The organism is Sphingomonas sp. Leaf257, assembly GCF_001422185.1.
GTDB classification, from domain to species: Bacteria; Pseudomonadota; Alphaproteobacteria; order Sphingomonadales; family Sphingomonadaceae; genus Sphingomonas; species Sphingomonas yabuuchiae.
Map to the genome: position 1 here is coordinate 1 of NZ_LMMH01000034.1, position 56,461 is coordinate 56,461.

Here is a 56,461-nt window from a genome sequence, read left to right on the forward strand (position 1 = left end):
CGACGGCCTGACGCCCGCCACTGCATGGCGAACGCTTGCCAAGGCGACGGACGTAACGCTGTTCTGGCCGGGCACGCATTTCTTTCTGGAACGTGGCGCCGCGTGGTCCGAGACGCTGCTGCCCAGCACTCGCTGTACCTATCGGCCCTATGGCTCGGGCGCAGCGCCGCAAGTCGGGATCGGGCAGACCTATGGTGTCGACGAAAACGCGGCAAACGATTTTCGCATTCAGGGCCTGCATATCACCCGCGCCAAATCGCGGGGCGTAAACTGCTATGGCGCGTCGGGCGTCATGCTGGTGGGCAACGAGATATCACGCAACGGTTCGACCACGGATGACAATGCGATCGGCGTCGCGATCCGGGGCAATACGCGCAAGGCGGAAGCGGAGTTGGTCGCGGTCCCGAACGGTGTTCAGGTGCAGGCCTACGCCACGACGGAGGCCGCCCTTACGGGCATATTCCGGGTGGAGTGCACGACGGGCGGCAGCGGATCGGCGACGCGCTGGCGGGCGCGGCGGCCGGATGGGTCCTTGGTCAATGGCACCGCCAGCGGCGGGGTCGCCTTTTCGGGCGGCGGGGTGTCCTTCACGCTCTCCGGTACGGCGTCGGTGGGAGACGTTGTTCAGATACGCAGTAAGCCGTTCAACGAAATCGCCTTGCCCGCCAACGCCCTGGCGGAAGACGTGTTGGTCGAAGGCAATTATATCCATGACAATGTGGGCAAAGCGGCGGGCGATGCGGTCTATATCGAAGGTGTCGGAGGCANCCAACGCCCTGGCGGAAGACGTGTTGGTCGAAGGCAATTATATCCATGACAATGTGGGCAAAGCGGCGGGCGATGCGGTCTATATCGAAGGTGTCGGAGGCATCTGCATTGTGCAGGGCAACGACATTCCCCCGCCCGTTGGCGTTCAGGCCGACTGTATCCAGTGCGGGCGAAACAATCATCTGTATGTGCGCAATCCCGCCCACGCCATCATCCGGCAGAACCGCGTTCGTGCATTCACGGGGGGCGGCAAGGGCGCGATCGTCATCCTGTCAGAAACCTTCCTGATCGAAGGCAATCATATTCGCGGGCACAATTTCTGTGTCAGCGTCAACCCGATGGGCCGATCCGTCATCAGGGGGAATTACTGTGAGGAGGCCGACCTTTACCCCTACTCATGGGGTATCGGCATCGGCTCCGATTTCGATTCCGTGGGCCTCGAAATCTACGGCAACATCATCGTAAATTGCCGCCGAGGTGTCACCCTGTCGGGCAACGGAAACAGCACCTTCACCATGAATGGCCGCAATCCCGGCTTTCAGAACCGGGCGGCAATCGCGGTCTATGACAATGACATTCGCGATGCTGACGCGGCCGTTTTTATTGATCGCCCCACGAGTGGGCGCATCCAGTTCAACACCGCGACGAACGCGACATTGCTGGTGGAACGTCGCACCACCGCCTTGCCGCCCGGCGAGACTGATCTGCGCATCGGGTTCAACCGGCTGAACTAAAGCCGGACCTTCAGGGAGATAATGATGGATGATCTATGCTTTGCGGCCTTGGAGGCCGTGAAATGACGGCGCTCGCCCATATCGTCAGCGTCGTGGCCATCTGGACATTGATGCTGTTCGGCGTCCGGTTCGCCGTGTCGGCCGGTCATTGGCTTGTCCCGTGCGGCGTGGCGCTATGGCATCTGGCGCGGTGCCGGGGGCCGGACAAAAGCGAGTGCCGCGCCGCGTTCCGGGCCGCGATTGCGCAACTCCACGCTGATTTGGTGTCGGCTATCAAGACGCCGTGGAGCGCGACCTTGCTCTTTGGCGGGTCCGTGCTGATCGGTCTGGGCTATTTCTTCGGATCGGCGGGGGATGCGGCGCGGCTGGTATCCGCCCAGCCTGACCACTGGATCGCGTTCGATGTGGCCACGGACTGCATGGCGTCCATGTTCGCAACGACGGGCATGAGTTTCGTGCTGGCGGCCTTTTCCCGTCATCGGACCGCCAGCTTTCTGGTCAGCGGCGTCCTGATCCTGACTGGCCTGGGGATAGGAGTGGTGACGCTGTGAAGGACTGGCAGTTCTACGCACTGGCGGCCTTTGCGGTCGCGTCGGGGCAAGTTCTGAAGATCGGCCGAAAGCTGGAGGCCGGGCGCGCCGTGACGTGGCGCGATATCATGGTCCTGTGTTCGATCCTGCCCGCGTTCGGAGCGATCGGCGGGGCGATGGCCATCCATTTTCATATGCCGGTGTGGTCCGTGCTGTTCGCGGGCACCTGCGCCGGTTGGACGGGCATCGGGACCATGCGCGTGATGCTGGCGGCGCTGCCGTACATCCTGCCCGAGGGGCTGGCGAAGCTGTTCCGCCCGATGATCACGGACAAGGATCAAACCGGGGCCTGATCCCCCCCACCAACCAAGGACATGGATAGATGACAAAACCAGCGGGGCAACCGGCCGCGCGGGCTACGCTCACGCGTGCCGCAAAAGGGGGCGGCGTCGCGGCGATCGTCGCCGCAATGATCGCCGGGGTAATCACCCTTGAGGGAGGGTATGTGAACCACCCGGCCGATCCGGGCGGCGAGACGAACAAGGGCATCACCAAGCGGGTTGCGGTGGCGCATGGCTATACCGGCCCGATGCGGACGCTGCCCGACAGCGTGGCGCATAGCATATATTACGCCGATTATCTGGTGAAGCCCGGCTATGCCCCGCTGATCCCGATCGATGCGGCCGTGACAGAAGAACTGTTCGATACCACGGTCAACATGGGTGCGGATCGGCCGGGGCGCTGGTTCCAAACCGCGATCAACGCGACCTGTGGCACGCGGCTGGCGGTCGACGGCAAGGTGGGGGCCGCGACGATCGCCGCCTATCAGGCGTGCCAGACGCAATACGGCGCGGTCCGGCTGTGCGTGACGATGCTGGGCCTGCTCGATGGGCGGCAGCGGGCCGAATATGACCGCTTGGTCGCGGCCAATTCCCGGCTGAAGGTTTTCCATGTCGGCTGGATCGCCAAGCGGATCGGCAACGTCGATCGCCGCAAATGCGATGCGACGGCATGATCCGGCTTGCGGCGCTGGGGCGCTTCTGGCCGCTGATCCCCATCCTGTTGCTTGCCGTGTGGGGCTGGCGCGTTGACCAGCTGCGCGCGGTCCACCTGCTCGATTTGACCAAGGAACGCGGCGATCGGCGCGCCGAGGTCGCGGAAGCCAAGCAGGAAGCAGCATCGGCCGAGGCCGCCCATGCTGACCGGATTGCGACGGCGACCGAGCGGTACGCGGCCGCCATGGCCGATCGCCAACCCATCATCCTCCACTCGAAAGATACGGTGACACGCTATGCGCAAACTGATGCTGGCCGTTTCGTGTGTCGCGGCCCTGACCGGGTGCGCGACCTCGACGCGCTGGACGCCGCCCTATTCACGCCATCGCGATCCGCCGACAGCGGCCTTGGAACCGTGCGTTCCGACGCCGCAACATCGCCAGCCGGACGGTAGCGCCACGGCGGCCGATGATGACGCCACGATCCGGGACGGCCGGGTCGATCTGGCGGCCTGTGACGACAAGCGCCGCCTGTTGCTGGGCAGCTGGCCGCGCAACCCCACTCCACGAAAGGACTGACCTATGAGAAGCATCCTGCGCGCGGGCTTAATCGCGCTCGCCTGCCTATCGGCCGATGCCGTCGCCCAGACCACCTACCCTAGAATTATTTCTCCATCGACCATCGTACCGCCCGCTGGAGCGGCATTCACCGATTCGTCGGGCGAAACCCGGATTGCCTCCCCTACCTCGCCGCTGCCCGTTACGGCGGTCCTGCCGCAAATCACCGCGACCAGCCGGAGCGGCCTTTTCGGCACGACGGCTGCGCAGCTGATGCCCGCAAATCCTTCGCGGCGTTTCATCCAGGTGCAGGTTCAGAACAGCGCCACCTGCTACATCAGCGGCCTTTCCACCGCGACAGCCGATCAGAACAGCCTGTTGCTGCCCGGCGGGGGGCAGCTGTTCGAAAGCAGCACGCACGTCACGACCGGCGCGATTTCCATCATCTGCACGGCGGCTTCGACCCCCGTTTACGCAAGGGAGGGCTGACGCATGGGCTTTAAATTCAACGTGGGCGGTGGTGGTCCGGGCCTGTCGGCCAGCAAGTCCACCTATTATACCTCCATCGCGCAAGGGGCGCTCATTGCGTCCCTGACCGATCCCTTCGGCTCGGGTGCGACTTACACGGTTGTGGGCAACACCCCGTCTACGCTGGCGCTGGCATCGGGCGGCCGGATCGTCGCGGGGGCGGGTGCGCAGGCCGATGGGCAGGCCTCCACGATCGTCATCCGGGCGAGCAAAGGATCGCGGGCCGTTGAGGAATCCTTGACCTTTACCTCAATCCCGATCCCGCGCGCCGCCACCTATCCCAAGGCGGGTGATCTGGTCTTTGGCCTGTCGCCATACCGGACGCAGGGAAACAGCCTTACGGCGTTGGCCTATCCCCCGTCGTCAGGCGCTCTTAACGAGGTTTCGGATAACTTCATGCCCGCCCAGCCTGCCGGTTGGCGGCCGGTGTACTTCAATTTCGGCTTGAATAGCGCGGATAGTAGCGGCCCCACCGCACTGGAGACGCTGCCCGGCAACGCCAACACTATCGACGGCAGCGTGACCTTCACGGCCGCGAACGGCGGTGGCACGCGCGTTGCGGGCACCTTCAACGGGGCCGCTTCCGTGGTCATCCCGGATGGCGGCTTTGCCATTGAGGATGCGCGCCCAGCCTTTGCCGGAGGCTTCCATCGGGTCAGCCTGACCACGCCATCCGGGGGCAAGCGCCCAACGGGGTGGAATGCCGATCCGGCCTATGGGGAGTATCGTCGACGCAACGGCGCGTTTGCATCGAGCAACCTGGCTGGTGGGCAAATCACGGGCAGCGCGCCGGACAATTTGCGCGGCTATAAGCCCCATGGCGTCGTTGTCCCGTTCGACGGCCGGACGCCTTCGGTGCTGTTCATCGCCGATTCGATCGGTGCCCAGAACGACCAGCGCCCGGACGCCCGCCAGCTGGTCGGTGGGATCGTCAAGGCGCTGGGCGATCCTGCCGGCATCGGGTCGTTCGGTGTCGCCAACTTCACCCATCACGGCGCATCCATGGAAGATTTCATGGACGTGACGGCGGGCAGCAATCGGTTCAGCCAACGCTATGCCGCGCTGGCCGCCATCCGTGACATGAATGGCGGAAGGTGGCCAATTACGCATATCTGGAGCCAAGGGCTCAGGAACGATTTCAGCGCCATGGCGAGTTCGGCGACGCCGGACGACGTACTGGTCCTGATGAAGGCGCGGGCGCAAGCGTGGTGGGACTTCCTCGCCAAGACCTTCCCCGGCATCCCCATCATCCAGTCCACGGTATCATCCCGTGTCACGAACGATAGCGTAACGAATTACACGCTGCTTGAGGGTCAGCTGCCCCGCCCCGCTGCGGCGGGGATCGGTCTGGAGAATTTCAACACTTGGTTGGTGCAGACCGTGCCTGCGCCGCTCGCCATGGTCGTCGACCTTCAGGACGGTCAACGTGAATTGCGGGCAGACCCGAATTTCTCGGGGCAATCGCCAGTGTGGGGACGGCTCGCGTTCGTGAAGGCGGGAGGCGGCAAGCTGGCGACGGCGCTGGCTGCCGGTGTCGCCACGTCGACGGTGAAAATTACCGCCAGCACACCCCCGGCCGTCGGAAGCGCCGCCTATTTCGAGCCGGGCACGTCCGTTATGGAAATGAAGGGCAGCATCAACACCGTTACCGACAACGGCGACGGATCGTTCACCTTAGGCTTATCGGCCAGCATCACCCCAAGTAACGCTCACGCGGTAGGTTCGGTTTTCGCCACGTCGCCCACCACGGACGGCACCCATCCCGAAACAGTCGTACATGAAATTTGGGCATCTATGGTGCGTCCGCTGAAGCCACTAATTGCGAGCCTCTGACATTCGCTTGAACCGGGTTCGACCGGTTCAAGCGCTGCTCTTGGCGACTACCTGCTATACGGCCACCGGGTCAGCCGCGATCATGAATAGTAACACATTAGAAGGTATCGCACATTGTTCGAGCCCATATCGCTGCAACATAGGCAACGCGAAGTTCGGTATTCCGCGGAGCGATTAGCTAGCTGGCAGGTTGCACCATTTTAAGTAGCGCGGGAGGCAAGCAAAGATGCGTCCAAACACCAGGCTCAGATAGCTTTGAACTTTCACTGTCTAGCATTGCGGTAAGCTTAGAAATTGCCCTAGGTCTTGACTTAACCTTTAAACCACCATTTACCATGGTCGTGAGAATGCTACGTTGCTCCAATATTGATCGTTCCGCCAGCGAAGAACCAAACATGAGAAAATGCTGCGCAGCGTCAGCATCAATACTGGTGGACAGCACGTTCGCCACTTGGTCGGCGTCCCTCGATTGACGGAGGTATCCTAGCGTCATCCCGTATGTATCATCCTCCAATTTTATAGCTTTCGAAGCCTCATTTTGAGAAAAAGCATGCGCAAATTTAGAATCTGCGATAGCGATGTGGACAGTAGCTTCGGCAAGATCGGGATCACACGACATTCTCAGTAAGCCGGCTCTAAACGGGGGGTCGAACGAAAAACCATCAGAATCTGCTTGGCTGTAGAAGCTATCCCGGGTCGTTAGCAGCTCCTTCATATCAGAACCGGCAAGGTCTTCAGGATTGCAAGAATGAAGGGCCCGCACATCTAGCCAATGCACTGATGGCTTCAACAATTTACTGAACCGATTTCCGTCCAAGGGCGGATTAAGCGGCCGCCGTGCGAGCGCAACGCTTGTAAACCAAGCCATTGAAGCACGCGTGGGGCCTGCCGCTGCCTCAGTAGACTCGATGATGGCCCAGACCCATGATTGATCGATTGGTCGATCCCCACTCCAAGATAGGTGTGTAGGTGCTGGCATTCCTACAATCGCGACATCGCGGCCAAAGTACTTACCTGAAGCACATGTTGCGAGATCGTCTGCATTGATCCCGTTCTTCGACCAACGAAGTTCGGCAGCAAGCCAATCCGCAGCTTGGCCCAACTCTCCCGCCCGGGCTGCGGTGGCCAGCTCTGCCGGATCGGCCCCGCCCTGCACCATTGATAGCATCGTACGGATGGGCCAAGGAGTGATAATTCCTTGGTACGCTTTCAAAAGTGTCGGCTCGCACCATGTATCGAGTATGTTACCCAGCCCGCTCGGGCTGGGCGCGGACACGAATGCCGCCAACGGCCGAAGACCGCTCAAATTCGGCTGTGTAAAGCTTCCTGCGAAAAGCCTCTCGGCGTTTTTCATGGTTAAGAACCGAAGTTTGCCGCCATGCCCTAAACTCTTTGCAACCGTGAGCTCCGCATCCTCCCTGATGTGCCCTTTGTCCATCGTTGGAATCGGCAGCTGATGCATGATTAGCCTGTTCCGCCCAACCACTTCCAGCAGCCGGGCGATCGTCGCCCCGTCAAGCAACGATGCCAGTTTCGTGCCAGCCCGCGTCTCCGCTTGGAACTCTAGCGCCGCAAAATTAAGGGCTTCATCGTCGTCGCGCGGCCACATTTCGATGGCCATCTGATCGGCCCAGTCGTCTTTACTCCGGACTGCACGAAGCAACATGGCCCAAGCCGCCTGCCTCTCAGAAGGATTATCCGAGACTAATAATGGCCTCATCATCTCGCGATGCGCGGCGTCTACGGTCCAAAGTACGTCCGAAAGGCGTGCGTCAACTGATCGGGGCCCCAACTTAAATTGTTGGAAAGCCGTTGCGATTAAAATCTTTAGATATTTTGGGTGCTGTTGCGCCACGCCGTCAAGAATTAGATCAACGGCGATGCGGCTTGAGCGCTGGGTTGCTGCCGCGGCTGGATCGCTATTAACGGCCTCGATTGCTGTGATCACCGAGTCACGATACTTACGCGCATCGGAGCTAGCAAAGGTCTTTGATGCAGCAATACGAAATACATGACTCCAATGGTTCTTTCCGGCGATTTCTTGAATCCTCTCACCGACATCACTATCGGTACCGCCCATGAGTTCGGCGGCAGCAAGATATTCTTGGAGCGATCGGACCTCAAATGCGATTCGCCCTTCAACTCTTTGTTCAAGCAAAACAAGACGCTGCGTGGCCAATGATACAATTTCGGCAGGCCCGGTGACTAGTTCACTTCCCTCAATCTCGTCCTCAACCAGTACATCTCTAGCAATCTGCTCCAAACGATTAGGCGTTAGATAGGACTCGGATCCGCCGCGTCGCTCGGCCTCTAAGTGAAGCAGCAGGCCTGCACGACGCAGCACCAAATCGATGACGGCCTTATGCTTGAGCAATGTTTCGCTGACCTTACCGCGCTTGCTCAATTCTCTTTTGACTATAACGTCACGGTAATCGTCGAAAAGCTCCCATCGGTTCGATGACGGCACCCGCTGGCCCGCGATCTGCAACATAATCGCAACCTGGAGCGGACTGATAAGTAATAACTGTGTGCTTGAATTGTCGGCCGCGTCTTTCATCCGAGCCATAACCATTTCATGATCGGGGCCGGCGATAGTCACATCAGCTAGCTTCTGCGCACATTCTAACGCCTTGTCCGGCGTTAGCCGCACCATTTCGAGCTTGTGATATAGCCGCGGGTCGAGGTCATCGTTGTATCCTTGCGGGCGGGAAGAGATAACCATCGCGAGGTCTGCCTTCGCCAACGCCACTTCGTCCCAAAATGCTGCGATAGCGACCAAGAGTTCGCGCCGGTTTGCGGAGGGCGGTACTTCATCAAGGCCGTCCAGCACCAAAAGCCATGGAAAACTTGCGAGCCAGCGCCGCAGCACAGCAAGATCTAGCCGCTCCAAAGTAGCCGATTTTTTTATCTGGCGCGCTAGGAAATCCAATAAAGATAAACTCTCGTCATTCGCGGCCGCTCTTGCCAGATGGTCAGCGAAGGTTGGAAGGTCGACCGTGATAGGATAGCGAGGCGCACCGTCAATCGGCACGCCTAATGCCTTCATACGTGAGACTATCTCCGGGAGTATTGTGCGGGTTTCTATTGTCAGATCATTCAGCGGGCGCGATTGGAGAAGCCGCACCCGGGCTACTTGAGCTAAGAATTGTCCAATCGTCGACTTGCCCTGCCCCGGCCCCCCAAGCACTAAGAAACGGTTGTGAAGGTCTCCACCACCCATCGAGTCCTGCGAGGACGGGTCTAGCTTCATTGCCGTCGAAAGCAGTAAGTCATGGAGTAGCAGACCAGAGCAGTGCTTACTCAATTCAAAGTCACGGATCGCCTCTCTCTCGTCGGCGAATACGTCCTCAACCGCATAAGGTAGATCGACAAATACACCGTCCAGCGGCACCGGCACATCATCCATGTGGCCAGCTTGACTCAATTTTGCGGGTCGTTGCTCACGCAGCTCGCGTTGAAGCATCCTAAACATAGCGTCGCCAAAGTTTGGTATTTGATCGGTAATTTTGTCAAATAATGCGCCAACAACCTCCCTTGGTGACAGGAAAGCGTGGTAAGACCGTAACAAATCAGGCTGCGCATCAAGCAATGATGCAATTTTTTCTTCATGCCAAACGTGCATCGCCCGAATACCGAGTGGTTTAAGATGATCTTCAAAAAACTCTTCTAGTTTTTGCTGACCACCTTTACGCTTGTCGCCCACTACAGCCGACAGGCGTACATTCGTCACTGCAATATAGTAATCAGGCGCATTGTCGCGGGACGACATCATCGCCGCGTCCTTGGCAAGTTGGCTGATCAGCCACTCGGCGTCTCTATCACCCGGACGCTGCCGAAATTTGGCTTGCATCGTAGTACGGCCGGTCCACTTTCGGCCCCTTCCAGGGTAATCGATTTTACCCTGAAACTCAGCCTCCCGGCCGCCGTCTGGACCGTCTCCAAAGATGAAGGTGCCGGCTCCCATTACGCCGGCGGCAAGCGCCTGCGCAAATTGCTCAAAGGAGCGCGGGTTGAACGATTCGAAGGAAATGTCAGGCATAATGACAAATTCGTGAACTGGGAAATAGAGTCAAGGCGTCGTTGCCGTTTGCCTGAGCAAAGCTGGGCTGCGATAAATCGTTGCCACCCTAGGCGCTACTGCGGAAGGCAATTAGGGGAAAAGCATCCCCCCAGCGACCCCATTGAGAGCGCGTACTTGACATCATTCGAAGATGAGCGAACGATCCATATATTTGCCGCTTTGCCTGCAACCGGCAGGCCAATGTTCTTGATCCGTCGGCACCCCAGACCACCCTGCCTGCTTAACGAACTTCGACTTTCTTCCAGCGGAGGTCCCTGAAGCCGTCATTCCGATTGCGATCAAAAGCGAACACGCCGCTTACGCCTCTGTTGAGCACAAATAGGTTAGACAGTTTTGATTAGCAAAGGGAGATGTAAGAGCATGGCATGTGCCGGTTAGACATTTTACCAAACTGTTTTCATTCATTTATTCTTATCCTGCCGGGCCCACCAACTTCCCGTATCAATCTTTCCCGTTACCGATCCTTGTCTTCGGCCAATTCGAGCGACGCCGCGTTGATCCGGCTGATCTCCACCAGCACATCCGACGTCTCGACCGAAAGGTTGCGCACCTCCTCAGCGACGACCGCGAAACCGCGCCCCTGGGCACCGAGCCGTGCGGCCTCGATACTGGCGTTCAGCGCGACCAGCCGGGTATTGGCCGATATCCGGCCGACCCGTTCCAGCATGGCCACGGTCTCGCGGTTCAGGTCATCGCGTCGCCGAATCACGCGCGTCAGATCACGCTCATGCGTCACGTCGACAAAGGTCAGCACCGCCCCAAGATCGGGTTGCGGGTGATAGGTGATCTCCAGCACGTGGCCGTCATCGAAATGATGATCGAACTGGCGCCGCACCCCCTCGCGGGCCCATTGCCGATGATTGTCGAGGATCGCCGCCTTTCGGACATCCGACCAACCCACCGCATTGCCGACATGGTGCAGATAATCCGCCAGGCTCGACCCTGCGGTCACGGCACTGTCCGACAGGCCGAAGATGCGACTAACATACTGATTGATCAGGAGAATCCGCTCGTCCCGATCATAGATCACGATACCGTGCCGGACATGTTCCATGACAAGGGCCAGCTGCTCCGCCGCACTCACCGACACCGTTAACCTCATTTTTGATAACTTATGTTGCCCCTAGCAGCTTTCGCCCAAGAAGAAAGCGCGACGCATTTTTACTTATGAAATCGGCCTTGTCGGGGTCGCCTAAGGTCTTCTAAGGTGCCGCCAAACACATTCACGAAAGGCGAGATCCATGGCAGTTAAGGGCGATCCGAAGGTCATCGAGTATTTGAACGAGGCGCTCAAGAACGAGCTGACCGCGATCAACCAGTATTTCCTGCACTACCGGCTGCTCGACCATTGGGGCGTCTACAAGCTCGCCCAGTTCGAATATCACGAATCGATCGACGAGATGCGCCACGCCGACTGGCTGGCCGAGCGCATCCTGTTCCTGGACGGGCTGCCCAATTTCCAGCTGCTGGGTCGCCTGCGCATCGGCGAGACCGTCGAGGAAGTGCTCAAGGGCGATCTGGCCATCGAGGTCGAGGCCGTTGCCCAGCTCAAGGAAGCCATCGCCTATTGCGAGGAAGTCCGCGACTATGTCAGCCGCGACCTGTTCCAGCGCATCCTGGCGAGCGAGGAAGAGCATGTCGACACGCTGGAGCGCCAGTTCGAGATGATCGCACGCATGGGCATCCAGAACTATATCCAGCTGAACGCCATGGCGGAGAACGACACGCCCAAGTCGGGCGCGGCGCCGCACCTTCAGGGCTGAGAATGCGGGGCGGGTCTGATGGCCCGCCCCTGTTTCCGGAAAATTGTCCACCCGACCCGTTCAGCCTGAGCGAAGTCGAAGGCCACGGGAATTATATCGGTCGTGGCCCGGACCTTGTGTCTGCCCTCGGCCTTCGACTTGGCTCCGGCTGAACGCCGGTTAGGAAGGGGGACGCCCGCCCCTCCCCTCAGTCCTTCTTACCGAACGGGTTCTTCGGCGCCCGCAACGTCAGACGCACCGGCACTGCACCAAAACCAAGCTCGCGCCGCATCGAATTGACCAGATACCGCTCATAGCTGGCGGGCAACTGATCCACGCGCGTACCGAAGATCACGAAGCTCGGCGGACGCGACTTCACCTGGGTGACGTAGCGCAGCTTGATCCGCTTGCCGCCCGGTGCGGGTGGAGGATTGGCCTCGACCGCACGCTCGAACCAGCGGTTGAGCTCGCCGGTCGGCACGCGCTTCGACCAGGCGGCGCGCGTCTCGAACGCCGCTTCGATCAGCGTGTCCAGCCCCTTGCCGGTCGCGGCCGATACCGCCAGCAGCGGCACGCCCTTGACCTGGCTGAGCCCGTCTTCCAGCGCCTTGCGCACACCGTTGAACAGCGACGACGGATTTTCCGCGACGTCCCACTTGTTGAGCGCGATCAGCAGGGCACGCCCCTCTTCCAGCACACGATCGGCAATGCGCAGATCCTGCGATTCCAGCCCCAGGGTCGCATCGAGCAGAAGCACCACGACCTCGGCGAAATCGACCGCGCGCAACGCGTCGGCGACGGACAGCTTTTCCAGCTTGTCCTGCACCTTGGCCTTTTTCCGCATGCCCGCGGTGTCGATCAGGCGGACCTGCCGCACCTCGCCGTTCCGGTCGTGCCATTCCCAGTCGATCGCGATCGAATCGCGCGTAATCCCGGCTTCCGGTCCGGTGATCAGGCGATCCTGACCCAGGAAACGGTTGATCAGCGTCGACTTGCCCGCATTGGGACGACCGACGATCGCCAGCTTGAGCGGAGCGAAGGGGTTTTCGAGATCGACTTCCTCTTCTTCCTCGACTTCACGGTCGATGAAGGGGAGCAGCGCTTCGAACAAATCGCCCACGCCTTCGCCATGCTCGGCGGACAATTGCACCGGATCGCCGAAGCCAAGCGCCAGCGCCTCCAATATGCCCTGTTCGGCCGCACGGCCCTCTGCCTTGTTGGCGGCGAGCACGATCGGGGTGTCGGAACTGCGCAGCCAGCGCGCGATCTCTTCGTCCAGCGGCATGACCCCGGCGCGGGCATCCACCAGGAACAGCGCGACATCGGCCTCGCTGACCGCCGCCTCGGTCTGGCGGCGCATCCGGCCCGGCAATGTGTCGGGGTCTTCGTCTTCGTAACCGGCCGTATCGATGATACGGAAATCCAGGCCCAGAAGATGCGCGTCGCCTTCGCGCCGGTCGCGCGTCACGCCGGGCCGGTCGTCGACCAGCGCCAGCTTCTTTCCGACAAGACGATTGAACAGCGTCGACTTGCCGACATTGGGACGGCCGACGATCGCGACGATAGGGAGATTAGCCATCGCCGTCCGTTAGCGAAAGGCGGGGCTTTCGTCACGCCAATAGCGGTACGAAATGCACCACCCCGTGGAACAAATGTCCCACGGGGCAAAACCGCATCACTTATAGGCCGCGATCCGACCCTTCTGGTCGAGGACGTAGAGCACGTTGTTGGCGACGATCGGCGGCAACGCAAACGGCGTCTTGGTGTCGACCGTTGCCTGGACCGATCCGTCACCCGGATTGGCGTAAACGATCTGACCTTCCGAATTGGTCAGGATCAGGCGGTTGCCCGCCAGCACCGGGCCGAACCAGGTGATCGCACCGGTCTTCTTCTTTTCCTTGTGGAAGCGCTGAAGCTGCGCGATCCAGCGGGCCTTGCCGCTCGACCGGGCCAGCGCGACCAGACGCGCATCGTCGGTGACGAGGAATATCCACTCGCCCGCGATCCATGGCGTAGAAAGCCCGGCGAAATTCTGCTCCCAGAGACGCTGACCGGTCGACAGTTCCAGCGCAACCATTCGGCCGCCCTGGCCCAGCGCATAGACGCGGCCCTGGTCGATCACCGGCGCGGCGTCGATGTCCGAGAGCGTCGACACCGAGGTGGAAATGCTCGTCCGCGACAGCGCGTCCTGCCACAGCAGGCGGCCGTTTTCGTAACGATAGGCGTTCAGCTCACCACTGGAGAAACCGGCGACGACCGTTCCCTGACTGGCCGATGGAGCCGCGACGCCGTACACGCCCTGCGTCTCCAGCGTGCCCTGCCCGGCCCAGACGATCTTACCGTCCGTCTGGTTGATGGCGTAAAGCTGATTGTCCTGGGTCAGGACATAGACATTGCCGTTGGCGATGGTCGGCGATCCGCGCAGCGGGCCGCTGGGCTTGGCACGCCACAGCACCTTGCCGTCGGCGGCGCTGGCCGCGATCACATCGCCCAGACCGTCCGATGCGAACACCGTGCCGCTGTCATAGCTCGCCCCGCCGCCGAAGCGGGCCAGGCGGTTCGCATCACCTTCGGTGATCCCGGTCGACCACAGGCGCGCGCCGGTATCGGCGTTCATTGCGACGAGATTGCCCTCGACATCCACGACGAACAGCTTGCCCTCGGCCACGACCGGGGCGGCGCCCAGCGGATCGCGCGCCGAACCACCGTTGATCGTCGCGCTCCACAGGCGCTGCGGCTGCTCCGCCAGTGCGAGTTGCCCCATCGACTTGGCGGCATTGCCGCCAGGCTGCGACCATTCGGGGTTCGCTTCGGGCGCGGGCAGCAGGACCTGTACGTCGGCGATCGTCTTGTCCGCCTCGACCCCCGTTTCCGAAACCAGGATCGGCACGCGGTTGCCCACGGTCGGCGTCTTCTTGGGCGCGCTCTTGAATACCCCGCAGGCGCCCAGCGCCATCAGCGCGGCAAGCGCCGCCGAGGTGCGGAAATGCTTCGTCATTGGGTCTTGGTGTCCTCACTCTGGCCGACCGCGTCGACCCCCAATACGCCGGCCATCTGAACCGCACGTTGCCGCAACGTATCGGGCACATCCTTGTCGCTGGCAATCTGGCCGAACAAACGGCCTGCCTGGTCGCGCTTGTTCATGCGCAGATAGGCCACGGCGACCATCTCGCCCGCGCTGCCGAAATAGGCGTTGCCGGGCACCGCCATGCCGCCCAGTCGCGCGACGACCGCCTCGGGCTTCATCGTGTCATATTCGGCCATGGTCTGGCGAACCAGCGCCAGGTCGCGGAACGGCTGGGCGAGCGAGGCATCATTGGCGATGGCGGCGAAGCGTGCCGCCGCGCCCTTCATGTCGTCACGCTGGAGCAGGATATCCGCCTGGGTGAACTCGGCGAGGGCGCGATAGGCGTCGACATTGGTGTCGGACAACGCCTTCAGCTTCTCGCCCGCGGTCTTGGTGTCGTTCTGGCCCAGCGCGTCATAGGCGGCCTGCAACTGCTCGCCATCGACGCCCGCCGCCTGATGCTGGCGGTGCTGCCAATAGAGATAGCCGCCGAACGCAGCGAGCGCGACGACGATCGCCGCGCCGACGATAAGGCCCCACCGGGTCCAGAAAGACGTCAGCCTTTCCCGACGCAGTTCGTCGTCGACCTCGCTCAAAAAGGCCTGGCTGGATTGGGGCGTTAGGGCCAAGACGGGCTCCGCTATTCTGGATCAAGGCAAGATAGAAGCCGCGACCTTTAGCGAGGAGCGGCCCCTGTGGGAAGCGGGCTTGGCTTATGCCCCATCGCGGTTGGCTTCCCGGGGGGCATAGGTCTGCTCCGGCCCTGGGAAGCGGCGGGCGCGGACATCCTCGGCATAAGCGCGCGCCGCCTCGCCGATCCGCTCGCCCATCGTCTCGTAACGGCGGACGAAGCGGGCGGTGCGGTCGAACAGACCCAGCATGTCCTCGCCGACCAGCACCTGGCCGTCGCACTCCGCCGACGCACCGATGCCGATCGACGGGCAGGCGATACGCTTGGTGATCTCGATCGCGATCGGCTCGACCACACCCTCGATCACGACCGAAAAGGCACCCGCCTCGGCCACGGCAACCGCGTCGGCGATAATCTTCTCGGCCTCTTCCGGCGTGCGGCCGCGCGCGCCATAGCCGCCCAGGACGTTCACCGCCTGGGGCGTCAGGCCGACATGGCCCATGACGGGAATGCCGCGCTCGACCAGGAAGCGCACGGTCGGCGCCATCGCGACGCCGCCCTCCAGCTTGACCGCCGCCGCGCCGGTTTCCTTCAGGAGCCAGGCGGCATTCTCGAACGCCTTTTCCGGGCTCGCCTCATAACTGCCGAAGGGCAGGTCGATGACGACGACCGCATGATAGCTGCCCCGCACCACCGCAGCGCCATGCGCCGCCATCATCTGAAGCGTGACCGGCACGGTCGAGGGCAGGCCGTAAATAACCTGCCCCAGGCTGTCGCCGACCAGCAGCATGTCGCAATGCGGATCGAGCAGCTGCGCCGAGCGCACCGTATAGGCGGTCAGCATGACCAACGGCGTCTCGCCCTTGCGGCGACGGATGGCGGGTACGGTCAGCCGCTTCATCGGCGCGGGCGTGGGGTTGGCGCGGCTGGTCGCGGTGTCGAGCGTGTAGGTTGTGGACATGGCCAAGCCTCTAACCCGTGTACGCCGTGCGCTCCACCCCCTTGGTCCGTCAGAAGATTTCGGCGTAGACCTCGGGCTTGAACCCGACCGTCAGCGCGCCGTCGCGGTCGAGCACCGGCCGCTTGATCAGTGAGGGCTGGGCCTGCATCAGCCGGATCGCCTTGTCGGCATCGATGTCCTGCCGGTCGGCCTCGTCCAGCTTGCGGAAGGTCGTGCCCGCGCGGTTGAGCAGCTTTTCCCAGCCGACCTGATCGACCCAGCGGCGGAGCGTGGCTTCGTCGATGCCGTCGGTTTTGTAGTTGTGAAAGCGGTATTCGACGCCGTGCTGCTCTAGCCAGACACGGGCCTTCTTCATCGTGTCGCAGTTGGGGATGCCGTAGAGGATGATGGTCATAAAGCCTCGAACTTCGGGAGCGTCCGGCGCTTAGCGGAATGCATCAGGATAAGGGAAGCGAGGCCTTCGACTTCGCTCAGGCTGAACGGGTGTTTGAATGTCCGGCTTTCGCTCCCCCGCTCCGTTCGGCCTGAGCGAAGTCGAAGGCCAGGGGAAACCCTCACATCCTAACCCGTGGCAACCCACACAGGCTAGCGCCCCCGTTCCCGCGTCGCTATCCCGAGAGGATGCAGGATCACCCCTTTTACGCGCTTCACACCCATGGCCTGATCCGCGTCGCCGCCGCGACGCCCGCCGCATCGGTGGGGGATGCTTATGCCAATGCGCAAGCCATGCTCGATCTGGCGCGCAAGGCGGATGAAGACGGCGTCGACCTGATCGTCTTTCCAGAATTGTCGCTAACCTCCTATGCGATCGACGATTTGCATTTGCAGGGCGCGATGCATGCGGCGACGCTCGCGGCGCTGGGCGAGATGGTGGACGCCAGCGCGGCGCTGTCGCCCGTCATGCTGGTCGGTGCCGCGCTGCCCCGCAACGGGCGGCTGTACAATTGCGCCGTCGTCATCGCACGCGGGCGGATTTTGGGCGTCGTGCCCAAAACCTTCCTGCCCAACTACCGCGAATATTACGAAAAGCGCTGGTTCGCGAGCGGCGCGGCGCTGACCGGCCTGACTATCGAGCTGGATGGCCAGAGCGTGCCCTTCGGCACCGACCTGATCTTCGCCGCCGAAGACGTGCCCGGCTTCGTCGTCCATGCCGAGATTTGCGAGGATTACTGGGCCCCCACCCCGCCCTCGACACTGGGCGCGCTGGCCGGGGCGACGATCTGCTGCAATTTGTCGGCGTCGAACATTGTCATCGGCAAGGCACGCGACCGGGCGATGCTGGCCGCCGCCCAGTCCGCCCGCGCGGCTTGCGCCTATGTCTATTCGGCGGCGGGCATTGGCGAGAGCACGACCGATCTGTCCTGGGACGGCCAAGGCCTGATCCATGAGCTGGGCGAGACGATCGCCGAGTCCGAGCGTTTCCTGCGCGAACCCGCGCTGACCACCGCCGATATCGACGTCGAGCGGATCGAGCAGGAGCGCCTGCGCTTCGGCACCTTCAACGACGCCGCTGCCTTTGCGGGCCATCCGGAACAGCGTTTCCGCCGGATCGGCTTCGTCCATGGCGCGGAGGCGAGCGATCGGGGGCTGCGACGCGCCGTTCACCGCTTTCCCTTCGTGCCCGACGATCCCGCCCGGCGCGATGCGGATTGCTACGAAGCCTATAACATCCAGGTCGAGGCGCTGGCCAAGCGGCTCGATGCCAGCCGCGCCAAGACGCTGGTGATCGGCGTATCCGGTGGGCTCGATTCCACCCATGCGTTGATCGTCGCGGCCAAGGCGACCGATCGGTTGGGCTGGTCGCGCGACCGTATCCTGGCCTTCACCATGCCCGGCTTCGCCACCGGCGCGGGCACCAAGGCCCATGCCTGGGCGCTGATGCGTTCGCTGGGGGTAACGGCAGAGGAAATCGATATCCGTCCCGCCGCGCATCAGCTGCTGGAAGACATGAAGCACCCCTTTGCGCAGGGCGAGCCGGTCCATGACGTGACCTTCGAGAATGTGCAGGCGGGCCTGCGCACCGATTATCTGTTCCGCCTCGCCAATCAGCGCGGCGGCATCGTGCTGGGCACCGGCGACCTGTCGGAGCTGGCACTGGGCTGGTGCACCTATGGCGTGGGCGACCAGATGAGCCATTATGCGGTCAATGCGGGCGTGCCCAAGACGCTGATCCAGTTCCTGATCCGTTGGTGCATCCGTACCGGGCAATATGACGAGGCGACGAACGAGGTTCTGGCGGCGATCCTGGCGCAGGAAATCTCGCCCGAGCTGGTTCCCGCCGACGCCAGCGGCGCCATGCAGTCCACCGAGGCGATGATCGGCCCCTATGCGCTCAACGACTTCTTTGCGCATTACGTCATCCGCTATGGCCTGAAGCCGTCGAAGATCGCTTTCCTCGCCTGGCACGCATGGCATGATGCGGAAGCGGGCGGCTGGCCCGAGGACCTGCCGCAGGACGCGCGCGTCGCCTATGACCTGCCGACGATCCGGCACTGGCTGGAGCGATTCCTGACCCGCTTCTTCCAGACCAGCCAGTTCAAGCGCTCAGCCCTGCCCAACGGTCCCAAGGTCTCGGCAGGCGGTGCCCTGTCCCCGCGCGGGGACTGGCGGGCGCCATCGGACGGAACGGCAACGGTCTGGTTGAACGAACTTCGGGACGCCCTGCCGCCCAGTCTATGACACGGACTTGGCAGGCTGTGGGGAACAGGGCTATGCTGAAGGCTTGTTCGTTACATTTCCCCCTAAATTACAGGCTTCTCCCCGGCCTGTCGGCACGAGAGAATCCATGAGCCTTGTCGTTCGCACCCTGTCGGAGCAGATCTTCACGATCATTCGCGAGCGTATCATCAGCGGCGACCTGCCGGAGGAACAACCGATCCGGCAGGACGCGCTGGCCAATGAGCTGGGGGTCAGCAAGATCCCGCTGCGTGAGGCGCTCGCCCGGCTGGAACAGGAAGGGCTGCTGACCAGCCAGGCCAATCGCGGCTTTTTCGTCCGCTCGCTGGGCGCTCGCGAGGCGGAGGAGATTTACGAGCTTCGCCTGGCACTCGAACCCGATGCGGCGGCGCGTGCGTCGCGTGTGGCGACGGCGGAGGATCAGGCCGTCGCGCGTGAGGCGCTGACCGCACTGGATGTCGCGGCGCGCGATGCATTGCACGAGGTCGCGCACCGCAACCGCGCCTTTCATCTCGCGCTGGTCCGCCCGCTGGGTGCCGCGCTGACCTTCCAGCTGATCGAACGGTTGCAAGTGCTCGCCGAACGTTACGTCGTCCAGCATCTGAAGCCTGCGGGTCGCGAGGACCGCGCGCATGAGGAGCATCATGCGCTGCTCGACGCCTGGCTGGCGCGGGACGAGGCGCGGGTGGCCGGTTTCCTGACCGAGCATATCGGCGCGACGCTGGTCGACCTGCGCGCCCAGCTGATCCGCTGACCCCCGTCAGCCGGGCGGGCGGCCAATAGGCGTGGTGATGATCCGGGCACCGCGCCGATAGGTCAGATAACGCCACAGCCATTGCAGGCTGACGCGGATACGCTGCGCGAAATTGACCAGCAGCACGACATGGACGATCGCCCAGAGCATCCAGGCCGGATAGCCCTTCATCCGGAACCGGCCGAAGTCGAAGATCGCGGCGTGACGCCCGATGATCGCCGCATTGCCGCGATTGTGGAAGCGGAAGGGTTTGGGCGCCGCGCCGCCCGTCAATTGCGTCCGTAACGCCTTACCCAGATACTCGCCCTGTTGCTGCGCGACCTGGGCCAGGCCGGGCAAGGGCTTGCCGTCTTCGTCCAGGCAGGCGGCGACATCGCCCAGCGAATAGACATTCTCCAGCCCCTCGACGCTCAAATCCGGTCGCACCGCCACGCGTCCGCCCGGTCCCGGCGCTATGCCGAGCAGCTTGGCCGCCCCCGTCGGTGCCACGCCTGCGCCCCAAAGGACGGTGCGAGCCGGGATGAATTGTCCGCCGGCGGTCAGCCCCTCGGCTGTGATCGTCTCGACCGGCATGTTCGTCATCACCCGAACGCCCAGCCGCGCCAGCGCCCGTTCGGCATAGGTGGCAAGTGAGTCCGGGAAAGCCGCCAATATCCTCGGCCCGCCCTCGATCAATATGATCTTCGCCGTCTCCGGCCGGATTCGGCGAAAATCGGAGGTCAAAGCATAGCGCGCCAACTCGGCAACCGACCCGGCCAGTTCCACGCCGGTCGGGCCGCCGCCGACGATGACGAAGGTCATCAGCGCCTCGCGATCCGCGGCCCCGTCGCGTTCCGCTTCCTCGAACGCGCCCAGCACGCGCGAGCGGATGACCCGCGCTTCCTCGATCGACTTGCAGGCGGGGGCATGGCGGCGCCATTCGTCATGGCCGAAATAACTGCTGGTCGATCCCGTCGCGACGACCAGCCGGTCATATTGCAACGTCTCGCCCGTGGCCAAGCCCACGTGCCGGGCATCGGTATCAACCTGCGTCACCTCGCCCAGCACGACCCGGATATTGGGATAGCGGCCCAGGACATGGCGGATCGGCTCGGCGACATCGGCGGGCGACAGGGCGGCCGTCGCCACCTGATAGAGCAGCGGCACGAACAGGTGGTAATTATTGCGGTCGACCACCGTCACCCGCACCGGCGCGCGCGCCAGTTGCTGCGCCACCGCAAGCCCGCCGAACCCCGCGCCAACGATCACCACATGCGGCCAATTGGGATCGACGCCTGCTCTCGTCATGTCCTGTCCCCCGTCATCAGAAGGTCACGGCGATCTTGGCGAAATGGTCGCCGCTTTCCTGATAGCGAAATGCATCGGCCAATTCATCCAAGGCGAAGGTTCGATCGACCACCGGCCGGAACGCCGCATCGTCCAGAGCGCGGACGAATTCCGTCTGCATCCGGCGGCTGCCGACGATCAGGCCCTGCAGTCGCGCCTGCTTGCTCATGAGGGTGGCGGTCGGCACGTCGCCAGCGAAGCCGGTCAGCACTCCGATCAACCCGATATGTCCGCCGATCCGAACCGCATCGATCGACTGGGCCAGCGTACCCGGTCCGCCGACCTCGATCACATGGTCGACACCCTTGCCCGCCCAGTCATGGACAAGCTTCCCCCATTCGGGGTGGGTGCGATAATTGATCGTATGCGCGGCCCCCAGCGAGCGGGCCCGTTCCAGCTTTGCGTCGGAGGACGAGGTGACGACCACCTGAGCGCCCATCATCCGCGCGATCTGAAGCGCCCAGATCGACACGCCGCCGGTCCCCAGCACCAGCACGCGGTCCCCCGCCTTCAAACCGTCATCGACGACCAAACTCCGCCATGCGGTCAGTCCGGCCGTGGTGATGGTCGCTGCCTCGGCATGGCTGTAGCCCGTCGGTGCGCGGGTAAAGGCGGTCGCGGGGGCAACCACCAGTTCGCACGCATAGCCATCGATCCCGTCGCCCGGCACGCGCGAGAAGTCGCCGATCCGGGGCGGCCCTTCCTGCCAGTCGGGGAAGAAGCAGGAGACGACCGCATCGCCCGCCACGAAGTCCTGGACGCCCTCGCCCACCGCCTCGACGATGCCCGCGCCATCGGCCATCGGAATACGACCATCCTGGGTCGGCATGCGGCCCGCCACGACACCATAGTCGTGATAATTCAGTGACGTCGCGTGCAGCCGCACCCGGATCATACCCGGTCCCGGCGCACCGGGATCGGGGCGGTCGACCAGTCGCAGACGGTCCAGCCCGCCAGGTGCATCGAGGATCATCGCCTTCATGCCGTCGCCTTCATCGCTATCTATCGATGAAAAACCAACGCTGCTGCAATGCGATGCGATCCCTCAGCCGGTCGCCAGAGACCACCCGTCGGGCAGGAAATCGACTGACATATAATAGTAAAAGGCACAGCTGCCGTCGCCGCCGCGATAGCTGCCGCCCTTGACGATGCCGTAAGCCATACCGCCGAGGAAAACCGGCCCGCCGCTGTCCCCACTGCGGCAGGTCGGCCCCCGCACCGCGACCCAGGTCGGGGTACAGCCGCCGCCGCACAAATCCCCGGCGGGGGCGAAGTCGGGTATCCACACCTCGGCGCAGCTATAGCCCGTCCGTTCGCCGCGATGGCAGACGATGTCGCCCGCGCGGGTCTGGTCGCGGCTCCTCTGCCCCGTGACGCGGCGGCTTATCGTCTTGGCCGTGTCGCTCCAAAAGGCGGGCGATAACGACACCGGGCTGCCATTCACCTGCACGTCCTGATAGCCCCATCCCCATTGCCCCAGAAAGGGCAGCGGATGCTCGCGCCGCTCGGCATCGGTCCAGGCCAGATTGTCGGGACAATGGGCGGCCGTCACGATCGCACTGCCGCTCCCGCGCCGGACGACGAACCCGCTGGTACAGGCATAGCGGCGACCATTGCCGGGATCGATACCGGTCAGCCGCGCGCCACCTTGAACGTCGGCCAGGTCGCTGTCTGGCGCATCCAGCGTCGCGATTCGCACCGGCACGCCTGCGATCCGGGCGATCCGATCACGCAGGGCATCGCCCGGCTCCACCTCGGCATCCGCACGGGCCACCATCACGACCAGCGCCCCGATCCGGGGATCGACGCCGATGCCCGGCGGCTGGGTCAGGCTGGCGCGGATTTCGGTCTGGTGAAGCGCGAGTGCGACGACCAATTGGCGGTGTGTGGCATAGGCGCCGGTCCGGAAGCGAACGAGCACCGGACTTCCCGCCACCTGCATCACCCGGTCCGCGACGGGCGCATCTCCGGTCAGCAATATGTCGATATGGAAAGGCGCATGACCGACCGACAATCCCGCGAGGCGGTCGGCGAACTCCACCTTGAGCGAGTCGGTCAGCGCCACCGACGCCTCCTGCACCGCCAGTTCGTGCGCGGCCGCCATCGGCGTCTGCCCGGACAGGCTGGCATATTCCGCCGCATCCAGAGCAAGAGCGGCATTCCCGTCGAGCGGCGCCACGGCCTGTGCCCATGCGCCGCCCGGAATCGTGACAAGCAGGGCTGCCGCCAATCGCAGGAAAGCCCATCTTTCCCGCCGACAAGATTTGCGTTGGTTATATCCCATCGATTTAGTATGTATTACCTATGAGAAGCCGATAAGCGGCGATATACGGCATAAACGACCAAGGGGACCGAATTGATGTTGCGACGCCATGCCCTTCCGCTGCTTCTGATCGCATCGGCCGTCCCGCTCGCCGCGTGCTCCAAATCGGAGCCTGCCAACAGCACCGCCCTCGACAATGGCGGCGTGGCCAACGACGAGCTTCTGGCCAATGACGAAGGGCCCGTCGACGGCAATGCGACGTTCGGCAACGACGTACTGCTCGACAATGAAGCGGCGCCGGGGGGCGCGAACGCGAGCTAAAATTTCCTTCGGTGGCATGGGGCCCCTACCGGGCTTCGTCACCGCTCCTGCCTCGCCAAAGGAAGCTCCCTGTGGCGATCAACTGGTCCGGCGGTTACGCAAACCGCCGGACCGTTTTTATGTCAGCGTTCGGGAATGCCCAACGTGCGCAGGACACGCATATCCTGTTCGACCACCCCGGCCGAGAAACGTTCGATCAGCCGCTGCGCCTGACGCCACATGCCGGTCGGCACCGGCGTGGCGCGCGGCGGGGCCAGCAGGCGACCACCGCAGATGCTGGCCAGCGCCGGGCCGTGATTGGCACCGTCGACGACCAAGGAGGGAAAGGGCAAGGCCGCCTCGGGCGAGGCGAAGAGCTGGCCGCCCTGCCGATCCAGCGAATCGGCGGCGGGCGGCTGGAAGAACAGTGCCCCCGCGACCTTCGACACATAATGGCTGGGCGACAGTCGCGCCCACCAGATGCTGGCCAAGCAAGCCGCGCCCTCGGCCACCAGCAGCACCGCCTTGTCGGCATGCGCCACCGCATGGTCCAGCCGAGTCGCCCAGATATCGCGGGATTCCCGCGATCCGTCGTCAAAGGGGAGTTGCAGATCGCCCTGCCGGGGCCAGGCGAACAGGCTTTCCCACGGCATGGCGCGCTCGCCGACGGATTTGCCCATGTCAGGCTCCACCACCGGCAGGGTGATGATCGAGAAGGGGTCGCTCAGACGCAGTTCGGCCGCCATGGTCTTCTCCGTCACTGATCCCCACAAGGTACGTCAGTTTCGGGGAAGGGCAAGGGGTGACGGACGCACCCCCGCCTCACCTCATCTTTACTCGGCCGCCATGGGCCGGGCCAGCCTACGCGAATCGCTGAGCGCGGTCGCGATGCTGTCGACCATCAGTTCATACTGGTCCGGCGTGTAGCCGGCGGCCAGGAAGGCACGAACCTCGTGCGAGGGCACGCTATAGCCATGATGCCAGCTCAACACCGCCATCCGGCGCAGCGCCTCCAGCGAGGGATCGGCCAAGCGCGGGTTGCGGGTCTCGCCGAAGATGCTGCCGATCGCGCGGATCAGCTTGGTCGGCTCGCGCAGGCTGGACAGGCGGTCGCGGCGGGCGAGCGCGACGACCTGCCATTCGAGGGCCGACAGACGGGCATCGGGGCGGATAGCCGCCGCGCCCTGCTGTGCGATGGCGGCATCGACGGCGATCCGTGCGGCACCGATTTCTTGAAAAGCGACATAGGCCATGATGCAAACCCCTTTTTGCGCGGGACATCCTGCCCCGGCCAGCATCACGCTCGCCCGAGGAAGCGGCACCGGGCCGCCCTGCCTGCTGTCTCGCCATTTCAATCACGAAGGTGAGGATCACCTTCCATACCGGCTGGTATATTAATGCGCCGTACAGGCGTCAATGACTTTCATACCAACCGGTATTAAAAAATTCGGCTTAGCGCGAAGGCCATAGCGCCAATGCCGCGTCGACCATCGATTGCAGCTGCTCCGAAGAGACACCGCACCCGGCCTGGACGCCCATGCCCTGCAACACGGCGAAGATCAGGTTGGCCAGTCCCGCCGGATCGACACCGGCAGGCATATCGCCCTCGTCCACCGCGCGCTGGAAACGCCCGACGATCGCCGCCTGCGACGATGCCCGCCGCGCCACCACTTCCGCCTTGATCGACTCGGCTTCCGATCCGCAGGCAACCGAGTGGATCACGCCCAGGCAGCCCTTCGGCTCCCATTGGCTGGTCATGGCCTTCAGCGCACCGCGCAGCAGATGCTCGGCGACGCCACGTGCCGTGGGCTGACCCAGCGCTTCGCGGATATAGGCGAGCTTCTCCGCCTCGTAGAGGTCGAGCGCTTTGTGGAACAGCGCCTCCTTGTTGCCGAACGCGGCATAAAGGCTGGGTTTGGTGATGCCCATCGCCTCGGTCAGGTCGGCCATCGACGCGCCCTCATAGCCCTTGCTCCAAAATACACGGAGCGCGGAGGCCAAGGCTTGGTCGGTGCAGAATTCACGCGGGCGGCCCTTACACGCGGGCAGAGCATTTTCCATAACGTTCGGTATAGAATTTCGGAGGCGGTTTGGAAAGCCCTTCCCACACGAAAGGACAATGGTCCGCTTTCGGACCTATATTACGTTTTTTGCAATGGCCTTCGGAACAAGTGTCGCCGGGGGAATGGCGCATATGATGCTCGAAATCATGGGGTGCATTATCGGGAGCATGATCCCTGGCTGATGCTGCCCGCTCTGGGCGTGTGCGCGCTGGGACTGATCGCTGTGTTCCTGCTGCACGACCGGGCCGAGGAGTGCGTCGAGGTCCGCCGACGCAATTGGGTGGCGCTGGCCGCGATCACGGGCGGCGTCAGCATCTGGTGCACGCATTTCCTGTCGATGCTTGCCTATCGGGATCCGTTGCCGCTGGGCTTAGATCTTCCCCTGACGCTGACGTCGATCGCGGCGCCCTGCCTGACCATCTGGATCGCGCTTGGCCATATCCGGCGAAGGCGTGACCTGGCCGGTTGTCTGGCCGTTGGCGGGCTGACCATGATCGGGATTGGTGCCATGCATCTGATCGGCATGGCAGCGCTGATCGTCCCGGCGCAGATTCGCTATGACCCCTAGGGGCTGGCGGCTGCATTTCTGGGTGCCATGCTGCTGCTGACGGATGCATTCCATATCCATGTGCGGATGCCTGGACGGGGCCGTACCGCCCTGTCCGTCGGCGTCGCGGCCCTGGGGATCGTCGTCCTGCATTTCGGCGGGATGACGGCCACGACGCTGGTGCCCGGTGGCGTGGTCGTCGATCCGGGCCTTCATCCGCTACAGCCACTCAACCTGGCACGCCTGGTGGGCTTGGTGACGGCGACCATTGTGGTTGCCCTTGTCGCGGCGGCACTGCTGGACCGACTTCTCACCGACCTGCGTGGCCTGACCCAGGCGACGCGCAAGGGGATCGCGTCGGGCGTCGCCACCGATGCCGCCGCGCGCTCGATCGTCCGGGCGATCGTCAGGCTGGGGCAGAGCCTGAACCTGCCCGTCGTCGCCGAAGGGGTCGAGACGGCCGAACAGCATCGCATGGCGCTGGAGGAAGGATGCCCCCAGGCCCAGGGTTATCTGTTCGGCCGCCCCGCCCAACCTCTGGTCGGGGTTCAGCCCTTGGCCAGGGCGCTGCGCTGACGCCCATAGGCGAAGTAGAAGGCCAGACCCGCCAGGTTCCAGATGATGAAGCGGATAATTGTCGCGCTCGGCAGGCTGAACAGCAGGTAGATGCAGCCCAGAATGGCGAGCGTGCCGACCAGATAGGGCTGCGGGCAACGGAACAGCCGCTTGGCCTCAGGTGCCCGGCGCCGCAGGACCATCAAACAGGCCCCGACCGCGATGAAGGCGAGCAGCGTGCCCGCATTGGCCAGCTCGGCAATCTCGTCGAGGCGGAAGATTCCGGCAACGATGGCGATCGACACGCCCGTCACCAGCGTGATGCGGGTCGGCGCGCCGCTGCGCTTGCTGACCACCGCCAGTGGCTGTGGCAACAGGCCGTCACGCGCCATGGTGAAGAAGATACGGCTCTGGCCATACATCATCACCAGGATGACCGAGGGCAGCGCGATGACGGCGGCCAGGGCGATCAGGTGCGCCGCCGTAGGCTGGCCGAGCGAACGCAGGACGAGCGCCAGCGGCTCGGGCGAATTGGCGAGTTGCAGGAAGGGCAGCGCGCCCACCGCCGTGACCGCCACCGCCATATAGATCAGCGTACACACCAGCATCGACCCGACGATGCCGATGGTCAGGTCGCGGCCGGGGTTCTTGGCTTCCTCGGCCGAGGTCGCCACCGCGTCGAAGCCGTAAAAGGCGAAGAACACGATCGCGGCGGCCGCCATCACGCCGCGCTTGGCCCCGTCCACTTCGGTTGCACCAAAGCCGTACGGCATGAAGGGATGGAGATTGGCGTTGTTGAACGCCGGAAGGGCAAAGGCGACGAAGACGCCCAGCGCGACGAGCTTCACGACGACGAGAATGATGTTCAGCGTCGCGCTCTCCCGCGTACCCGCCACCAGCATGCCCATCACCGACAACGCGACCAGCACGGCCGGCAGGTTGATGATGCCGCCGCCATGCGGGCCCGACAGCAGCTCGGGCGGCAGATGCACCCCCGCCGCCTGGATCCAGCCGACCAGATAACCCGACCAGCCGACTGCCACGGTCGAGCAGGCCAGTGAATATTCAAGGATCAGACTCCACCCGACGACCCATGCAAGGGTTTCGCCGAGCGCGGTATAGCTGAAGGTATAGGCGCTGCCCGCCGCCGGGATCAGCGTGGCCAGCTCGGCATAGGCGAGCGCGGCGCAGGCGCAGACCGCGCCCGCAATGGCGAAGGCCAGGATGACGGCAGGTCCCGCCCGCTCCGCCCCGACGCCGGTCAGCGTGTAGATGCCGGTGCCGACGATCGCGCCGACCCCCAATGCGATCAGGTGCGGCCAGCTGAGCGTTTTGGCCAGCGCCTGCCCCTCCGCATGCTGGGTCACGCTGCCCAGCGATTTCCTCGGTCCGAACATCGTCGAAAAATCCCCCCGCCCCATGGGCTTGTCATTGTCACTCGACGGGCGCGAACCCGCCTTTCAGGTCCATCAGGGTGGACCGGATATGCGTATCAAGCAATGCTTTAACCCGGTCGGTGTCACGCGCAAGAAAGGCATCGAGCTGTTCGCGATGCTCCAGATGCGCCCGCGCGTCGCGTCCGGCGGGCTGCAGATGCGCGACGACATAGCGTTCCGCGAGCAGCGCGAGTTGACGGATCAGCTGGATGGTGAGGGGCTGCCGCGTCGGGCGGACCATGGCCATGTGAAAGCGACGATTGCAGATGGCGACGCGCGCCAGATCGCTGGCCGCCGCCTGGTCGAGCGCCTCGAATGCCGCGATCAGGGCGGCGCGGTCATCGGCATCGGCGACGAACGCAGCGCGCGCGGCGGCCGCCGGTTCCAGCTTGAGACGCAGGCCGTAAATATCCTCCGCCTGCGCGGCGGATAGCGCGCTGATCATATAGCCGCGATTGGCGACGCCGTGGAGCAGCCCCTCCTGCTCCAGCCGGGCCATCGCCTCGCGCAGCGGTATCTTGCTGACGCCCAGTTCGGCGGCCAGCGCATCCTGGCGGATCGTTCGATCGGCGGGGATGGCCCCCGCGATGATCCGTTCGCGTATGATCGCGAAAATGCGATCCGCCAGGGTCTGCACGACGATGACGCCCTCGCCCCGATGACGCCCGTCATCCAGGGCGACGTCCGGTAGCGAGAGCGCCGTCGCCATCAGGCGGCCTTGGCCTGGCCCAGGTCCGGGCGGGTCGCGGCGGCCTTTTCGACCATCGCGATCACCTCTGCGCGGCGCTCGCCTTCCAGGACATAACGCGGCGGCAGGACGCGCTCCGAACCACGGCCCATCACCTGCTCGGCCAGCTTGATCGACTGGACCAGGTCATGCTCGGCATCGAGGTGGAGGAGCGGCATGAACCAGCGATAGATTTCCATCGCCTTGGCATGATCGCCACGGTCGAACGCCGCGACCAGTTCGACCGACTCCTTCGGGAAGGCATTGGTCAGGCCCGAAACCCAGCCCTGCGCGCCCAGATACAGCCCTTCGAGCGCCACGTCGTCCAGACCGGCGAACAGGGTGTAGCGATCGCCAAACGCGTTGCGGAAATCGGTGAAGCGGCGCGTGTCGGGGGCCGATTCCTTGACCGCGACGATGTTCTTCACATCGACCAGCGCTTCCAGCACCGACTGGTCGATGACCGTGCGGTACGCGGGCGGGTTGTTGTACAGCATGATCGGCAGGCCGGTCTGGTCGGCCACGCCCTTGAAGTGGTTCACCAGCTCATGCGCCTTGGGCACATAGACCATCGGCGGCAGCAGCATCAGGCCATCGGCCCCGGCCTTTTCGGCCGCCTGCGCGTAACGCACCGCACGGCGCGTGTCATATTCCGAGCAGCCGGTGATCACGGGCACGCGGCCCGCCACCGCCTCGACGATGGCGGTCAGGACCGTGACCTTCTCGTCATAGTCGAGCGAGTTGTTCTCGCCGACCGTGCCGAGCGCAATCACGCCGGTCACGCCGTCATTGACCAGATCGTCGACGACGCGCTGCGTGTCGGCGAGATCGATCGACATATCCTCGCGGATCTGGGTCGTCACTGCGGGGAATACGCCGCGCCAGCCGATGCTCACTATTTGTTTTCCTGCCATTGTTTTAGATATCGTATACTGTTTAGCGCGTCATATCCGCGTGGTCAATCGTCATTCCTCGTCGGGATATGGCCCCTTGCCCCCTTCGGCGATGAAGCGATCGGTCCGCTGGTCGATGACCGGCAGCGGAACATAGCCCAGTTGCAGCATCGCATCGTGCCAGGCGCGGATATTGAACTTCGGCCCCAGTGCCTTTTCGGCCTTGGCCCGTGCCCGCTGAAAGGCAAGCTGCCCCATATAATAGGACAGCGCCTGACCCGGCCATGCGATATAGCGATCGACCTCGGTTTCGATCTCGTGATTGGACAGGGCGGTATTGTCGCGAAGATAGGCCTGCGCCTTTTCGCGGCTCCAGCCCATGGCGTGGACGCCCGTGTCGACGACCAGCCGCGCGGCCCGCCACGCCTGATAGGACAGCATTCCGAAGCGGTCATAGGGATCCTTGTAGAACCCCATTTCCTCGCCCAGCGCCTCGCAATAGAGCGCCCAGCCTTCGCCATAGGCCGACAGATAATTGTCGCGGCGGAAGGCAGGCAAATTCTTGTTCTCGGCGGCCAGCGGCATCTGGAAGGCATGACCCGGCGCGCTTTCGTGCAGGGTCAGCGCGGGCAGCGCGTAGAGCGGCCGCGAGGGCAGGTCATAGGTGTTGACCAGATAGATGCCCGGCCCGCCACGCCCGGAGGTGTAGAAGGGCGCCTGGTCCGCAGGCACGGGTTTGATCGCAAAGCGGCTGCGCGGCAAATGGCCGATCCATTGGGCCGCGACCCCGTCAAAGCCCTTCGCGATCCAGGCGGCCTTGTCGAGAAGCTCCTGCGGCGTCTTCGCATAGAAGCGCGGGTCGGTGCGCAGGAAGGACAGGAACGCGGGCAGGTCGCCCTGGAACTTCACCTCCTTCATCACGCCGTCCATCCGGGCGCGGATCCGCTGCATCTCGGACAGGCCGACTGCATGGACCTGTTCGGGCGTCATGTCGGCGGTCACATATTCGCGAATTTTGGACCGGTAATAGGCCTGCCCATCGGGCAGGTCATAGGCTGCCGTGCTGGCCTGGGCATGGGGGATGTAGTCCTCGCGCAGGAAGGTCAGCAGCCGCCTATGCGCGGGCAGCACGTCGTCCCGGATCGCCACCAAGGCGTCGGCCCGCAGCGCCGCGACGGTGGCGGGCGCCATGCTGACGGGCATGGTCTTGAACGGCTCGTAAAAGGGCTGGGCATCGCCGGTTCCGGCATCGACCACCTGCGCGACGCCGATCTCGCGTCCCTTCAGCGTGACGCGCGGCACGGTGAAGCCCCGCGCGAGACCGGCCCGCATGTTCGCGATCTGCTGGTCGTAATAGCGCGGCATCTGGCGGAGCATCGCGATATAGTCGCGATACTGGCTTTCCTTGGTAAAGCTGCCCCGTGCCCAACTGGCCAGATTGCCCCAGAAGCTGGTGTCCGAATTGAGCGGCTTTTCATATTCACGGAACCGCTGCGCCGCGAGCAACGCGTCGATCTGGCCACGATAGACCATATAGTCGGTGCGCACATCGGGGGAGAGCCTGGCCGGATCGATCGCATCCAGGGCCTTGGCGGTCGCTTCCCAACGCGCCAGCCGCGCGGCCTGGGCGGCGGGGCCGACATCGGGCAATTGCCGCGAGCCCGCGCTGCCGCTGTCGTCGTCGGCGGCACTCTGGCTGATCCGCCACTGATACTCAGCATCCGACAGCGCGCGGAACCGCGCGTCCGGCGTAGCGGCCTGCTTGCTTGCGACCTGGGGGCGGCCCTTGGCCTGTGCGGCGCCCAGCGGCATCGCCGTCAGAGCGACCCCCGCCAGCAGCCATCCGATGCGGTTCGTCATGCTCATAACCCCTTTGCTCAACCCTTCAGCGCCGTCACGTCGCGGTAGAGATCGGCCGAAATCTCGACCCCCCCGACCAGCGACACCTGACGCGCGGTATAGCGGCGGGCGGAGGGCAGCCGTGCCCCCTGCCCCGTGATCGCGGCAAACATCGCCTCGGCCCGATCCTGATTTTCGGAAAGAAGATCGCCTAGGAAGCCTCTGGGATCGATGGCAATAATCAACTCGCCACCCAGCGGCGAGCCGCCGCGCCCGCCATCCCATTCGATCGACTCGCGGCTGGTCATGTCGCCGATCAGCGGCCCGGCGAGCAGTTCGACCATCGCCGCCAGCGCCGATCCCTTATGCCCGCCAAAAGTGCGCATCGCGCCCGACAGGATCGCGGCCGGGTCGGTGGTCGGCCTGCCATCGGCATCGACGCCCCAATCATCGGGCACGCTCTTGCCCGCCCGGCGATGGAGTTCAATCTCGCCGCGCGCGACCATGGAGGTTGCGAAGTCGAACACGAAGGGCGGCCCATCCGGGCGCGGCCAGCCGAAGGCGACGGGATTGGTGCCGAACACCGGCTCGGCCCCGCCCGAGGGCGCGACCCAGGCATGGCTGGGCGTAAAGGCCAGCGCAACGAGCCCGGCCTCGGCCAGTTCCTCGACCTCGGGCCAGAGCGCGGCAAAATGCACGACATTGTTAAGCGCCAGCGCGGCGATGCCGTTGGCCTTCGCCTTTTCGATCAACGCAGACTTGCCGGTCTGGAAGGCCAGTTGCGCAAAGCCGCCGCCGCCGTCGACACGGACCAGCGCGCGGGCAGGATGGGACAGCACCGGCTCGGCATCGGGGACGACCACGCCCTTTTGAATGCTGGAGACCGCGACCAGCAGGCGGTAGATACCGTGCGAGGTGCATCCATCGCGCTCGCCCGCCACCATCGTCTCGGCCACCGCTTCGGCATGGGCGGGGGCCAGCCCCGCGCCCAGCAGCTTGGCCCGCGCCAGCGTGCGCAATTCGTCCAGGGTCATCCGCACGCCGCTCACGCCACCGCCCCCGCCTTGGCCGCGAACAGCCGCATGCCGAAGATCGGTCCCGCCGTGCTGCGATCATGCGGCACGATCCGAACACGCACGTTCTTCTTGCCCGCCGTCAGCGCGGGCGGCAGCGGGTATTCGACGTCGAAGAACGCGCCCGGCTTGTCATTCTCCAGATGTTGGGTGGCGACCTTCACATTGTCGACCAGAATGTCGAAGTCCCGCGCCCGCTCCTCGCCCCAATAGGTGCCTTGCAGGATCATCGGGCCGGGGCGCACCGCCATGGTGAACTCGAAATAGCCCCCCGACCGCGCATCACGCCCCTGCCGCCCGCGATAGGACACGGGGTAGGAGATGTCGGAGGTCAGGCCGTGGTCACGCTCCGGCTGCATCTCGCCCAGATGCATGACATCGACCGAGCGCGCGGCGATATCGCGTGCCCGGGCCTGATCGGCCAGGAACGCCGCCTCCTGCGTCTTCCATCCCGCCTCGGTGAAACGCTTGAAATAGACGGCGCTGCGGCGGTCGTATTGGCTATAAAAGGGCACGAAGCTGAGGTCTGCCGGACGGAAGACCCCCGCCGTCCTGTATCGCGCGGTCGCCGGATCGGCGGCGGTGAAGCTCGCCAGCGGATTGGCGCCGACCAGCACCGGGTCGAGCGAGTCCCACTTGTCCTCGCGCCCGCCCAGGTCGGCGGCCATCACCATCGGTCCGCGCAGGACAGCCACGACGCTATCGTCGCCGGGCGTCGTCTCGACCCGAAGGTCGAGCGGCAGGCGGATCGAAACCGTATCCCCGGTCTTCCATCGGCGATCGACCACGGCATAGCCTCGCTCGAAGCGCGGGGACACGGCTTGGCCATTGACCTCGACCTGCGCCTGCCCGTTCGCCCAGCCCGGCACACGCAGCGCCAGCGGGAAGCGCCCCGGCCGGTCGAGCCGCGTGAAGCTCAACGTCGCCTGCCCTTCCATTGGATAGGCGGTGTCGAGCGTCACGACCGCACCGCGCTTCTCCCACCGCGCCTCGGCCGGGATGTAGAGATTGACGAAGAAGGTATCGCCGCCCTGCCAGAAGATGGACTCGCCATGCTTGGCATGCGCCTCCATCCCCGACCCGACGCAACACCAGAAGGCGTCGTCCTTGTCGGTCGAGAACTCGCGCGCCACGCCGCTCATCAGCGGCGTCATATAGGTGAAGCCGCCATTCTGCGGATGCTGGGCGGCCATCGCGTGGTTCAGATGCGCGCGTTCGTAATAGTCGAAATAGCGCCCGTCCGGCTGCCATCCATAGAGATGCCGGGTCAGCTTCATCATATTATAGGTGTTGCAATGCTCGCACGTCTGGTCGGTGACGTGCCGCGCGATCGTATCGGGTTCGGAGAAATATTCGCGGTCGGCATTGCCGCCGATGACATAGCTGTGATGGCCGGTGACGGTTTCCCAGAAGAAGCTGGCCCCCTTGGCGGGTTCGGGCTTGCCGGTGATCTCATGGATACGCGCCAGCCCGATCAGCTTGGGCACCTGCGTATTGGCGTGGAAATTCGCCAGCTTGTCCTCGCCCGCGACCAGCGGGTCGAGCACCTTGCGGTCATAGATACGCTCGGCGAGCGCGAGCCACTGACGGTCGCCGGTCCGCTGGTAAAGCTCGGCATAGCTTTCGTTCAGCCCGCCATATTCGCACCCCAGCACCGTCTGCATCTGCGCATCGTCGAGCGCGGCAAAGACGCGTGCGAAATAACCGCCCAGCTTGACCGCGACGTCCAGCGCCTGCGCGTTGCCCCAGCCGCCATGGATGTCGAGCAGACCCGCGAACAGCTTGTGCACGGTATAGAGCGGCGACCAGGAACCGTTGAGGTCGAAGCCGCCCGACTTGATCTTGCCCGCCATGATCTCGGGGAAGATTTCCTCGCCATCGACCACCTTGCCGTCGGCCCGCTTGCGCCCCAGCGCGCCAACATAACCGGTGCCACGCTTGGCCTGCGCCTCGGCCAGTTCGGCGACGATATAGTCGGCGCGACGGCGCATCTCGGTGTCGCCGGTCTGCTGCCAGGTCAGCACCAACGCCGACATGTAATGGCCCAGCGTATGGCCCGCGATCGTGTCGCTTTCCCAGCCGCCATAGATCGCGGCCTTCGGCTCCAGCCCGGCATAGGCGCGGAAATTGTGGAGCAGGCGATCGGGGCTCAGACGGTAAAGATAGCGACGGTTGGTCTCGACGGCGGTCGCATAGACCGAGGGGCGCAACCGCACCGCCGATAGCGGCAAAGGCTCGGCCTTGGCCGGAAGAAGCGACGGCGCAGCCCCCACCGCGCGGGTCGCCATTCCCATCAACGCGACGCCTGCCGCCCCCTGCATCCATTCGCGTCTGCTCGACCGCAGCATCTTGCTCTCCCGGTAATACTGTATACCAATATAGACAGAACGGGAGGGGGGTCAATTGCGATGGTCCCGCAGAGGAGCTTCCCGAGGTCAGGGATTTTATCGTCATGCGCCAGAGCCTTATCCGCCTTTTGCCCGTCACGTTGGCCACGCTTTCGATCGCGGCGAGCGCGCATGACGCGGGTGGCGCTACCCCCCGGAAGATAGCCAGTGCATCGCAGAAGGCCGCAAATTCCCGTTTCCGGGTCGGCGCGTTCCACCTGATCCTCGACCCGGTCAGCCAGACCGCGCGTGGCCTTTCGCCGATCGCGACGCCCGGCTTCGACTTCCTGCCCATCGGCCGCGCCAAGGAACGCGCAGGCAATGGCTATAATCATCTGGGCGACATTCATTTGCGTCTCCGCCAGGGCGGAGGTGCATGGCAGGACTATTCGTCTTCGCGCGAACGTCGACCGGTGCGGGCGCTGCCCGTGCGCGGCGCGGTGCTGGCGGCGGCGGACATCGGCGGGTCGATGGGCGCCGGCATGCCGCTGCGGATCGTGCGGGAATGGGTGAACGACAAGGGCACGCCTGCCCTGCGCTTCACGCTGACCAACACCTCCCACGCGCCGGTCGAGGTCGGTGGGCTCGGTCTGCCGATGGTGTTCGACAACATCATTTCCGACCGGACACTGGAACAGGCCCATGCCCAGGCCAGCTTCGCCGATCCCTATATCGGTCGCGATGCGGGCTATGTGCAGGTCACGCGGTTGAACGGCGCAGGCCCGGCCCTGCTCGTCCTGCCCGAACGCGCCACGCCGCTGGAGGCCTATGTCCCGATCCCGACGTTGCGCGAGACCAAGGGCCAGGCGGTAATTTCGGAGGCGAGCCCGCGCACACAGACCTCGGAAGGCTTTTACGACTGGACCATCGCCAGCGCCGCCTATGCCCAGACCGATTGGGCCAAGGCGGGTGCGCCCTGGAACGAGGCGACCAGCTTCACCCTGGCTCCGGGCCAGAGCCGCAAGATCGGCCTGCGCCTCGTCACCGCGCCCAGCATTCGCGCGATCGAACCGACGCTGACGGCGCAGGGACGGCCCGTCGTGGTCGGCGTGCCGGGCTATGTCGTGCCGACCGATCTCGAGGCGGCGCTGTTCGTGCGGTCTCCTTCCGCGATCACCGGCATCGCCAGCTATCCGGCAGGCGCGCTCGATGTCACGAAGACACCCGGCAAGCCAGGCTGGACCCGACTATCGGTGCGCGGGCGCCAATGGGGTCGGGCGCGCCTGACCCTCACCTATGCCGATGGCACCGTCCAGACGGTCCAGTATTTCGTCACCAAGCCGCTAGAGCAGACCATGGCCGATCTGGGCCGCTTCTCGACGACGAAACAATGGTTCGAAGGCAAGGGCGATCCCTTCGGCCGCTCCCCCGCCATCCTGACCTATGATCGCGAGGCGGATCGCATCGTCACCGCCGATCCGCGTGTGTGGATCTCGGGAATGAGCGACGAGGGCGGCGCTGGCAGCTGGGTCGCGGCGGTGATGAAGCAGCTCGACAATCCCAACGCGACCGAAATCGCGCGGATCGAGGAGCTGGTCGACAAGACGATCGTCGGGCGGCTCCAAGTCGCAAGCAGACCCCAGGCCGGAGGCGTGAAGAAGAGCCTGTTCTATTACGACCCGGCCGCTTTCCCCGACCTCTACAAGCCGGAAACGGACTGGAAGAGCTGGACCTCATGGAAGAAGGATCAGGCCGACGACCTCGGCCGGGCGTACAATTATCCGCACGTCGCGGCGGGGCATTGGGCGCTATACCGGATCGCGCGCAACCATGCCGGGCTGACGCGGGTGCATGACTGGTCATGGTATCTCGACCATGCCTATCGGACGATCGTCGCGATGATGCGCGACGCGCCGCATTATGCCCAGTTCGGGCTGATGGAGGGCGACGTCTTCGTCGACATCCTGACCGACCTGAAGCGAGAGGGCTGGACCGACAAGGCGGCCGAGGTCGAACGCCTGATGAAGGGCCGTGCGGATCACTGGCGCACCCTGCAATATCCATTCGGCAGCGAGATGGCCTGGGATTCGACCGGTCAGGCCGAGGTCTATGCCTGGATGCGCTATTTCGGTTACGGTCCGCAGGCCGACGTCACGCGCGAGGTCATCTTGGGCTATGACCCGTCGATTCCGCACTGGGGTTATAACGGCAATGCCCGGCGCTATTGGGACTTTCTGTACGGCGGCAAATATTCCCGGCTGGAGCGGCAGATCCATCATTACGGCTCGACGTTGAACGCCATTCCGCTGTTCGACTCGTTCCGGCGCAATCCCACCGACATGCATTTGCTGCGTGTTGCCTATGGCGGGTTGCTGGGCGGCATCACCAATATCGACCAGAATGGCGCATCCTCCGCCGCCTTCCACAGCTGGCCCGATCGGATGGAGTGGGACCCGTATAGCGGCGATTATGGCATGGGCTTTTTCGGCCATGCCTATGCCGCGGCCACCTATGTGGTGAACGATCCGACGCTGGGCTGGCTGTCCTATGGCGGCAACCTGTCGCAGAAGGGCGGACAGGTTCATGTCGAGCCGCATGACGGTGCCCGCGCGCGGGTTTTCGTCGCCCCCGCCGGACTATGGCTGACGCTGGAAGCGGGGAAGTTCAAGGCGGTCGATTATGAGCCGGCGACCGGCGCGGTTCGCCTGACCCTCGATCCGGCGACGGACGACACGCCCGCCGCGCGTCTGTTCGTCGAGACGACGACGCCCGGCGGCCGTGCCTATCGCCCCGAGCGGGGTACGTTCGAGCGGGGCGGCTATACCGTTCCGCTGTCGGGCGCGGCATCCGAACTGCTGCTGTCCGCCAGATAGGCGGCGAGCTGGCGGACCAGCGGCCCATCGGCGGGCGGCATGGACCAGGCATGCATGTCGGCGGGCTGACACCAGGTCAGCCCATCCGCCTCCAGCGCGACCGGCGTGCCCGACCAGGCCCGGATGACGTAAAGCAGCAAGAGCAGATGGCGACCGGGCAATGGCTCGGTCGCAAAACCCGCCGGTTCCAACGCTTCGGCTGCGACCGTGATCGCCAGTTCCTCCTGCAACTCGCGGACCAGCGCTGCCTCGGGCGTCTCGCCGGGCTCCAGCTTGCCGCCCGGAAACTCCCATAGCCCCGCCAGCGCCTTGCCCGCCGGGCGCCGCTGCAACAGCACGCGGCCATTCTCATCGACCAACGCGGCGGCAACGACGGGAAACAAAACGGGCAAAGTCGGACTGTCGATCATTTCTTAACCTCGGGCGCGTACGTAGCGGCATCATGAGTGCGCGCGCGATCCGAACGATGCTGCAACGCCTGTTAGCCGATAGGCGCGGCGCGTCGGCGGTGGAATATGGATTGATCGTGACCGTCGTTATTCTCGCGATCTTCGGCAGCCTTTCCCAGATGGGCCTCAGCCTTGAGTCGCTGTGCGAGCGCATCGCCACCGAGCTGAGTCTCGCAAGCCGCTAAATCCAGCGGCGAAATCGCTGTCTTCAAACCTTTTTAACCAGTGGGCCGGTAAAGCGCCAAAAGCTGAACCGGCGCTCCGGCTCAGCCGGGTGATCGATCAAATCAGGACTGAACGGAGACCGGAATGAAGACGTTTCGCAAGATGCTGAAGAACAACAAGGGCGCGACGGCCATCGAATACGGCCTGATCGCCGCCCTGATCGCGGTTGCGGCGATCGGTGCCATGAAGACCATCGGCACCACGCTGAACACGACGTTCACCAACGTCAGCAACAAGCTGGCGAACCCGCCGTCGCAGTAATAGCATAGGCAGGTATAGCGTTCATCGTCATACCTGCCCACGCCGAACGCGCAAATCAAGAGGGGGCGGTCAACTAGGTTGACCGCCCCCTCTTTTGCGTCCGTTGTGCGGTCAGAGCCGCCCCATCGCCAGGAACTTGGCGGCACGCCCGCGCTTCAGCTCGTCCCGGCCCAGGCCACCCAGTTCGCCCAGCGCCTTTTCGACCGCATCGCCCAGATTGGCGATCGCACCCGCGGGGTCGCGGTGCGCGCCCCCGACCGGCTCCGACACGATTGTATCGATCACGCCGAAATGCTTCAGGTCCTGCGCGGTGACGCGCATCGCCTCGGCCGCATCCGATGCCTTATCGGCGGTGCGCCACAGGATCGAGGCGCAACCCTCGGGGCTAATGACCGAATAGACCGCATGCTCGAACATCAGCACCCGATTGCCCGCCGCCAGCGCCACCGCGCCGCCCGAGCCGCCTTCGCCCACGATCGCCGAGACGACCGGTACGCCCGCCGCCAGACAGGCCTCGGTCGAGCGCGCAATGGCTTCCGCCTGGCCGCGCTCTTCGGCCTGGATACCAGGGAACGCACCCGAGGTGTCGACCAGCGTCACGATGGGCAGACCGAACCGGTCTGCCAGCTCGACCAGGCGAATCGCCTTGCGATAGCCCTCCGGCTTGCCCATGCCGAAATTGTGGCGGAGGCGGCTGGCGGTATCCTCGCCCTTTTCATGGCCCAGTACCATCACGCGCTGGCCGCGAAATTGCGCGAATCCGCCCATAATCGCCTGGTCGTCGCCGAATGCGCGGTCGCCCGCCAGCGGCACGAACTCGTCGAACAGCCCGGCGACATAATGTTTGAAGTGCGGGCGCTGCGGATGGCGCGCGACCTGCGTCTTCTGCCACGGGGTCAGCTTGGTGAAGGTATCGCGCAGCAGCTTATCGGACTTGGCCTGGAGCTTGGCGATCTCCGCGCCGATATCGACCGTCCCTTCGGCAGTCGTATCGCGCAGCTCGTCGATCCGGCTCTGAAGCTCGGCGATCGGTTTCTCGAAATCGAGGAAGGTCGTTGACATGGCGCTATCGCCTAAGGGCGCTTGTCCCGAAAATCAACGAGCGGGTGTTTCGCATTGACGAGTTCGACCAGTCGGCTCGCCTCGACATGCGTGTAGATTTCGGTCGTGGCGATGTCGGCATGGCCGAGCATCGCCTGCACCGCGCGCAGATCCGCCCCGCCGCCGAGCAGGTGCGTGGCGAAGGCATGACGCAGGACATGCGGGCTGACCCGGTCGGGTGGAATGCCCGCCTCCGCCGCCAGCGCCTTGATCAGCTGATAGAGGCGGATGCGAGTCAGATGCTTCTTGCCGCCGGGAAAGAGCCAGAGCTTGTCGGCCGGGACATGCACCCGCCACGCCGCCACCGCCGCCCGCGCCCGGTCCGAGATCGGCACCATCCGCTCGACGCCGCCCTTGCCCTTCAGGATCAGGAAGGGGCGGTCCGGGTGAACGGCATTGCGCGGCAGGGCGACCAGTTCGCTCGCACGAAGGCCCGAACCATAGAGTAGCTCGACCAGGGCCGCGAGGCGCAGATCGTTTGCGCTGGGATGCGCGGCCCCCGTCCGCTCTGTGATGGCGGCGAACAGGCGGTCGATATCGGCATGGCTGAGTATCTTGGGCAACGCCCGCCGCTGGCCCGGGCGCGGGAGGACCGAAGAGGGATCGTCGCCGCGCAGCCCTTCTTCATGCAGGAAGGCATAGAAGCGCCGCAGCGCCGCTGCCTTGCGCGCAACGGTGGAATTGGCCAGCGACGCCCAGCCTTCGGCCAGCCTCTGGAGCGCGCCCTCATCGGCCTCGCGCAATCCGTCCATCGCCTCGGCGGCGAGGCGCAGGTCGGAGCGATAGGCCGCCAGCGTATTGCCCGCCGCGCCAGCCTCCGCCGCCATCATCTCCAGAAAGCGGTCGACCAGCGCGGCATCGTGCATGTTCATGTCCGGGCGATCGCCTCCGCCGCGATCATCCGCGCCTCGCTATCCAATCCGACCGCGCGCAGCGCCTCGACGATGCGATAGAGCGCCTGGGGCGGCACGCCGCGCCAATCGCCGGTCTGCATCCCGACCGCGCAGAGCAGGACGACCATGCCGGTCTGCCCGTCCGCCACCGCCTGATCCAGCGCCTCGGTCCAGGCATTGCGCTGGCCGACGCGTACGTCGAGCGCCTCGGCGCCCTTTTCGATATCGGTCCGCGACAGCCGCTCGAGCCCCGCCAGTCCGGCAAAGAACATGCGCTGTTTCAGGGCGTCGGCGCTGTAATTCGAGACCTGGTCATAAGCCAGCTGGCCTTGCCGGTCGGGATCGCTCAACACGATCATCGCCCAGGCATCGCTGTTCTGCTTCGCCGCATCGCGCCAGCGCGCCGCACTGCGATCGAGCCCGGCGGACAGCATTGACGCGACCAGCCGGTCGGCCTCGCGTCCGTCGCTCGTCACCGGCAGCCGCGCGGCGGCACGGGCCGTCAGGATCAGTCGGCCATAGGGCGTAGGCGTATCGTCACCCCAGAGGGAGAGCATGGCCGACAACCGCTGTCTCTCGTCCCCGGCGGCATAGGCGTTGCGCAGGTCGTTGCCGATCGCCGACTGGGCCCGGCTGGCCTGATCGTCATCGGCCAGACCGGAATAGAAATCGACCAGCGCGGCGTTGGAAAGAACGCCCAGTGTCGCCGCCTGATCGGCCACCCCGGCCCGCTCGGTCGCGGGCACAGATGGCGAGGTCGCCAGCCAGCCGCGCACCTGTGGCCCGACATAGGAAAGATAATCCGGCGGCACCGTCACGCCCGTCGCGGTGGCTAGGCCGAACCGCCAGACCGTAAGGCGGTCGGCCCCACTCCAATCGACACTGACCGCCTTGCGAGCGGACCCTGCGCCCATCAGCTTTTCGGCAAGCTTCAGGTCGAAGTCGTCGGCGACCCGCTGACGGCGCATCTGGCGAACGGCCACGGTGGCGCGTGCGCCATCCCCCGTCAGCGCCCCGCACCAGCCTTGCGCGAGCCGATAGCCGCCCAGCCCGGTCACCGCGCTGCCGCGATCGGCCAGCGGGCAAAGCCCCGCCGGGTCGCTGGAGGCCAGAAGCGCGTTCATCGCGACCTGATAGAGTTTGGGCGTGTAATTGACCGGATCGACCGACTGCACGACCGCCCGCGCTACCTGCGCCTCGCCCATGCGCAGCAGCAGCCAGGCCCGTTCGGCGGCGAAGTCCGCGCCGTTGACGCCGCGCGGCGTCTCGACGTGCGCGGCCAGGGCGCGACGCAGCAGGATCGAGGTCCAGCGCGACGGCAGGGGCGCGGATAAGCGCCGCATCAGCGTCTCGGCGACGCGACCATCGGCACCGGCAAAGATCGTCTGGTCCAGCGCCCCTTCGCGCGGCCCCGCAGGACCGACCACCGCCAGCGACCGCCGGGCCGAAGCAGGCAGCTCATATTCGGCCAGCGTCGCCGCATCCATGGTGGGCGTCGGCGAGGGCGTGGGCGTCGGGACCGGGGTCGCCAGCGTATCCAGCAGTGCTCCCACGGCGTCGGCGGGGGTCGGCGCAGGCGTCGGCGTGGCCACGGGCGTAGCACCCGGCACCGCACCTGCGACCGGGCGCGCCGTCAACCGGGGGGTCGGCCGGGCACTAGGCTGCGCGGCAGGCTGGCCGAAGCCGGGGGGCAGCAGCGATTCGGGACGGTCCTGCGCCGCGGCAATGGCTGCGGCCCCGACCATCAGCAGGGCTACGGCCCTGGGCAGGTGGCGGAAAGCGCCCCCCCGCTTATTGCAGGTTGCCAAGCGAGACCGCCTTTTCGACCTGGGTGGTCGGCCGTTCGGTCGCCCGGCCCGAGAGCAGGAACAGCCCGCCGACGACGATGACGAGAAGGACGATGAGCGAAACGACCATACGGGACATGAAACGCAAAACCTTATAATGGACCCGTGAAAGCCCGGCCGGTGTTGCCGGGCGCGCGCCCGCTGTATAGCGCAGAGCGCAATGTTGCAAAGCCACAACCCTGTAGATGCAAGCTGGAACGGGTCGCCCATCGTGCTCGTCGGTCTGATGGGCGTGGGCAAGTCGACCGTGGGCCGCCGTCTGGCGAATCGGTTGCGCGTGCCCTTCGTCGATGCCGACACCGCGATCGAGCAAGCCGCCGGCATGAGCATCCCCGAAATCTTCGAACATTACGGCGAACCCTATTTCCGCGACGGCGAGCGCCGCGTGATCGCTCGGCTGGTCGATGGTCGCCCCAAGGTGATCGCGACCGGCGGCGGCGCGTTCATCAATGACGAGACGCGCGCGCTGATCCTGGAACAGGCGACCGCCATCTGGCTGAATGCGAGCCCCGAGGTCCTGGCCGAGCGCGTCAAGCGCCGCGACACCCGGCCGCTTCTGCGCGGCAAGGACCCGCTGAAGGTGCTGCGCGAGCTGTCGGCCGTCCGCAACCCGATCTATGCGCTCGCCCCAATCCATGTCTCCAGCAAGCGGGGGCCGCACGAGGCCACCGTCAACGCCATCCTGAAAGCCATCGGACGATGAAGACCGTCACCGTGTCGCTCGGCGACCGCAGCTATCCCATCCATATCGAAGCCGGGCTGCTGCCCCGCGCCGCCGAGTATCTTGCGCCCCTGTCGCGCGGGCGTCGCATGGCGATCGTGACCGACGAAAATGTCCGGCCGCATCTGGCGGTGCTCCAGGCATCGCTGGAGGCTGCGGGCGTCGCGAGCGAGGCGATCATCCTGCCGCCGGGCGAGAAGACCAAGAGCTGGGCGATGCTGGAGCATGTCTGCGACCGGCTGCTCGAGCTCGGCATCGAGCGGGCGGATCATGTCATCGCGCTGGGCGGCGGGGTGATCGGCGATCTGGTCGGTTTCGCCTGTTCGATCGTCAAGCGTGGCTGCCGCTTCGTACAGATCCCGACAACCTTGCTGTCGCAGGTCGATTCGTCGGTCGGCGGCAAGACCGCGATCAACACGTCGGCGGGCAAGAACCTGATCGGTGCCTTCCACCAGCCCGCCATGGTGCTGATCGACCCGGACGTGCTCGACACGCTGCCCGCGCGCCAAGTCCGGGCGGGTTATGCCGAGGTCGTCAAATATGGCCTGATCGACGACTTCGCCTTTTTCGAATGGTGCGAGGCGAACGCCCCTGCATTGCTGGCGGGGGATGCCGATGCACGAGTGTACGCCATCGCGCATTCGGTCGCGGCGAAGGCGCGGATCGTGGCGGCGGACGAGCATGAGACGAACGGCATCCGCGCGCTCCTGAACCTCGGCCATACTTTCGGCCATGCGCTGGAGGCGGAGGCAGGCTTCTCCGACCGGTTGCTCCATGGTGAAGGCGTCGCGGCGGGCTGTGCCCTCGCCTTCCGCTATTCGGTGCGCAAGGGCCTCTGCGAGCGGCAGGATGCCGAGCGGGTCGCGGCGCATCTCCGCGCGATCGGCCTGCCCGACGGCTTGGCGGCCGCCGGGATCGATGCCCCCTCCGCGACGTTGGTCGAGCATATGAAGCACGACAAGAAGATGGCGGCGGGCACCCTGCCCTTCCTGCTCGCGCGCGGGATCGGGCAGACCTATCTGGACAAGACGGTCGATCTGGCCGACATCGCCGCCTTCCTCGATACCGAGCCGCGCTGATGCCCAACGGCGTCGCCAAGCAGAACCTGCCGAGCAAGACTTGCCCGGCATGTGGGCGGCCCTTCACCTGGCGCAAGAAGTGGGCGCGGGACTGGGATCAGGTGGTGTATTGTTCGGATGCGTGCCGGAAGAAGCGGTAATCACCCCGCCGTTCGCATCGAGCGAAGTTGAGATGCCTTCCCTTGGCCTTCGACTTCGCTCAGGCTAAGCGGAGCGGGGGGAGTCCGGCTTTTACAACCTCCGTTCAGCCTGAGCGAAGTCGAAGGCCACGCCCCGACCTACCCCCGCATCTTCTTCGCCGCCGCCAGGGCCCGCTCTCGCCCTTCGCGGTGCCCGATGATCTTGGCCGGATAATCCTTCGGCCGACACCCGGCCTCTTCCGGATCATGGATCGCGGCGTCCGACACATGCTTCAACTCCGGCACCCATTGCCGGATATAGTCGCCCGCATCGAACTTCTCCGACTGGCTGAGCGGTGCCATGATCCGGCCGAACATGTTCGAATCGATCCCCGTCCCGGCGATCCACTGCCAGTTGACGGCATTGTTCCCGTAATCGGCATCGACCAGACAGTCCCAGAACCAGCGCTCGCCCTCGCGCCAGTCGATCAGCAGATGCTTGATGAGGAAGGAGGCGGTGATCATCCGCACCCGGTTGTGCATCCAGCCTGTCGTCCAGAGCTGGCGCATGCCCGCGTCCACGATCGGATAGCCGGTGCGGCCGGTCTGCCACGCCTTCAGGTCCTTGCCCGCCTCCGCACCGCTCCGCCATGGCATCGTGTCGAACGCGTCGCGGCCGTTGCGGTCGGCATAGTCAGGCAGCGCCATGACCACGCCATCGGTAAAGTCCCGCCAGGCCAGTTCCTTGCGAAACGTCTCGGTATCCCCGCGCCGGGCGAGCGAATGCCACACGGCACGCACCGAGACTTCCCCGAAATGCAGGTGCGGCGACAGGCGTGAGCTGCCCTCCTTGGACGGCATGTTGCGCGCGGTGTCATAGGCGACCGCCTTCTCGCCGAAGTCCGCCATCCGTTCGCGCGCCGTCGCCTCGCCCGGTATCCAGTCCTCGTCGAAACCGGTCGACCAGTCGGGCTTGGTGGGGAGCAGCGACCAGTCGGCCAGCGTATCGCTGTTCGGCCAATGCCCAGGGGCCTCCAGCCTCTCGGGGCGGTCGCATGGATGTTCGGGCGGCAAATGGCCCTGCAATCCCTTCCAGAAGGCCGAATATATCCGGAACGGCTTGCCGCTGCCCGTCGTCACCAGTTCCGGCCGTGCCAGATGATTGCCGTCATGCAGCGTCAGACAATCGTCCAGCGCCTCCTCCGCCTTGCGCCACCAGGGCTCGTAATGACGGATGGCATGGATTTCGGTCGCGCCTGTTTCCTCCATCAACGCGCGCAGGGTTTCAACGGCCCTGCCCCGCCGCAGGATCAGGCGGCTGCCCAGTTCCTTTAAGTCCTTCGCAAGCGAGGTCAGGCTGTGATGCAGCCACCAGCGCTGCGCCGCGCCCATCCGCCAGTCGCCCGGCGTCTCATCATCGAGGATATAGACCGGAATGACCGGCCCGGCCTCGGCCGCCGCCAGGAGAGCCGGTTGATCGTGAAGGCGAAGATCCTGGCGAAACCACAGGATCGTGGGAGAAGCTGTCATCCAGCCGCTACGCTTCGGCCTTCGCCGGGTTCCGATGGGACAGTCTTTCGCCCAGAGTCTGGATCGCCGTGACGTGCCGTTCTGCGATCGCCATGACGTCATCGCCATAGCCGCCGCCGACCGTGCTGGCGACGGGAAGCCCCCGCGCCAATGCCAGATCGGCGATCAGTTTTTCGCGGGCAACCAGCCCCTCCCGCGTCAAGGACAGACGTCCCAGCCGATCCTCGACGAACGGATCGACCCCGGCCTGATACAGGATGATGTCGGGCCGATGCTCGTCGAGGAACGGCGTCACGGTCGCGGCCAGTTCGGCGAGATAGCCGTCATCATCCACGCCGTCGGGCAATCCGACGTCCAGTGTCGAGCGGGCCTTGCGTGCCGGGAAGTTCTTCTCGGCATGGATCGAATAGGTCACGATATCCGGCCGCCCGGCGGTCAGCGCGGCGGTGCCGTCGCCCTGATGCACGTCGCAATCGACGATCGCCACCCGGCCGACGACACCCTGCTCGACCAGCCGCACCGCCGCCACCGCCAGATCGTTGAACACGCAGTATCCCGCCCCCGTATTGGCCAGCGCATGATGGCTGCCCCCAGCGGTATTGGCGGCGAAGCCATGTTCCAGCGCCAGCAGCGCGGCGGTCCACGTACCCCCCGGCACCGCCCGCGCCCGATGGGCGACCTGCTCGGTGATCGGAAAGCCGATCCGCCGAGTCTTGTCGGGCGGCACGCGGGCCTCCAGCACCTCGGCGACATAATCGGGGTCGTGCACCGCCTCCAGCCAGACCGGCGGGATCAGTTCGGGCTCGGTCCAGACCACTGCATCGCCCTTTGCCCGCAGCAGATCGCGGATCGCCCCGTTCTTGCCCCAGCGATAGGTGGAACGCGCCGGTGCCTCGGTGACATAGGCGGGGTGATGGACGACATGGATCATCGCCCCTAGGTAGGAAGCCATGACCCGCGATAGGAGGGCCACGGCCCCGCTGCCCGAACTGCGTGCCCCAAAACTGCGAACCGACGTGGCGCGCTTTCTCGGCTATTATAACCGTCTTCCCGGCCCGCCCCAGCAGGAACTGGGTCCCGAGGCCGCCCGCCAGATGATGCGCGCCGCGCGCGACCTTACCGACCCGCCGGTGGGGCCGCTCGCGCTCGATGAGGCGTTCACGATTCTGGGCCCGGCGGGGCCGATCCCCGTGCGGCGCTTCGATCCGCGCGAACGGCGCGAGCCCGGCCCGGTGATGCTGTTCTTCCACGGCGGCGGCTTCGTGATCGGCGATATCGACACCCATGCGCCGCTCGCCGCCGAGATGGCGCGCACGCTCGACCTCCCCGTCCTGTCGGTCGGCTATCGCCTCGCGCCCGAGCATCCCTGGCCCGCCGCGCCCGACGACTGCGAGGCGGCGGCGCGCTGGCTGGCCGGGCAGCCGGGAACGACCGGGCTGATCGTGGCAGGCGACAGTGCGGGCGGCACGCTCGCCACCGTCACCGCCATGAGCCTGCGCGATCGGCCCGCCGATGCGCCCGTGATCGCCCAAGGGCTGCTCTATCCGGCTACCGACATGGCGCGCGCGCATCCCTCGCTCCGGGACTTTGCCGAGGGGTATTTCCTGACCCGCGCAATGCTGGACTGGTTCGTCGCCTGCTACGCCGCCGATCTGGGCGATGTGCGCGCGGCGCCGATGCGCGGCGAACTGGCCGATATGCCGCCCGCCGTCATCATGACCGCCGAGTGCGACCCGATCCGCGACCAGGGCCGAGCCTATGCCGCCGCGCTGGCCAAGGCCGGCGTGCCCGTCACCTTTCGTGAGGCACGCGGCACGATCCATGGCTTTGCGACGCTGCGCAAGGCGATCCCCTCCGGCGTCCGCGATCTCACCGCTTTCCTGCTTGCGTTGAAGGCCGTGATCGTCGAGGCGGAGGGCATCCGCCCGATGGGACAATGATGATGACCGACCTTCCCTATCGCCCCTGCGCGGGCGTCATCCTGATGAACCGCGACGGCCGCGTCTTTGTCGGCCAGCGGATCGATTCGACGCTGGAGGCATGGCAGCTTCCGCAAGGCGGCATCGATCCCGGCGAGGAGGCCGATGCGGCAGGACTTCGCGAGCTGTTCGAGGAAACCGGCGTCACCGCCGACAAGGTCGAGCTGATCGCACGCGCGCCCCATGAACTCACCTACGACCTGCCCGAGGACATGATCGGCAAGGTGTGGAAGGGCAAGTGGCGCGGCCAGCGGCAGATCTGGTTCCTCTACCGCTTCCTGGGCGAGGACAGTGACATCCGCATCGATACCGAGCATCCCGAATTCCGCGCCTGGCGCTGGGCCGAGCCGGAAACGCTCCCAGCCATGATCGTGCCGTTCAAGAAGGCGCTGTACGAGGAACTGCTGGTCGTCTTCGCAAAGCATTTCACCGCAACCCATGGAAATGCGGCGGTTTCAGTCCATGGGACAAAGGGCTAAGGCACCGGACGATGAAGACGCGGCTGTTCCTGATCCCGATGGCGCTCGGCCTGCTCGCCAATGCCGATCCCAAGGACCCGGACCCGGCGCTGATCCCGCCCCAGATCCGTTCGATGCTGGAGGCCGCGATCGCCAGCGGCAACGAGAACGACATCACCACCGTCGTCCGCTACGCCCGCAACGCGGTGCCCGAGGCCGCCGACGCGATCGACGCGATGGCCGATGTCTGGCGGGACGAAAAGACCGCGAGCCGCAGCCGGACCCTGCGCGAAGCGACCTTTTTCGACCTGTGGCATGGCCGGGTGGAACTGGGCGGTTTCGCGACGACGGGCAACAGCCAGAATATCGGCCTGACGGGCATTGTCGACCTGACCCGCGAAGGGCTGCAATGGCGACACAAGCTGCGCTTCCAGGGTGACTATCAGGAAAGCTTCAACGTCGTCAGCCGCGAACATTATGTCGCGTCCTACGAGCCGAACTTCAAACTGAACGCTAACAACTATGTCTATGGCGCGGCGCAATATGAAAGCGATCGCTTCCTCGGCTATTTCAACCGTATCTCGGCGTCGAGCGGGGCGGGCTACAGCGCGATCCGCAAGCCGCGCATGACCCTGGACGTCGAACTCGGCCCGGCGTTCCGGCACACCGAGTTCACCGACGGGCGGATCGAAAGCGCGCTGGCCGCGCGCGGCAATTTGAACTTCGTGTGGAAGCTGACCCCGGCCATGACGTTCAACCAGAACGCCTCGGCCTATGTGCAGAAGTTCAACAGCACGGTCAGCACGAATTCGGCGCTGAACGCCAAGCTGTTCGGTCCGCTCTCGGCCGCGCTGTCCTACAACGTTCAGTATGAAAGCGAGCCGCCGCTAGGCCGCCGGACGACGGACACGATCACCCGCGCCTCGGTGGTGTACAGCTTCTAATTTCGGCGACGGGGTTCACCTTTGCCGTGTCCATGGCCTAGATTGAGGTCATGGAGAGACTGAACACGATCGAGCGGGACGCGGTGGCGTCCGCCGCCGCCTATCCCATGCTGCCGCTGGTCGAGGAATGGGCCGCGATCAACAGCGGCACCCGCAACGTGGCCGGGCTGGCAATCATGGCCGACCGGCTGGCCGAGCATTTCGGGACCCTGCCGGGCGATCTTGCCCTGGTCGAACCCGAGCCGGTCGAACGGATCGGCAGCGACGGCCGGTCCGCGCCGCTGGCCCATGGCCGCCATCTGCTGCTGTCCGTCCGCCCGGACGCCGCCCGCCGGATGCTGTTCACCGGCCATATGGATACCGTCTATCCGGTCGATCACCCGTTCCAGGCCGTGACGCGGATCGACGAGAACCGGCTCGGTGGGCCGGGGGTCGCGGATATGAAGGGCGGGCTGGCGGTGCTGCTCGCCGCGCTGAAGGCGGTCGAGGCAAGCCCCCTGGCCGAACGGTTCGGCTATGACGTCCTGATCAATTCGGACGAGGAAACCGGATCGGCCTCTTCGGCCGCGCTGATCGCGAAATGTGCGGGCGGCAAGGTTGCCGCGCTCACCTACGAACCCGCTCTGCCCGACGGCACGCTGGCAGGCGCGCGGGGCGGCACCGGCAATTTCACCATAGTCGTGCGCGGACGCAGCGCCCATGCGGGCCGCAATCCCGAGGAGGGACGCAACGCCATCGTCGCCGCCGCACGGATCACGCTGGAGCTGTCGCAGCTTGCCGCCGACGACATCACCGTCAACCCGGCCCGGATCGATGGCGGCGGCCCGAACAATGTCGTGCCCGATCTGGCGATGCTGCACGTCAATTTCCGTCCGCGCGCGCTGGCCGCGATCGAGCGGACCGGCGCGGCGATGAAGGCGATCGCCGAACGGATCGCCACCGAACACGATGTGCGCGTCGAGGTCCATGGCAGTTTCAATCGCCCCCCCAAACCCATCGACGACGGCGCGGCCGCCTTGTTCGAGACGGTTCGCGGCGCGGGAGCCGATCTGGGCCTGACCATCCGCTGGCGCGACACCGGCGGCGTGTGCGACGGCAACAATATCGCGGCCGCAGGGGTGCCCGTCGTCGACACGATGGGCGTGCGCGGCGGCGCGATCCACTCTCCGGACGAATATATGCTGATCGACAGCCTGGCCGAACGTGCGGGCTTGTCGACGCTGACCATCCTGCGCATCATCGGTGCCGCATGAGCAGCTTTTGCATCCGCCCCGCGGTCGATAGCGACCTTCGCCACCTCTATGAAATGGCCAAGCTGACCGGCGGCGGCTTCACCAACCTGCCCCCCGATCGCCGCGCCCTGACCGCCAAGCTGGCGCGCAGCCATGACGCCTTTGCGGGCCATGGCGACGGCAAGGTCAAGGACGAGCTGTTCGTCCTGATGCTGGAGGATCGCGCGACCGGCGAAGTACGGGGCACCTGCCAGATCTTCACCCATGTCGGGCAGAAGCATCCCTTTTACAGCTATCGCATCGGCACGCTGACCCAGCATAGCCGGGAACTCGACCGCACCTTCCGCGCCGAGATGCTGTCGCTGACCACCGATCTGGAAGGCGCGAGCGAGGTCGGCGGCCTGTTCCTTCACCCCGGCGAGCGCGCCGGGGGTCTGGGCCTGCTGCTCGCCCGCAGCCGTTACCTGTTCATGCGCGCCAACCGCCCGCGCTTCGCCGACCGGGTGCTCGCCGAGCTGCGCGGGGTGATCGACGAGGCGGGCGGATCGCCCTTCTGGGACGGTCTGGCAGGGCGCTTCTTCGGGATGAATTTCCAGGAGGCCGACCAGTTCAATGCGATCCACGGCCATCAGTTCATCGCCGACCTGATGCCCAAGCACCCCATCTACACCGCGATGCTGACCGAGACGGCGCGCGCCGCCATCGGCCTGCCCCATCCCTCGGGGCGGGCCGCCATGCGGATGCTGGAGAATGAGGGCTTCGCCTTCGAACATTATATCGACATTTTCGATGGCGGACCGACGATGACCGCGCGGACCGATCAGGTGCGCACCATCCGCGACGCGCGCGAAAACACGGTCGTCGCGATCGACGCGCATCCGGGGCGCGAGGCGCTGGTCGCGACGGGGCGGCTCGCCGACTTCCGTTGCGCGCTGGCCGAGATCCGCGACGGCGATGGCGGGATCATCCTGTCCGAAGACGCCGCCCGTACGCTCGACCTGACGGTCGGCGATACCGTCCTGCATATCGATCGGTGAGCATCATGCTGAGAGAGATCAATTTCGACGGCATCATCGGGCCGAGCCACAATTATGCCGGGCTCAGTCACGGCAACCTCGCCGCCACGCGCAACGCGGGCAAGACCTCGCATCCCAAGGCCGCCGCGCTTCAGGGGATCGCCAAAATGCGCGCGAATCTCGACCTGGGGTTGGTGCAGGGCGTCCTCCTGCCGCATTCCCGGCCCGATCATGGCTGGCTCGGGCGGCTGGCGACCGATTATGACTCGGCCTCGCCGGTCCTGAAGGCGCAGGCGCTGTCTGCCTCGGCGATGTGGGCCGCCAACGCCGCGACCGTCTCGCCCGCGCCCGACACGCGCGACGGGCGCTGCCACCTGACCGTCGCCAATCTGCTGACCATGCCGCATCGCAGCCATGAATGGCCCGCGACGCTGGCGCAGCTGCGGATGATCTTCGCCGACCCGGCCTTTGTCGTCCATCCACCTGTGCCTGCGCCCTTCGGCGACGAGGGTGCGGCCAATCACATGCGGCTGTGCAGCGGCCATGATCATCCGGGCGTCGAAATCTTCGTCTTCGGCGAGAGCGGTGGCCCCTTCCCCGCGCGCCAGCATCGCCAGGCGTGCGAAGCGGTCGCCCGCGCGCATCGCCTGTCCCCCGACCGGGTGCTCTTCGCGCGCCAGTCCGATGCGGCCATCGCGGCGGGGGCCTTCCATAACGATGTCGTCGCCGTCGCCAACGAACGGGTGCTGTTCGCGCATGAGCAGGCCTTCGCCGACCGTGATACCTTCTACACCGATCTGCGCACCCTCATGCCCGATGTCGAAATCGTCGAGGTGCCCGCCGAGAGCGTCAGCCTGGAGGATGCCATCGCCTCCTACCTGTTCAACGCGCAACTGGTGACACCGCCGGGCGGCGAGCCGACGCTGATCCTGCCGCAGGAGGCGCGCGACAATGCCCCCGTCTGGTCCTGGCTTCAGGACCACGTCGCGGGCAATGGTCCGATCCGGCGGCTGGAGGTCGTCAACGTGCGCGAATCGATGGCCAATGGCGGCGGGCCCGCCTGTCTGCGACTGCGCGTGGTGGCCGACCCGGCGACCATCGACCCGCGCTTCCTGGTCGATCATGCCGCGCTGGACCGCATTGCCGCCGTGATCGAGGCGCATTGGCCCGACGCGATCGACCCCACCGAAATCGGCGACCTGGCGCTGATCGGCCGGATCGAGGCCGCGTGCCTCGCCCTCCTGACCGCGCTCGACTGTCTCAAATTGGCAAGCGGTTGACCCTTGGCGGCGGGGCGATCAGGTGGTGTAATGGCGCCATGTGGTCCCGCCTGGTCGCCCTGTTCACGATCAAGTCGAAGTTCGAGGCTTTTCTGGTCATCTACGGCCTGGGCCTCGGCGCGGTCGAGCGCGGCATGCATTATCTGACCGCTTATCCGGGACTTCCGGGCAAGATCCTGTTCGCCGCCTGCCCCATCGCGGTGTTCATGGCGGGTGCGCGCATCCTCGACTCGCTGGAGCGGGACTATCGCGATTGACAGGATAAGTTGGTCGCACGGTTCGCTGGCGACATTATCTGACAATCCGATGACTGGCCTTACCCACCTGCAACGCCTCGAAGCCGAGAGCATCCATATCCTTCGCGAAGTGGTCGCCGAGACCGAGCGTCCGGTGATGCTCTATTCGGTCGGCAAGGATTCGGCCGTGATGCTGCATCTGGCGAAGAAGGCGTTCTTTCCGGCACGCCCGCCCTTCCCGCTGCTCCATGTCGATACGACCTGGAAGTTCCGCGCCATGTACGAGCTGCGCAACCGCGCGGCCGAGGCGGCGGGGATGGAGCTGATCGTCCACCGCAACCCGGAGGCTGAGGCGCTCGGCATCAACCCGTTCGATCATGGCAGCCGCCACACCGATATGTGGAAGACCGAAGGGTTGAAGCAGGCGCTGACCGCAGGCGGCTATGACGCCGCGTTCGGCGGCGCGCGGCGCGACGAAGAAAAGAGCCGCGCGAAGGAGCGCGTCTTCTCCTTCCGCTCGGCCGCGCATGGCTGGGACCCCAAGGCGCAGCGACCCGAGCTGTGGAACCTCTACAACAGCCGCATCCACAAGGGGGAAAGCATCCGCGTCTTCCCGCTGTCCAACTGGACCGAACTCGATATCTGGCAATATATCCTGCAGGAGGGCATCGAGATCGTGCCGCTCTATTTCGCCGCCCCGCGCCCGACGGTGGAGCGCGACGGCATGCTGCTGATGGTCGATGACGACCGTTTCCGCCTGAGGCCCGGCGAGGTGCCGGTCGATCGCTCGATCCGCTTCCGCACGCTGGGCTGCTATCCGCTGACCGGTGCGGTCGAGAGCGAGGCGGCAACCCTGTCCGAAGTCATCCAGGAAATGCTGCTGACCACCACGTCCGAGCGGCAGGGGCGTGCGATCGATCACGATCAGGCGGCCAGCATGGAGAAGAAGAAGCGCGAGGGGTATTTCTGAGATGACCGCCTATCAACCCGATGCGCTGATCGCCGCCGATATCGACGCCTATCTCGCGACCCATGCCGCCAAGTCGATGCTGCGCTTCATCACTTGCGGCTCGGTCGATGACGGCAAGTCGACGCTGATCGGTCGGCTGCTCTATGATTCGAAGACCATCTTCGAGGACCAATTGAGCCAACTCGAGGCGGACAGCCGCCGCGTCGGAACGCAAGGGGCGAATATCGACTTCGCGCTGCTGGTCGACGGGCTGGCCGCCGAGCGGGAGCAGGGCATCACCATCGACGTGGCTTACCGCTTCTTCGCGACGGAGAAGCGCAAGTTCATTGTCGCCGACACGCCCGGCCACGAGCAATATACCCGCAACATGGTGACCGGCGCGTCCACCGCCGATCTGGCCGTGATCCTGATCGACGCGCGCAAGGGCGTGCTGACCCAGACGCGGCGGCACAGCTATCTGGCGCATCTGGTCGGCATCAAGGAGATCGTGCTGGCGGTCAACAAGATGGACTTGGTCGGGCACGACCAGTCGGTCTTCGACGCGATCGTCGCCGACTATGCCGCATTCGCCAAGACGATCGGGATCGAGCGGTTCACCGCAATTCCGCTTTCAGGCCTGACCGGCGCGAACGTCACCACGCCTTCGCCCGATATGCCCTGGTATGACGGCCCCGCGCTGCTGCCGCATCTGGAGACGGTGGCGATCGACGGCGACCGCGCGGTGGCCGCATCGTTCCGTATGCCGGTGCAATGGGTCAACCGACCCGATCTCGACTTTCGCGGCTTTGCGGGCCTGATCGCCAGCGGTCGGGTATCGGTCGGCGACCGGGTGCGGATCGCGCCCTCGGGCAAGACCACCAGCATCGCACGGATCGTCACCTATGACGGCGACCGCGAACAGGCGATGGCGGGCGAGGCGGTGACCCTGGTGCTGGCCGAGGAGGTCGATTGCTCGCGCGGCGACGTGATCGCCGCCGCCGAGGACCCGCCCGAGGTCGCCGACCAGTTCGTCGCCACCATCGTCTGGATGGCCGACGCAGCCCTGGTGCCGGGACGGAGCTATTCGCTGAAGCTGGGAACCCAGTTGGTCGGCGCGACGGTCCAGCCGCCCCGCCATGTCGTCGACGTCAACAGCCAGGAGCAGCGCCCCGCCGACACGCTGGCGCTTAACGATATCGGGCTGGCGGAAGTCTATGCCGATCGGCCGATCGTGTTCGAGCCCTATGCGAGAGGCAGCGCGCTCGGCGGCTTCATCCTGATCGACCGCGCGACCAATGCGACGGTCGCGGCGGGGATGATCGACCATGCGCTGCGCCGGGCGCAGAATGTCCATTGGCAATCGGCGGTGGTGACGCGCGAGGCGCATGCCAGGCAAAAGGGACAGGCCCCCAAGGTCCTGTGGTTCACCGGCCTGTCCGGTTCGGGCAAGTCCACCATCGCCAATATGGTCGAGCAGAAGCTGCACAGCATGGGACGCCACAGTTTCCTGTTGGACGGTGACAATATCCGCCACGGCCTGAACCGCGACCTGGACTTCTCCGAAGCCGGGCGGGTGGAAAATATCCGCCGGGTGGGTGAGGTCGCCAGGCTGATGGCCGATGCGGGCCTGATCGTGCTGACCGCCTTCATCTCCCCCTTCAAGGCCGAGCGCGACATGGTGCGTGCGCTGCTTCCCGAGGGTGAGTTCGTCGAGATCTTCGTCGATACTCCGTTGGATGTCGCCGAAGACCGCGATGTGAAGGGCCTTTATGCCAAGGCGCGGGCCGGCGAGATCGCCGAATTTACCGGCATCTCCAGCCCCTATGAAGCGCCCGATCGGCCCGAGATCCGCATCGACACGACGAAGGAGACGGCGGAACAGGCGGCATCGCGGATCGTCGAGCATGTGCTGGGTATCTGGAGTTACGATCTGTGACCGACGCCGAACTGGCTCGCTCGGTCGCGGTCGAGGCGGGCGAACTGCTCAAGTCCATCCGCGCGTCGAGCGGATTGGAAGGCGCCGCCCTCGGCGCGCTGGGTGACAGGGATGCCAATACGCTGAT

The 56,461-nt window shown here is 65.0% G+C and carries 55 protein-coding genes (1 of these 55 cut by a window edge); 29 read left to right on the forward strand and 26 right to left on the reverse strand.

Features of this window, described 5'->3' with window-relative positions; all coding sequences use genetic code 11:
* Positions 1-788 precede the first annotated feature (788 nt).
* From ASF14_RS15840 to ASF14_RS15870, 7 genes are all read left to right on the forward strand, one after another.
* Positions 789-1,502 carry a NosD domain-containing protein gene (locus ASF14_RS15840; protein WP_168371547.1) on the forward strand — a complete coding sequence of 238 codons (714 nt, stop codon included), beginning with the start codon at positions 789-791 and terminating at the stop codon, positions 1,500-1,502.
* A 62-nt stretch (positions 1,503-1,564) separates the two neighbouring features.
* The gene (locus ASF14_RS15845; RefSeq protein WP_056437240.1) at positions 1,565-2,053 is read left to right on the forward strand and encodes a hypothetical protein; all 489 of its coding nucleotides are present in this window, start codon (positions 1,565-1,567) and stop codon (positions 2,051-2,053) included.
* Complete coding sequence (locus tag ASF14_RS15850) at positions 2,050-2,385, forward strand: hypothetical protein (RefSeq protein ID WP_056437245.1); 336 nt, start codon at positions 2,050-2,052, stop codon at positions 2,383-2,385. Before ASF14_RS15845 ends, ASF14_RS15850 begins: the two co-directional genes overlap by 4 nt.
* A 29-nt stretch (positions 2,386-2,414) precedes the next feature.
* The gene (locus ASF14_RS15855) at positions 2,415-3,047 is read left to right on the forward strand and encodes a glycoside hydrolase family 108 protein (RefSeq protein WP_056437248.1); all 633 of its coding nucleotides are present in this window, start codon (positions 2,415-2,417) and stop codon (positions 3,045-3,047) included.
* Positions 3,044-3,481: a hypothetical protein gene (locus ASF14_RS15860; protein ID WP_156361243.1), complete on the forward strand. Its 438-nt coding sequence runs from the start codon at positions 3,044-3,046 to the stop codon at positions 3,479-3,481. The genes ASF14_RS15855 and ASF14_RS15860 overlap by 4 nt, the downstream gene beginning before the upstream one ends.
* A gap of 127 nt (positions 3,482-3,608) precedes the next feature.
* Entirely contained in the window at positions 3,609-4,073 is a 465-nt protein-coding gene (locus ASF14_RS21630) for a hypothetical protein (protein ID WP_156361244.1), read from the forward strand.
* A 3-nt stretch (positions 4,074-4,076) separates the two neighbouring features.
* The gene (locus tag ASF14_RS15870; protein ID WP_056437258.1) at positions 4,077-5,945 is read left to right on the forward strand and encodes a hypothetical protein; all 1,869 of its coding nucleotides are present in this window, start codon (positions 4,077-4,079) and stop codon (positions 5,943-5,945) included.
* A 178-nt stretch (positions 5,946-6,123) separates the two neighbouring features.
* Here ASF14_RS15870 and ASF14_RS15875 read toward each other — a convergent pair whose 3' ends face one another.
* Positions 6,124-9,984, reverse strand: coding sequence for an NACHT domain-containing protein (locus ASF14_RS15875; RefSeq protein ID WP_056437261.1), 3,861 nt, complete (start codon positions 9,982-9,984; stop codon positions 6,124-6,126).
* A 496-nt stretch (positions 9,985-10,480) separates the two neighbouring features.
* Complete coding sequence (locus ASF14_RS22500) at positions 10,481-11,116, reverse strand: PAS-domain containing protein (protein WP_330218796.1); 636 nt, start codon at positions 11,114-11,116, stop codon at positions 10,481-10,483.
* 151 nt (positions 11,117-11,267) lie between these two features.
* On the opposite strand from ASF14_RS22500, the gene bfr reads away from it, so the two are divergent.
* A complete protein-coding gene (gene bfr, locus ASF14_RS15885) occupies positions 11,268-11,789 on the forward strand; it encodes a bacterioferritin (protein WP_056437268.1) in 522 nt (173 codons plus the stop codon).
* Positions 11,790-11,976: 187 nt separating this feature from the next.
* Here bfr and der read toward each other — a convergent pair whose 3' ends face one another.
* The 5 genes from der to ASF14_RS15910 all read right to left on the reverse strand — a co-directional run bounded on the left by der (position 11,977) and on the right by ASF14_RS15910 (position 16,821).
* Positions 11,977-13,347 carry a ribosome biogenesis GTPase Der gene (der, locus tag ASF14_RS15890; RefSeq protein ID WP_056437271.1) on the reverse strand — a complete coding sequence of 457 codons (1,371 nt, stop codon included), beginning with the start codon at positions 13,345-13,347 and terminating at the stop codon, positions 11,977-11,979.
* Between the two features lie 96 nt (positions 13,348-13,443).
* Positions 13,444-14,766, reverse strand: a complete 1,323-nt coding sequence (locus ASF14_RS15895; protein ID WP_056437274.1) for an outer membrane protein assembly factor BamB family protein — start codon at positions 14,764-14,766, stop codon at positions 13,444-13,446.
* On the reverse strand, positions 14,763-15,431 hold the full coding sequence (locus tag ASF14_RS15900; protein WP_236697101.1) for a tetratricopeptide repeat protein: 669 nt from the start codon (positions 15,429-15,431) through the stop codon (positions 14,763-14,765). Before ASF14_RS15900 ends, ASF14_RS15895 begins: the two co-directional genes overlap by 4 nt.
* Before the next feature lie 117 nt (positions 15,432-15,548).
* On the reverse strand, positions 15,549-16,427 hold the full coding sequence (panB, locus tag ASF14_RS15905; protein WP_056437279.1) for a 3-methyl-2-oxobutanoate hydroxymethyltransferase: 879 nt from the start codon (positions 16,425-16,427) through the stop codon (positions 15,549-15,551).
* 49 nt (positions 16,428-16,476) lie between these two features.
* A complete protein-coding gene (locus ASF14_RS15910; RefSeq protein WP_056437283.1) occupies positions 16,477-16,821 on the reverse strand; it encodes an ArsC family reductase in 345 nt (114 codons plus the stop codon).
* 227 nt (positions 16,822-17,048) lie between these two features.
* On the opposite strand from ASF14_RS15910, the gene ASF14_RS15915 reads away from it, so the two are divergent.
* Together ASF14_RS15915 and ASF14_RS15920 are read left to right on the forward strand one after the other, a co-directional pair.
* Entirely contained in the window at positions 17,049-19,106 is a 2,058-nt protein-coding gene (locus ASF14_RS15915; protein WP_056437286.1) for an NAD(+) synthase, read from the forward strand.
* A gap of 106 nt (positions 19,107-19,212) precedes the next feature.
* A complete protein-coding gene (locus ASF14_RS15920) occupies positions 19,213-19,857 on the forward strand; it encodes a GntR family transcriptional regulator (RefSeq protein WP_056437288.1) in 645 nt (214 codons plus the stop codon).
* Between the two features lie 6 nt (positions 19,858-19,863).
* On the opposite strand, the gene ASF14_RS15925 is transcribed toward ASF14_RS15920, so the two are convergent.
* The 3 genes from ASF14_RS15925 to ASF14_RS15935 form a co-directional block, all read right to left on the reverse strand.
* Complete coding sequence (locus tag ASF14_RS15925) at positions 19,864-21,144, reverse strand: NAD(P)/FAD-dependent oxidoreductase (RefSeq protein WP_056437291.1); 1,281 nt, start codon at positions 21,142-21,144, stop codon at positions 19,864-19,866.
* 16 nt (positions 21,145-21,160) lie between these two features.
* Positions 21,161-22,165, reverse strand: coding sequence for a zinc-dependent alcohol dehydrogenase family protein (locus ASF14_RS15930; protein ID WP_056437294.1), 1,005 nt, complete (start codon positions 22,163-22,165; stop codon positions 21,161-21,163).
* Positions 22,166-22,228: 63 nt separating this feature from the next.
* Entirely contained in the window at positions 22,229-23,413 is a 1,185-nt protein-coding gene (locus ASF14_RS15935; RefSeq protein WP_236697102.1) for a S1 family peptidase, read from the reverse strand.
* A 129-nt stretch (positions 23,414-23,542) separates the two neighbouring features.
* Between ASF14_RS15935 and ASF14_RS15940 the strand changes: the two genes are divergently transcribed.
* Entirely contained in the window at positions 23,543-23,767 is a 225-nt protein-coding gene (locus tag ASF14_RS15940; protein ID WP_056437296.1) for a hypothetical protein, read from the forward strand.
* Positions 23,768-23,889: 122 nt separating this feature from the next.
* On the opposite strand, the gene ASF14_RS15945 is transcribed toward ASF14_RS15940, so the two are convergent.
* The 3 genes from ASF14_RS15945 to ASF14_RS15955 all read right to left on the reverse strand — a co-directional run bounded on the left by ASF14_RS15945 (position 23,890) and on the right by ASF14_RS15955 (position 25,807).
* Positions 23,890-24,492, reverse strand: a complete 603-nt coding sequence (locus tag ASF14_RS15945) for an alpha/beta hydrolase (RefSeq protein ID WP_056437299.1) — start codon at positions 24,490-24,492, stop codon at positions 23,890-23,892.
* 87 nt (positions 24,493-24,579) lie between these two features.
* Complete coding sequence (locus tag ASF14_RS15950; RefSeq protein ID WP_056437302.1) at positions 24,580-24,999, reverse strand: hypothetical protein; 420 nt, start codon at positions 24,997-24,999, stop codon at positions 24,580-24,582.
* 199 nt (positions 25,000-25,198) lie between these two features.
* Positions 25,199-25,807 (reverse strand): TetR/AcrR family transcriptional regulator, encoded by a 609-nt coding sequence (locus ASF14_RS15955; RefSeq protein WP_056437305.1) that lies wholly within the window; start codon positions 25,805-25,807, stop codon positions 25,199-25,201.
* A 183-nt stretch (positions 25,808-25,990) separates the two neighbouring features.
* Between ASF14_RS15955 and ASF14_RS15960 the strand changes: the two genes are divergently transcribed.
* Both ASF14_RS15960 and ASF14_RS15965 read left to right on the forward strand, forming a co-directional pair.
* Positions 25,991-26,377 carry an MHYT domain-containing protein gene (locus ASF14_RS15960; protein WP_056437308.1) on the forward strand — a complete coding sequence of 129 codons (387 nt, stop codon included), beginning with the start codon at positions 25,991-25,993 and terminating at the stop codon, positions 26,375-26,377.
* A gap of 27 nt (positions 26,378-26,404) precedes the next feature.
* Entirely contained in the window at positions 26,405-26,932 is a 528-nt protein-coding gene (locus tag ASF14_RS15965; RefSeq protein ID WP_056437310.1) for an EAL domain-containing protein, read from the forward strand.
* On the opposite strand, the gene ASF14_RS15970 is transcribed toward ASF14_RS15965, so the two are convergent.
* The 6 genes from ASF14_RS15970 to ASF14_RS15995 form a co-directional block, all read right to left on the reverse strand.
* Complete coding sequence (locus ASF14_RS15970) at positions 26,905-28,308, reverse strand: amino acid permease (protein WP_156361246.1); 1,404 nt, start codon at positions 28,306-28,308, stop codon at positions 26,905-26,907. The two genes, ASF14_RS15965 and ASF14_RS15970, sit on opposite strands and share 28 nt — an antisense overlap.
* 37 nt (positions 28,309-28,345) lie before the next feature.
* Positions 28,346-29,056 carry a GntR family transcriptional regulator gene (locus ASF14_RS15975; protein WP_082442291.1) on the reverse strand — a complete coding sequence of 237 codons (711 nt, stop codon included), beginning with the start codon at positions 29,054-29,056 and terminating at the stop codon, positions 28,346-28,348.
* Positions 29,056-29,970 (reverse strand): dihydrodipicolinate synthase family protein, encoded by a 915-nt coding sequence (locus tag ASF14_RS15980; RefSeq protein ID WP_056437316.1) that lies wholly within the window; start codon positions 29,968-29,970, stop codon positions 29,056-29,058. Before ASF14_RS15980 ends, ASF14_RS15975 begins: the two co-directional genes overlap by 1 nt.
* A gap of 69 nt (positions 29,971-30,039) precedes the next feature.
* A complete protein-coding gene (locus ASF14_RS15985) occupies positions 30,040-31,833 on the reverse strand; it encodes a DUF885 family protein (RefSeq protein WP_082442292.1) in 1,794 nt (597 codons plus the stop codon).
* Between the two features lie 11 nt (positions 31,834-31,844).
* Positions 31,845-32,840: an Ldh family oxidoreductase gene (locus tag ASF14_RS15990; protein WP_056438320.1), complete on the reverse strand. Its 996-nt coding sequence runs from the start codon at positions 32,838-32,840 to the stop codon at positions 31,845-31,847.
* 11 nt (positions 32,841-32,851) lie between these two features.
* Entirely contained in the window at positions 32,852-35,227 is a 2,376-nt protein-coding gene (locus ASF14_RS15995) for a glycoside hydrolase family 127 protein (RefSeq protein WP_236697103.1), read from the reverse strand.
* Positions 35,228-35,331: 104 nt separating this feature from the next.
* On the opposite strand from ASF14_RS15995, the gene ASF14_RS16000 reads away from it, so the two are divergent.
* Positions 35,332-38,079, forward strand: coding sequence for a DUF5695 domain-containing protein (locus tag ASF14_RS16000; RefSeq protein WP_056437319.1), 2,748 nt, complete (start codon positions 35,332-35,334; stop codon positions 38,077-38,079).
* Here ASF14_RS16000 and mutT read toward each other — a convergent pair.
* Positions 38,025-38,489 (reverse strand): 8-oxo-dGTP diphosphatase MutT, encoded by a 465-nt coding sequence (mutT, locus tag ASF14_RS16005; RefSeq protein WP_056437321.1) that lies wholly within the window; start codon positions 38,487-38,489, stop codon positions 38,025-38,027. The two genes, ASF14_RS16000 and mutT, sit on opposite strands and share 55 nt — an antisense overlap.
* 32 nt (positions 38,490-38,521) lie before the next feature.
* Here mutT and ASF14_RS16010 point away from each other — a divergent pair, with 32 nt between their 5' ends.
* Together ASF14_RS16010 and ASF14_RS16015 are read left to right on the forward strand one after the other, a co-directional pair.
* Complete coding sequence (locus ASF14_RS16010) at positions 38,522-38,713, forward strand: Flp family type IVb pilin (RefSeq protein ID WP_056437324.1); 192 nt, start codon at positions 38,522-38,524, stop codon at positions 38,711-38,713.
* Between the two features lie 124 nt (positions 38,714-38,837).
* Entirely contained in the window at positions 38,838-39,014 is a 177-nt protein-coding gene (locus tag ASF14_RS16015) for a Flp family type IVb pilin (protein ID WP_056437328.1), read from the forward strand.
* 111 nt (positions 39,015-39,125) lie between these two features.
* Here the strand turns inward: ASF14_RS16015 and ASF14_RS16020 are convergent, their stop codons facing one another.
* From ASF14_RS16020 to ASF14_RS22430, 4 genes are read right to left on the reverse strand one after another with little or no spacing between them, the layout of a single operon-like run.
* A complete protein-coding gene (locus ASF14_RS16020) occupies positions 39,126-40,076 on the reverse strand; it encodes an acetyl-CoA carboxylase carboxyltransferase subunit alpha (protein WP_056437330.1) in 951 nt (316 codons plus the stop codon).
* 11 nt (positions 40,077-40,087) lie between these two features.
* Positions 40,088-40,987 carry a tyrosine recombinase gene (locus ASF14_RS16025; protein ID WP_056437334.1) on the reverse strand — a complete coding sequence of 300 codons (900 nt, stop codon included), beginning with the start codon at positions 40,985-40,987 and terminating at the stop codon, positions 40,088-40,090.
* Positions 40,984-42,753 (reverse strand): hypothetical protein, encoded by a 1,770-nt coding sequence (locus ASF14_RS22425; RefSeq protein ID WP_082442293.1) that lies wholly within the window; start codon positions 42,751-42,753, stop codon positions 40,984-40,986. Before ASF14_RS22425 ends, ASF14_RS16025 begins: the two co-directional genes overlap by 4 nt.
* 46 nt (positions 42,754-42,799) lie before the next feature.
* Positions 42,800-42,934, reverse strand: a complete 135-nt coding sequence (locus tag ASF14_RS22430; RefSeq protein ID WP_257575576.1) for a hypothetical protein — start codon at positions 42,932-42,934, stop codon at positions 42,800-42,802.
* A gap of 81 nt (positions 42,935-43,015) precedes the next feature.
* Between ASF14_RS22430 and ASF14_RS16035 the strand changes: the two genes are divergently transcribed.
* From ASF14_RS16035 to ASF14_RS20960, 3 genes are read left to right on the forward strand one after another with little or no spacing between them, the layout of a single operon-like run.
* Positions 43,016-43,558, forward strand: coding sequence for a shikimate kinase (locus ASF14_RS16035; RefSeq protein ID WP_056437338.1), 543 nt, complete (start codon positions 43,016-43,018; stop codon positions 43,556-43,558).
* The gene (gene aroB / locus ASF14_RS16040; protein WP_056437340.1) at positions 43,555-44,655 is read left to right on the forward strand and encodes a 3-dehydroquinate synthase; all 1,101 of its coding nucleotides are present in this window, start codon (positions 43,555-43,557) and stop codon (positions 44,653-44,655) included. Before ASF14_RS16035 ends, aroB begins: the two co-directional genes overlap by 4 nt.
* On the forward strand, positions 44,655-44,795 hold the full coding sequence (locus ASF14_RS20960) for a DUF2256 domain-containing protein (RefSeq protein WP_082442294.1): 141 nt from the start codon (positions 44,655-44,657) through the stop codon (positions 44,793-44,795). The genes aroB and ASF14_RS20960 overlap by 1 nt, the downstream gene beginning before the upstream one ends.
* A gap of 138 nt (positions 44,796-44,933) precedes the next feature.
* Here the strand turns inward: ASF14_RS20960 and ASF14_RS16045 are convergent, their stop codons facing one another.
* Both ASF14_RS16045 and ASF14_RS16050 read right to left on the reverse strand, forming a co-directional pair.
* Positions 44,934-46,304, reverse strand: coding sequence for a cryptochrome/photolyase family protein (locus ASF14_RS16045; protein ID WP_056437343.1), 1,371 nt, complete (start codon positions 46,302-46,304; stop codon positions 44,934-44,936).
* Positions 46,305-46,311: 7 nt separating this feature from the next.
* Entirely contained in the window at positions 46,312-47,235 is a 924-nt protein-coding gene (locus ASF14_RS16050; RefSeq protein WP_056437345.1) for a histone deacetylase family protein, read from the reverse strand.
* A 19-nt stretch (positions 47,236-47,254) separates the two neighbouring features.
* Here ASF14_RS16050 and ASF14_RS16055 point away from each other — a divergent pair, with 19 nt between their 5' ends.
* The 10 genes in view from ASF14_RS16055 to ASF14_RS16100 are tightly spaced (at most 50 nt apart) and all read left to right on the forward strand, a layout consistent with a single transcriptional unit that may run on beyond the window.
* Positions 47,255-48,244, forward strand: a complete 990-nt coding sequence (locus ASF14_RS16055; RefSeq protein ID WP_056437347.1) for an alpha/beta hydrolase — start codon at positions 47,255-47,257, stop codon at positions 48,242-48,244.
* A gap of 2 nt (positions 48,245-48,246) precedes the next feature.
* Entirely contained in the window at positions 48,247-48,762 is a 516-nt protein-coding gene (locus tag ASF14_RS16060; RefSeq protein ID WP_056438345.1) for an RNA pyrophosphohydrolase, read from the forward strand.
* Positions 48,763-48,773: 11 nt separating this feature from the next.
* On the forward strand, positions 48,774-49,685 hold the full coding sequence (locus ASF14_RS16065) for a DUF481 domain-containing protein (protein WP_056437350.1): 912 nt from the start codon (positions 48,774-48,776) through the stop codon (positions 49,683-49,685).
* A gap of 50 nt (positions 49,686-49,735) precedes the next feature.
* Positions 49,736-50,938: a hydrolase gene (locus ASF14_RS16070; RefSeq protein WP_056437353.1), complete on the forward strand. Its 1,203-nt coding sequence runs from the start codon at positions 49,736-49,738 to the stop codon at positions 50,936-50,938.
* A complete protein-coding gene (locus ASF14_RS16075) occupies positions 50,935-51,954 on the forward strand; it encodes an arginine N-succinyltransferase (protein ID WP_056437356.1) in 1,020 nt (339 codons plus the stop codon). Before ASF14_RS16070 ends, ASF14_RS16075 begins: the two co-directional genes overlap by 4 nt.
* A gap of 5 nt (positions 51,955-51,959) precedes the next feature.
* Positions 51,960-53,213, forward strand: a complete 1,254-nt coding sequence (locus tag ASF14_RS16080) for an N-succinylarginine dihydrolase (RefSeq protein ID WP_056438348.1) — start codon at positions 51,960-51,962, stop codon at positions 53,211-53,213.
* Positions 53,214-53,251: 38 nt separating this feature from the next.
* Positions 53,252-53,470 carry a hypothetical protein gene (locus tag ASF14_RS16085; protein WP_042482538.1) on the forward strand — a complete coding sequence of 73 codons (219 nt, stop codon included), beginning with the start codon at positions 53,252-53,254 and terminating at the stop codon, positions 53,468-53,470.
* 49 nt (positions 53,471-53,519) lie between these two features.
* Positions 53,520-54,419 carry a sulfate adenylyltransferase subunit CysD gene (gene cysD, locus ASF14_RS16090; RefSeq protein WP_056437359.1) on the forward strand — a complete coding sequence of 300 codons (900 nt, stop codon included), beginning with the start codon at positions 53,520-53,522 and terminating at the stop codon, positions 54,417-54,419.
* A gap of 1 nt (position 54,420) precedes the next feature.
* Positions 54,421-56,334 (forward strand): sulfate adenylyltransferase subunit CysN, encoded by a 1,914-nt coding sequence (gene cysN, locus ASF14_RS16095; RefSeq protein WP_056437362.1) that lies wholly within the window; start codon positions 54,421-54,423, stop codon positions 56,332-56,334.
* On the forward strand, positions 56,331-56,461 hold the 5' portion of the coding sequence (locus ASF14_RS16100; RefSeq protein ID WP_201780611.1) for a 3'(2'),5'-bisphosphate nucleotidase CysQ. Its footprint extends 601 nt past the window's final position; 131 of the gene's 732 nt are visible here — the first part of the coding sequence; its start codon is at positions 56,331-56,333; its stop codon lies off the right edge, out of view. The genes cysN and ASF14_RS16100 overlap by 4 nt, the downstream gene beginning before the upstream one ends.

Excerpts from the sequence above, each read along its gene's own strand:
- panB (WP_056437279.1), bottom strand. The coding sequence starts at position 16,427 with ATGTCCACAACCTACACGCTCGACACCGCGACCAGCCGCGCCAACCCC.
- ASF14_RS15945 (WP_056437299.1), bottom strand. The coding sequence starts at position 24,492 with ATGGCGGCCGAACTGCGTCTGAGCGACCCCTTCTCGATCATCACCCTG.
- ASF14_RS16015 (WP_056437328.1), top strand. The coding sequence starts at position 38,838 with ATGAAGACGTTTCGCAAGATGCTGAAGAACAACAAGGGCGCGACGGCC.
- cysD (WP_056437359.1), top strand. The coding sequence starts at position 53,520 with ATGACTGGCCTTACCCACCTGCAACGCCTCGAAGCCGAGAGCATCCAT.
- ASF14_RS16075 (WP_056437356.1), top strand. The coding sequence starts at position 50,935 with ATGAGCAGCTTTTGCATCCGCCCCGCGGTCGATAGCGACCTTCGCCAC.
- der (WP_056437271.1), bottom strand. The coding sequence starts at position 13,347 with ATGGCTAATCTCCCTATCGTCGCGATCGTCGGCCGTCCCAATGTCGGC.
- ASF14_RS15940 (WP_056437296.1), top strand. The coding sequence starts at position 23,543 with ATGTTGCGACGCCATGCCCTTCCGCTGCTTCTGATCGCATCGGCCGTC.
- ASF14_RS15950 (WP_056437302.1), bottom strand. The coding sequence starts at position 24,999 with ATGGCCTATGTCGCTTTTCAAGAAATCGGTGCCGCACGGATCGCCGTC.
- ASF14_RS22425 (WP_082442293.1), bottom strand. The coding sequence starts at position 42,753 with ATGGTCGGGGCCGCAGCCATTGCCGCGGCGCAGGACCGTCCCGAATCG.
- ASF14_RS16070 (WP_056437353.1), top strand. The coding sequence starts at position 49,736 with ATGGAGAGACTGAACACGATCGAGCGGGACGCGGTGGCGTCCGCCGCC.
- bfr (WP_056437268.1), top strand. The coding sequence starts at position 11,268 with ATGGCAGTTAAGGGCGATCCGAAGGTCATCGAGTATTTGAACGAGGCG.
- ASF14_RS15960 (WP_056437308.1), top strand. The coding sequence starts at position 25,991 with ATGCTGCCCGCTCTGGGCGTGTGCGCGCTGGGACTGATCGCTGTGTTC.
- ASF14_RS15870 (WP_056437258.1), top strand. The coding sequence starts at position 4,077 with ATGGGCTTTAAATTCAACGTGGGCGGTGGTGGTCCGGGCCTGTCGGCC.
- ASF14_RS16065 (WP_056437350.1), top strand. The coding sequence starts at position 48,774 with ATGAAGACGCGGCTGTTCCTGATCCCGATGGCGCTCGGCCTGCTCGCC.
- ASF14_RS15975 (WP_082442291.1), bottom strand. The coding sequence starts at position 29,056 with ATGGCGACGGCGCTCTCGCTACCGGACGTCGCCCTGGATGACGGGCGT.
- cysN (WP_056437362.1), top strand. The coding sequence starts at position 54,421 with ATGACCGCCTATCAACCCGATGCGCTGATCGCCGCCGATATCGACGCC.
- ASF14_RS15990 (WP_056438320.1), bottom strand. The coding sequence starts at position 32,840 with ATGACCCTGGACGAATTGCGCACGCTGGCGCGGGCCAAGCTGCTGGGC.
- ASF14_RS15930 (WP_056437294.1), bottom strand. The coding sequence starts at position 22,165 with ATGAAGGCGATGATCCTCGATGCACCTGGCGGGCTGGACCGTCTGCGA.
- ASF14_RS20960 (WP_082442294.1), top strand. The coding sequence starts at position 44,655 with ATGCCCAACGGCGTCGCCAAGCAGAACCTGCCGAGCAAGACTTGCCCG.
- ASF14_RS16035 (WP_056437338.1), top strand. The coding sequence starts at position 43,016 with ATGTTGCAAAGCCACAACCCTGTAGATGCAAGCTGGAACGGGTCGCCC.
- ASF14_RS15955 (WP_056437305.1), bottom strand. The coding sequence starts at position 25,807 with ATGGAAAATGCTCTGCCCGCGTGTAAGGGCCGCCCGCGTGAATTCTGC.
- ASF14_RS16000 (WP_056437319.1), top strand. The coding sequence starts at position 35,332 with ATGCGCCAGAGCCTTATCCGCCTTTTGCCCGTCACGTTGGCCACGCTT.
- ASF14_RS15920 (WP_056437288.1), top strand. The coding sequence starts at position 19,213 with ATGAGCCTTGTCGTTCGCACCCTGTCGGAGCAGATCTTCACGATCATT.
- ASF14_RS15995 (WP_236697103.1), bottom strand. The coding sequence starts at position 35,227 with ATGCTGCGGTCGAGCAGACGCGAATGGATGCAGGGGGCGGCAGGCGTC.
- ASF14_RS15915 (WP_056437286.1), top strand. The coding sequence starts at position 17,049 with ATGCAGGATCACCCCTTTTACGCGCTTCACACCCATGGCCTGATCCGC.
- ASF14_RS15985 (WP_082442292.1), bottom strand. The coding sequence starts at position 31,833 with ATGAGCATGACGAACCGCATCGGATGGCTGCTGGCGGGGGTCGCTCTG.
- ASF14_RS15855 (WP_056437248.1), top strand. The coding sequence starts at position 2,415 with ATGACAAAACCAGCGGGGCAACCGGCCGCGCGGGCTACGCTCACGCGT.
- ASF14_RS16020 (WP_056437330.1), bottom strand. The coding sequence starts at position 40,076 with ATGTCAACGACCTTCCTCGATTTCGAGAAACCGATCGCCGAGCTTCAG.
- ASF14_RS15925 (WP_056437291.1), bottom strand. The coding sequence starts at position 21,144 with ATGACGAGAGCAGGCGTCGATCCCAATTGGCCGCATGTGGTGATCGTT.
- ASF14_RS16080 (WP_056438348.1), top strand. The coding sequence starts at position 51,960 with ATGCTGAGAGAGATCAATTTCGACGGCATCATCGGGCCGAGCCACAAT.
- ASF14_RS16085 (WP_042482538.1), top strand. The coding sequence starts at position 53,252 with ATGTGGTCCCGCCTGGTCGCCCTGTTCACGATCAAGTCGAAGTTCGAG.
- ASF14_RS15910 (WP_056437283.1), bottom strand. The coding sequence starts at position 16,821 with ATGACCATCATCCTCTACGGCATCCCCAACTGCGACACGATGAAGAAG.
- ASF14_RS15845 (WP_056437240.1), top strand. The coding sequence starts at position 1,565 with ATGACGGCGCTCGCCCATATCGTCAGCGTCGTGGCCATCTGGACATTG.
- ASF14_RS15965 (WP_056437310.1), top strand. The coding sequence starts at position 26,405 with ATGCTGCTGCTGACGGATGCATTCCATATCCATGTGCGGATGCCTGGA.
- ASF14_RS22430 (WP_257575576.1), bottom strand. The coding sequence starts at position 42,934 with ATGTCCCGTATGGTCGTTTCGCTCATCGTCCTTCTCGTCATCGTCGTC.
- ASF14_RS15970 (WP_156361246.1), bottom strand. The coding sequence starts at position 28,308 with ATGTTCGGACCGAGGAAATCGCTGGGCAGCGTGACCCAGCATGCGGAG.
- ASF14_RS16045 (WP_056437343.1), bottom strand. The coding sequence starts at position 46,304 with ATGACAGCTTCTCCCACGATCCTGTGGTTTCGCCAGGATCTTCGCCTT.
- ASF14_RS16010 (WP_056437324.1), top strand. The coding sequence starts at position 38,522 with ATGAGTGCGCGCGCGATCCGAACGATGCTGCAACGCCTGTTAGCCGAT.
- aroB (WP_056437340.1), top strand. The coding sequence starts at position 43,555 with ATGAAGACCGTCACCGTGTCGCTCGGCGACCGCAGCTATCCCATCCAT.
- ASF14_RS15875 (WP_056437261.1), bottom strand. The coding sequence starts at position 9,984 with ATGCCTGACATTTCCTTCGAATCGTTCAACCCGCGCTCCTTTGAGCAA.
- ASF14_RS15895 (WP_056437274.1), bottom strand. The coding sequence starts at position 14,766 with ATGACGAAGCATTTCCGCACCTCGGCGGCGCTTGCCGCGCTGATGGCG.
- ASF14_RS21630 (WP_156361244.1), top strand. The coding sequence starts at position 3,609 with ATGAGAAGCATCCTGCGCGCGGGCTTAATCGCGCTCGCCTGCCTATCG.
- ASF14_RS16025 (WP_056437334.1), bottom strand. The coding sequence starts at position 40,987 with ATGAACATGCACGATGCCGCGCTGGTCGACCGCTTTCTGGAGATGATG.
- ASF14_RS16055 (WP_056437347.1), top strand. The coding sequence starts at position 47,255 with ATGACCCGCGATAGGAGGGCCACGGCCCCGCTGCCCGAACTGCGTGCC.
- ASF14_RS15860 (WP_156361243.1), top strand. The coding sequence starts at position 3,044 with ATGATCCGGCTTGCGGCGCTGGGGCGCTTCTGGCCGCTGATCCCCATC.
- ASF14_RS16060 (WP_056438345.1), top strand. The coding sequence starts at position 48,247 with ATGACCGACCTTCCCTATCGCCCCTGCGCGGGCGTCATCCTGATGAAC.
- ASF14_RS16050 (WP_056437345.1), bottom strand. The coding sequence starts at position 47,235 with ATGATCCATGTCGTCCATCACCCCGCCTATGTCACCGAGGCACCGGCG.
- mutT (WP_056437321.1), bottom strand. The coding sequence starts at position 38,489 with ATGATCGACAGTCCGACTTTGCCCGTTTTGTTTCCCGTCGTTGCCGCC.